The organism is Serratia plymuthica (assembly GCF_018336935.1).
In the GTDB taxonomy this organism is placed as follows: Bacteria; Pseudomonadota; Gammaproteobacteria; order Enterobacterales; family Enterobacteriaceae; genus Serratia; species Serratia plymuthica_B.
The window spans coordinates 4661623-4719293 of record NZ_CP068771.1 but is presented as its reverse complement, the minus strand read 5'-3'; the positions used below and the strand labels follow the sequence as shown (position 1 = coordinate 4719293).

52 protein-coding genes and 1 other RNA gene (2 of these 53 only partly in view) are annotated in these 57671 nt (G+C 57.7%); 15 read left to right on the top strand and 38 right to left on the bottom strand.

Annotated features, from left to right (window positions below; all coding sequences use genetic code 11):
- Positions 1 to 853: the 5' portion of a serine hydroxymethyltransferase gene (gene glyA / locus JK621_RS22005; RefSeq protein ID WP_212557643.1), read on the bottom strand. It extends 401 nt beyond the left edge of the window; only the first 853 of its 1254 coding nucleotides appear in the window; it begins with the start codon at positions 851 to 853; the stop codon falls past the left edge of the window.
- A gap of 376 nt (positions 854 to 1229) precedes the next feature.
- Here glyA and hmpA point away from each other — a divergent pair, with 376 nt between their 5' ends.
- Positions 1230 to 2420 (top strand): NO-inducible flavohemoprotein, encoded by a 1191-nt coding sequence (hmpA, locus tag JK621_RS22000; protein WP_212557642.1) that lies wholly within the window; start codon positions 1230 to 1232, stop codon positions 2418 to 2420.
- Positions 2421 to 2461: 41 nt separating this feature from the next.
- Here the strand turns inward: hmpA and JK621_RS21995 are convergent, their stop codons facing one another.
- The 15 genes from JK621_RS21995 to purL all read right to left on the bottom strand — a co-directional run bounded on the left by JK621_RS21995 (position 2462) and on the right by purL (position 24811).
- The gene (locus JK621_RS21995; protein ID WP_212557641.1) at positions 2462 to 3649 is read right to left on the bottom strand and encodes a c-type cytochrome; all 1188 of its coding nucleotides are present in this window, start codon (positions 3647 to 3649) and stop codon (positions 2462 to 2464) included.
- Positions 3646 to 5556 carry an NAD(P)-binding protein gene (locus JK621_RS21990; protein WP_212557640.1) on the bottom strand — a complete coding sequence of 637 codons (1911 nt, stop codon included), beginning with the start codon at positions 5554 to 5556 and terminating at the stop codon, positions 3646 to 3648. Before JK621_RS21990 ends, JK621_RS21995 begins: the two co-directional genes overlap by 4 nt.
- 86 nt (positions 5557 to 5642) lie before the next feature.
- On the bottom strand, positions 5643 to 7067 hold the full coding sequence (patD, locus tag JK621_RS21985; RefSeq protein ID WP_212557639.1) for an aminobutyraldehyde dehydrogenase: 1425 nt from the start codon (positions 7065 to 7067) through the stop codon (positions 5643 to 5645).
- Between the two features lie 181 nt (positions 7068 to 7248).
- Positions 7249 to 8055 (bottom strand): ABC transporter permease, encoded by an 807-nt coding sequence (locus tag JK621_RS21980; protein ID WP_212557638.1) that lies wholly within the window; start codon positions 8053 to 8055, stop codon positions 7249 to 7251.
- A complete protein-coding gene (locus JK621_RS21975) occupies positions 8045 to 8989 on the bottom strand; it encodes an ABC transporter permease (protein WP_212557637.1) in 945 nt (314 codons plus the stop codon). The genes JK621_RS21980 and JK621_RS21975 overlap by 11 nt, the downstream gene beginning before the upstream one ends.
- A 1-nt stretch (position 8990) precedes the next feature.
- Positions 8991 to 10019, bottom strand: coding sequence for an ABC transporter ATP-binding protein (locus tag JK621_RS21970; RefSeq protein ID WP_212557636.1), 1029 nt, complete (start codon positions 10017 to 10019; stop codon positions 8991 to 8993).
- 194 nt (positions 10020 to 10213) lie between these two features.
- Positions 10214 to 11368, bottom strand: coding sequence for a putative ABC transporter substrate-binding protein YdcS (gene ydcS, locus JK621_RS21965; protein ID WP_212557635.1), 1155 nt, complete (start codon positions 11366 to 11368; stop codon positions 10214 to 10216).
- A gap of 73 nt (positions 11369 to 11441) precedes the next feature.
- Positions 11442 to 12905, bottom strand: a complete 1464-nt coding sequence (locus tag JK621_RS21960) for a gamma-aminobutyraldehyde dehydrogenase (RefSeq protein ID WP_212557634.1) — start codon at positions 12903 to 12905, stop codon at positions 11442 to 11444.
- Positions 12906 to 13020: 115 nt separating this feature from the next.
- Positions 13021 to 13944 carry a LysR substrate-binding domain-containing protein gene (locus JK621_RS21955; protein ID WP_212557633.1) on the bottom strand — a complete coding sequence of 308 codons (924 nt, stop codon included), beginning with the start codon at positions 13942 to 13944 and terminating at the stop codon, positions 13021 to 13023.
- Positions 13945 to 14317: 373 nt separating this feature from the next.
- Positions 14318 to 14656, bottom strand: coding sequence for a nitrogen regulatory protein P-II (gene glnB, locus JK621_RS21950; protein WP_004847623.1), 339 nt, complete (start codon positions 14654 to 14656; stop codon positions 14318 to 14320).
- A gap of 10 nt (positions 14657 to 14666) precedes the next feature.
- Positions 14667 to 16289 (bottom strand): NAD+ synthase, encoded by a 1623-nt coding sequence (locus tag JK621_RS21945; protein WP_212557632.1) that lies wholly within the window; start codon positions 16287 to 16289, stop codon positions 14667 to 14669.
- 129 nt (positions 16290 to 16418) lie between these two features.
- On the bottom strand, positions 16419 to 17756 hold the full coding sequence (gene glrR, locus JK621_RS21940; protein WP_212557631.1) for a two-component system response regulator GlrR: 1338 nt from the start codon (positions 17754 to 17756) through the stop codon (positions 16419 to 16421).
- The gene (qseG, locus tag JK621_RS21935; protein ID WP_212557630.1) at positions 17753 to 18625 is read right to left on the bottom strand and encodes a two-component system QseEF-associated lipoprotein QseG; all 873 of its coding nucleotides are present in this window, start codon (positions 18623 to 18625) and stop codon (positions 17753 to 17755) included. Before qseG ends, glrR begins: the two co-directional genes overlap by 4 nt.
- 3 nt (positions 18626 to 18628) lie before the next feature.
- A complete protein-coding gene (locus tag JK621_RS21930) occupies positions 18629 to 20065 on the bottom strand; it encodes a sensor histidine kinase (protein WP_212560266.1) in 1437 nt (478 codons plus the stop codon).
- 855 nt (positions 20066 to 20920) lie between these two features.
- Entirely contained in the window at positions 20921 to 24811 is a 3891-nt protein-coding gene (purL, locus tag JK621_RS21925) for a phosphoribosylformylglycinamidine synthase (protein WP_212557629.1), read from the bottom strand.
- A gap of 278 nt (positions 24812 to 25089) precedes the next feature.
- Here purL and mltF point away from each other — a divergent pair, with 278 nt between their 5' ends.
- A complete protein-coding gene (gene mltF, locus JK621_RS21920; protein ID WP_013814169.1) occupies positions 25090 to 26550 on the top strand; it encodes a membrane-bound lytic murein transglycosylase MltF in 1461 nt (486 codons plus the stop codon).
- Here the strand turns inward: mltF and tadA are convergent, their stop codons facing one another.
- Positions 26551 to 27057: a tRNA adenosine(34) deaminase TadA gene (gene tadA / locus JK621_RS21915; RefSeq protein WP_004952136.1), complete on the bottom strand. Its 507-nt coding sequence runs from the start codon at positions 27055 to 27057 to the stop codon at positions 26551 to 26553. It abuts the gene before it with no gap.
- Positions 27058 to 27240: 183 nt separating this feature from the next.
- On the opposite strand from tadA, the gene JK621_RS21910 reads away from it, so the two are divergent.
- A complete protein-coding gene (locus JK621_RS21910; protein WP_212557628.1) occupies positions 27241 to 28293 on the top strand; it encodes a DUF2157 domain-containing protein in 1053 nt (350 codons plus the stop codon).
- Positions 28294 to 28376: 83 nt separating this feature from the next.
- Here JK621_RS21910 and yfhb read toward each other — a convergent pair whose 3' ends face one another.
- Genes yfhb through murQ form a run of 3 tightly spaced genes read right to left on the bottom strand, consistent with a single transcriptional unit; the run spans position 28377 to position 31311 of the window.
- The gene (gene yfhb, locus JK621_RS21905) at positions 28377 to 29033 is read right to left on the bottom strand and encodes a phosphatidylglycerophosphatase C (protein ID WP_212557627.1); all 657 of its coding nucleotides are present in this window, start codon (positions 29031 to 29033) and stop codon (positions 28377 to 28379) included.
- Between the two features lie 3 nt (positions 29034 to 29036).
- The gene (locus tag JK621_RS21900; protein ID WP_212557626.1) at positions 29037 to 30398 is read right to left on the bottom strand and encodes a PTS transporter subunit EIIC; all 1362 of its coding nucleotides are present in this window, start codon (positions 30396 to 30398) and stop codon (positions 29037 to 29039) included.
- A 19-nt stretch (positions 30399 to 30417) separates the two neighbouring features.
- The gene (gene murQ / locus JK621_RS21895) at positions 30418 to 31311 is read right to left on the bottom strand and encodes an N-acetylmuramic acid 6-phosphate etherase (RefSeq protein ID WP_212557625.1); all 894 of its coding nucleotides are present in this window, start codon (positions 31309 to 31311) and stop codon (positions 30418 to 30420) included.
- 168 nt (positions 31312 to 31479) lie between these two features.
- On the opposite strand from murQ, the gene JK621_RS21890 reads away from it, so the two are divergent.
- Both JK621_RS21890 and JK621_RS21885 read left to right on the top strand, forming a co-directional pair.
- Positions 31480 to 32328, top strand: coding sequence for a MurR/RpiR family transcriptional regulator (locus JK621_RS21890; RefSeq protein ID WP_212557624.1), 849 nt, complete (start codon positions 31480 to 31482; stop codon positions 32326 to 32328).
- 53 nt (positions 32329 to 32381) lie between these two features.
- Positions 32382 to 32642 (top strand): YfhL family 4Fe-4S dicluster ferredoxin, encoded by a 261-nt coding sequence (locus tag JK621_RS21885; RefSeq protein ID WP_212557623.1) that lies wholly within the window; start codon positions 32382 to 32384, stop codon positions 32640 to 32642.
- 64 nt (positions 32643 to 32706) lie between these two features.
- Here the strand turns inward: JK621_RS21885 and acpS are convergent, their stop codons facing one another.
- The 7 genes from acpS to lepA all read right to left on the bottom strand — a co-directional run bounded on the left by acpS (position 32707) and on the right by lepA (position 39333).
- The gene (gene acpS, locus JK621_RS21880; RefSeq protein WP_212557622.1) at positions 32707 to 33087 is read right to left on the bottom strand and encodes a holo-ACP synthase; all 381 of its coding nucleotides are present in this window, start codon (positions 33085 to 33087) and stop codon (positions 32707 to 32709) included.
- On the bottom strand, positions 33087 to 33818 hold the full coding sequence (gene pdxJ, locus JK621_RS21875; protein ID WP_212557621.1) for a pyridoxine 5'-phosphate synthase: 732 nt from the start codon (positions 33816 to 33818) through the stop codon (positions 33087 to 33089). Before pdxJ ends, acpS begins: the two co-directional genes overlap by 1 nt.
- A 72-nt stretch (positions 33819 to 33890) precedes the next feature.
- Positions 33891 to 34622 (bottom strand): DNA repair protein RecO, encoded by a 732-nt coding sequence (recO, locus tag JK621_RS21870; RefSeq protein WP_004953582.1) that lies wholly within the window; start codon positions 34620 to 34622, stop codon positions 33891 to 33893.
- Positions 34623 to 34630: 8 nt separating this feature from the next.
- On the bottom strand, positions 34631 to 35539 hold the full coding sequence (gene era, locus JK621_RS21865; RefSeq protein ID WP_119804913.1) for a GTPase Era: 909 nt from the start codon (positions 35537 to 35539) through the stop codon (positions 34631 to 34633).
- Positions 35536 to 36216, bottom strand: a complete 681-nt coding sequence (gene rnc, locus JK621_RS21860) for a ribonuclease III (protein ID WP_004953587.1) — start codon at positions 36214 to 36216, stop codon at positions 35536 to 35538. The genes era and rnc overlap by 4 nt, the downstream gene beginning before the upstream one ends.
- A 307-nt stretch (positions 36217 to 36523) precedes the next feature.
- Entirely contained in the window at positions 36524 to 37501 is a 978-nt protein-coding gene (lepB, locus tag JK621_RS21855; RefSeq protein ID WP_212557620.1) for a signal peptidase I, read from the bottom strand.
- Positions 37502 to 37533: 32 nt separating this feature from the next.
- Complete coding sequence (gene lepA, locus JK621_RS21850; RefSeq protein ID WP_212557619.1) at positions 37534 to 39333, bottom strand: translation elongation factor 4; 1800 nt, start codon at positions 39331 to 39333, stop codon at positions 37534 to 37536.
- 541 nt (positions 39334 to 39874) lie between these two features.
- On the opposite strand from lepA, the gene JK621_RS21845 reads away from it, so the two are divergent.
- Positions 39875 to 40714 carry a hypothetical protein gene (locus JK621_RS21845; RefSeq protein WP_212557618.1) on the top strand — a complete coding sequence of 280 codons (840 nt, stop codon included), beginning with the start codon at positions 39875 to 39877 and terminating at the stop codon, positions 40712 to 40714.
- On the opposite strand, the gene rseC is transcribed toward JK621_RS21845, so the two are convergent.
- The 4 genes from rseC to rpoE are packed head-to-tail and all read right to left on the bottom strand — an operon-like array spanning position 40711 to position 43402.
- Positions 40711 to 41187, bottom strand: a complete 477-nt coding sequence (gene rseC / locus JK621_RS21840) for a SoxR-reducing system protein RseC (RefSeq protein ID WP_212557617.1) — start codon at positions 41185 to 41187, stop codon at positions 40711 to 40713. The genes JK621_RS21845 and rseC overlap by 4 nt on opposite strands.
- Entirely contained in the window at positions 41184 to 42143 is a 960-nt protein-coding gene (gene rseB / locus JK621_RS21835; protein ID WP_212557616.1) for a sigma-E factor regulatory protein RseB, read from the bottom strand. The genes rseC and rseB overlap by 4 nt, the downstream gene beginning before the upstream one ends.
- On the bottom strand, positions 42143 to 42796 hold the full coding sequence (gene rseA / locus JK621_RS21830; protein ID WP_126484667.1) for an anti-sigma-E factor RseA: 654 nt from the start codon (positions 42794 to 42796) through the stop codon (positions 42143 to 42145). Before rseA ends, rseB begins: the two co-directional genes overlap by 1 nt.
- Positions 42797 to 42826: 30 nt before the next feature.
- On the bottom strand, positions 42827 to 43402 hold the full coding sequence (gene rpoE, locus JK621_RS21825; protein WP_004929136.1) for an RNA polymerase sigma factor RpoE: 576 nt from the start codon (positions 43400 to 43402) through the stop codon (positions 42827 to 42829).
- A 214-nt stretch (positions 43403 to 43616) separates the two neighbouring features.
- Between rpoE and nadB the strand changes: the two genes are divergently transcribed.
- Complete coding sequence (gene nadB / locus JK621_RS21820) at positions 43617 to 45218, top strand: L-aspartate oxidase (protein ID WP_212557615.1); 1602 nt, start codon at positions 43617 to 43619, stop codon at positions 45216 to 45218.
- Between the two features lie 28 nt (positions 45219 to 45246).
- Here nadB and trmN read toward each other — a convergent pair whose 3' ends face one another.
- Positions 45247 to 46029 (bottom strand): tRNA(1)(Val) (adenine(37)-N(6))-methyltransferase TrmN, encoded by a 783-nt coding sequence (gene trmN, locus JK621_RS21815; protein ID WP_249337107.1) that lies wholly within the window; start codon positions 46027 to 46029, stop codon positions 45247 to 45249.
- Between the two features lie 99 nt (positions 46030 to 46128).
- On the opposite strand from trmN, the gene srmB reads away from it, so the two are divergent.
- On the top strand, positions 46129 to 47454 hold the full coding sequence (srmB, locus tag JK621_RS21810) for an ATP-dependent RNA helicase SrmB (protein WP_126484674.1): 1326 nt from the start codon (positions 46129 to 46131) through the stop codon (positions 47452 to 47454).
- Between the two features lie 57 nt (positions 47455 to 47511).
- Here the strand turns inward: srmB and JK621_RS21805 are convergent, their stop codons facing one another.
- From JK621_RS21805 to grcA, 3 genes are all read right to left on the bottom strand, one after another.
- A complete protein-coding gene (locus tag JK621_RS21805; protein ID WP_212557613.1) occupies positions 47512 to 48267 on the bottom strand; it encodes an ankyrin repeat domain-containing protein in 756 nt (251 codons plus the stop codon).
- Positions 48260 to 49207, bottom strand: a complete 948-nt coding sequence (locus JK621_RS21800) for a phospholipase (RefSeq protein ID WP_212557612.1) — start codon at positions 49205 to 49207, stop codon at positions 48260 to 48262. The genes JK621_RS21805 and JK621_RS21800 overlap by 8 nt, the downstream gene beginning before the upstream one ends.
- Before the next feature lie 188 nt (positions 49208 to 49395).
- On the bottom strand, positions 49396 to 49779 hold the full coding sequence (gene grcA / locus JK621_RS21795; RefSeq protein ID WP_212557611.1) for an autonomous glycyl radical cofactor GrcA: 384 nt from the start codon (positions 49777 to 49779) through the stop codon (positions 49396 to 49398).
- 345 nt (positions 49780 to 50124) lie between these two features.
- Here grcA and ung point away from each other — a divergent pair, with 345 nt between their 5' ends.
- The gene (gene ung / locus JK621_RS21790) at positions 50125 to 50808 is read left to right on the top strand and encodes a uracil-DNA glycosylase (protein WP_212557610.1); all 684 of its coding nucleotides are present in this window, start codon (positions 50125 to 50127) and stop codon (positions 50806 to 50808) included.
- Between the two features lie 62 nt (positions 50809 to 50870).
- Here ung and grpE read toward each other — a convergent pair whose 3' ends face one another.
- Entirely contained in the window at positions 50871 to 51443 is a 573-nt protein-coding gene (grpE, locus tag JK621_RS21785; protein ID WP_212557609.1) for a nucleotide exchange factor GrpE, read from the bottom strand.
- A 124-nt stretch (positions 51444 to 51567) separates the two neighbouring features.
- Here grpE and nadK point away from each other — a divergent pair, with 124 nt between their 5' ends.
- From nadK to bamE, 3 genes are all read left to right on the top strand, one after another.
- Entirely contained in the window at positions 51568 to 52446 is an 879-nt protein-coding gene (gene nadK / locus JK621_RS21780; protein WP_004953629.1) for an NAD(+) kinase, read from the top strand.
- A gap of 86 nt (positions 52447 to 52532) precedes the next feature.
- The gene (gene recN / locus JK621_RS21775; protein WP_212557608.1) at positions 52533 to 54194 is read left to right on the top strand and encodes a DNA repair protein RecN; all 1662 of its coding nucleotides are present in this window, start codon (positions 52533 to 52535) and stop codon (positions 54192 to 54194) included.
- A 652-nt stretch (positions 54195 to 54846) separates the two neighbouring features.
- Complete coding sequence (bamE, locus tag JK621_RS21770) at positions 54847 to 55185, top strand: outer membrane protein assembly factor BamE (RefSeq protein WP_004953634.1); 339 nt, start codon at positions 54847 to 54849, stop codon at positions 55183 to 55185.
- A 114-nt stretch (positions 55186 to 55299) separates the two neighbouring features.
- Here bamE and JK621_RS21765 read toward each other — a convergent pair whose 3' ends face one another.
- Positions 55300 to 55584, bottom strand: a complete 285-nt coding sequence (locus JK621_RS21765; RefSeq protein ID WP_212557607.1) for an RnfH family protein — start codon at positions 55582 to 55584, stop codon at positions 55300 to 55302.
- The gene (locus JK621_RS21760) at positions 55577 to 56011 is read right to left on the bottom strand and encodes a type II toxin-antitoxin system RatA family toxin (protein ID WP_212557606.1); all 435 of its coding nucleotides are present in this window, start codon (positions 56009 to 56011) and stop codon (positions 55577 to 55579) included. The genes JK621_RS21765 and JK621_RS21760 overlap by 8 nt, the downstream gene beginning before the upstream one ends.
- A gap of 161 nt (positions 56012 to 56172) precedes the next feature.
- Between JK621_RS21760 and smpB the strand changes: the two genes are divergently transcribed.
- The 3 genes from smpB to JK621_RS21745 all read left to right on the top strand — a co-directional run.
- A complete protein-coding gene (gene smpB / locus JK621_RS21755) occupies positions 56173 to 56655 on the top strand; it encodes an SsrA-binding protein SmpB (protein ID WP_004953643.1) in 483 nt (160 codons plus the stop codon).
- Between the two features lie 49 nt (positions 56656 to 56704).
- Positions 56705 to 57085: a transfer-messenger RNA gene (gene ssrA, locus JK621_RS21750) on the top strand.
- A gap of 416 nt (positions 57086 to 57501) precedes the next feature.
- Positions 57502 to 57671 carry the 5' portion of a hypothetical protein gene (locus JK621_RS21745; RefSeq protein WP_212557605.1) on the top strand. 88 nt of this gene lie beyond the right edge of the window, so the window shows 170 of its 258 coding nt (coding positions 1–170); its start codon is at positions 57502 to 57504; the stop codon falls past the right edge of the window.

Sequence of the window (57671 nt, the reverse complement as noted above, 5' to 3'; positions counted from 1 at the left end):
TGAACTCAGGCTCCATCGCTTCTTTCAGCGCTACCGCTTTACCGGCAATCACATGCATCAGCGGGCCGCCCTGGCCGCCAGGGAATACGGCGGAGTTCAGCTTCTTGTACAGATCTTCATCACCGCCCTTCGCCAGGATCAGGCCGCCACGCGGGCCCGCCAGGGTTTTGTGGGTGGTGGTGGTCACGATGTGCGCGTGCGGAACCGGGTTCGGATAAACGCCGGCGGCAATCAGGCCCGCAACGTGCGCCATGTCGACGAACAGGTAAGCGCCGATGCTGTCGGCGATTTCACGCATTTTTGCCCAGTCAACCAGACCGGAGAAGGCCGAGAAGCCACCGATGATCATTTTTGGTTTGTGGGTCTGCGCTTGCTTGGCCAGATCGTCGTAATCGATTTCGCCTTTGTCGTTGATGCCGTAAGGCACCACGTTATACAGCTTGCCGGACAGGTTGACCGGTGAACCGTGGGTCAGGTGGCCGCCGTGCGCCAGGTTCATGCCCAGAATGGTGTCGCCCGGCTGCAGCAGCGCGGTGTAGACGGCGAAGTTAGCCTGGGAGCCGGAGTGCGGCTGCACGTTGGCGTAATCTGCGCCAAACAGCTCTTTAGCACGGTCGATGGCCAGTTGCTCAACGATATCCACGTATTCGCAGCCGCCGTAATAACGCTTGCCCGGATAGCCTTCAGCGTATTTGTTGGTCAACTGGGAACCCTGAGCCTGCATGACGCGCGGGCTGGTGTAGTTCTCAGACGCAATCAGTTCAATGTGCTCTTCCTGACGCACGACTTCTTGCTCCATTGCACGCCACAGTTCGGCATCATAATCGGCAATGTTCATTTCACGCTTTAACATCCGGCATCTCCTGACTTAAATCGGCTAACTAAAAAATCACCAAATAACTACCCGGTTGGGTTCTGGGCAACAGTGTAAACTGTTTTCCCCTACCGAGGATAGGTCTTGACAGAGGTTTTTACGCAAACGATTGGCATGACGTGCTGCAAGGCTTTGATCCGATAAATCACGCTATCCGGCAACGGACTTTTACTCATGCTGAGGATGCGGTTTTTTCATGTTCTGTGAGCGGGATCGACGCTTAACAACGCCGCAACAAAAATAAGGGTATTTACAGCCCCGGCGGAAATCGCTAGTATTTGCGCAATCTTAAAGATGCATTTAATATGCAACTTAATTTAAATACGCCAATATTGAAGTCAAAAGGAGCGCTACCATGCTGGATAGCCAGACCATCGCCACCGTAAAATCCACCATCCCTCTGCTGGCTGCGACCGGGCCTAAACTGACCGCTCATTTCTACGATCGCATGTTCGAACACAACCCTGAGTTGAAAGATGTTTTCAACATGAATAACCAGCGCAACGGCGATCAGCGCCAGGCGTTGTTCGATGCGATCTGCGCCTATGCCGCCAATATCGAAAATCTGGCGGCGCTGCTGCCGGCGGTAGAGCGTATTGCCCAGAAACACACCAGCCTGAATATCCAGCCGGAGCAGTATCAAATTGTCGGCGGCCACCTGCTGGCGACGCTGGACGAAATGTTCAGCCCAGGCCAGGAAGTGCTGGATGCCTGGGGCAAGGCCTACGGCGTATTGGCGAACGTGTTTATCCAGCGTGAAGGCCAGATTTATCAGGAAAGTGAAAACGCGAATGGCGGCTGGCGCGAACGGCGCGCTTTCCGCATTGTCAAAAAGCAGCCGCAAAGCGACGTGATTTGCAGCTTCGTGCTGGCGCCGGTGGACGGCAGCCGCGTGATTGACTTCAAGCCAGGGCAATATCTGGCGGTCTATATCAATCACGACAGCATGGAAAATCAGGAAATCCGCCAATACTCACTGACCGCCGCGCCTAACGGCGAGTACTACCGCATTGCGGTGAAGCGTGAAGATCAAGGTAAGGTCTCGAATTTCCTGCATCAGCAGGCCAAAGAGGGCGATGTGCTGTATCTGGCGCCGCCGCACGGGGATTTCTTCCTTGACGTGCAGCCAACCACCCCGGTAGCCCTGATCTCCGCCGGCGTGGGCCAAACGCCCATGCTCGGCATGCTCAATACCCTGCACGACACTCAACATCAGGCGAACGTGCACTGGTTGCACGCGGCGGAAAACGGCAGCGTTCACGCCTTTGCGGATGAAGTGGCGGATATCGCCGGCCGCATGCCAAACCTGAGCAGTCACGTCTGGTACCGCGAGCCGGGCGCCGACGACGTGGAAGGCCGCGATTATCAGAGCAGCGGGTTGATGAACCTCAACGCACTGCGCGACACGCTCGAGGATCCACAGATGCAATATTACTTCTGCGGCCCGGTGCCGTTTATGCAGCATGTCGGCAAACAGCTGCTGGAAATGGGCGTGAGCGCCGAGAACATCCATTACGAATGCTTCGGCCCGCATAAAGTACTGTAATCAAACGGGGCGCGGCCTGTGAACAGCGCCGCGCCCCGCCGTTATTTCTCCGCCAGCTTGCGCGCCTCCTGCACCTGCTGCGCCGTTACCGCCCCAGCCTGATTGCCCCAGCTTCCGCGCAAGTAGCTCATCAGATCGGCCGCCTGCCGGTCATTCAATGCCCAGCCGTAACCTGGCATGGCGATCGCGGTGCCCTGCTGAGTGATCGGCGTTTGCGCCCCTTCCAGCAAGACACGCAGCGCCGTCAGCGGATTGTCCGCCGTCACCGTCGCGTTGCCTGCCAATGCCGGGATGGTGTTGTCGCTGCCCTCGCCTTTATTGCCGTGGCAGGTTGAACAGTACATCGCATAGGTGCGCTGTCCGGCCTGTTGACTGCCGGCCACCGGGGCAACGGCTTTCTCTGCCGACGTTTTTTCCGCCGCCAGGCTGTGCAGATAAGCGGCAATGGCGTTCAGGTCGCCATCGGTAAGATACTGCGTACTGTGAGTGACCACCTCGCTCATCGGCCCGGCCACCGCAGCATGTCGGCTGCGGCCGGTTTTCAACAGTGCAGCCACCTCTTCCTGCGGCATACCGCGCAGGTTAGACGCGTACCAGCCGTCCAGCTCGGCCCCGCTAAGGAAGGCCGGCTCCTTGCTGTCCAGCCCCTTCTCCTGCATTGCCCAGCCGCGCGGCGTATGGCAACTGCCGCAGTGGCCCGCGCCCTGCACCAGATAAGCGCCGCGATTCCACTCGGCGCTCTGCCCGCTGTCCGGCCGATATTGCGCATCGTCATGGAACAGCTGATTCCAAACCGCCAGCGGCCAACGCATCGACAGCGGCCAACTGATATCGACGGCGCGGTTGGCGACGTTCTGCGCCGGCACTTCCTGCATCAGATACTCGTACAGCGCGCGCATTTCCGCCGCATTCATCTTGGCGTAAGAGGTATAGGGCATCGCCGGATACAGCCGATGGCCATCTTTGGCGATGCCCTGGCGCATGGCGCGGTCAAACTCGTCGAAAGAGTAGGCGCCGATGCCGTGCTGCTTATCCGGCGTGATGTTGGTGGCGTAAATAGCGCCCAGCGGCGTCGGGAACTTCATGCCTCCGGCCAGCAAAGCGCCGCCCGGCGCGGTATGGCAGGCGGTACAGTCACCGGCCTTGGCCACGTATTCCCCGGCCGACATCGCCTGAGCCGAACCGCCCGCCGCCAGTAGAGTCAGCAAATACAGTGAACGCATTCTCATGCTCCCTCCTTGGCGGCCGCCTGGCCGAAGGCCAGTTCGTTGACCGCGCGCCATGCCTGATCGATTGCCGAGTTGGCGTACGGGCTCCAGTCCGAATCCGAGTTGGCTATGACAATCTTGCCTATCGGCTTACGCGCCGTCTCAATGATTTTTTTCGCCTCCTCTTCATCATCAAACAGCCCATTGAGGAAGTAGGAATAGCCGTGCGACCAGCGGTTAACGGTGATCGCCTGAATATCGCGCTGATGGTCGAAACCGGCGGAACCCAGCATGCCCTGCAACTGCTCGCGGATCATCTGCTCATGCACCTCAAACGGCGTGCCCAGCAGCAAGGCGCGCCCTTTGCGCGACTGTTCGCGGGGGCTCAGCCCGCTGCCCGCCAGCGTCGGCACATACACCATATGCAGGCCAATCGGCTGATTCGGGTCGCGAGGATGTTCATAACCGCCCATGCTCACCGGATAATCCAGCTTCACGCGGCAATAAGGCGCGGTCGGAGAATACACCTCATGCACGCCCAGCTTGATAAACGGCTGCCAGTTGCGGATCACCACTTTGCTGTACACCAGCGGTGATTTCACGTTCTGCTTCAGCGCCTCTTGCTGCTCATGCGACATTTCCGGCACCAGATACGGGATCATCATGTTGTAACCGGCCATCACCACCTGCCCGGCGCGCACCTTGGTCATTTTCTCGCCGGTCATATAGGTCACTTCAACCTTGTCGCCGACGTTAGCCACGTGCAGGCCGGTGCTGTTCAGGCGCAGTTTTACCGGCGATTCCGGCCGATCGAGCCGGCTGTAGTCGAACTTCGCCAGCACGATGTCGTTCATATCCTTGCCGCCCGGCGCCACCGCCGGGATCAGATGACGCACCATCAGGCGCGCCAGCGTGGCGTTGCCATCCGGGAAGTGGAACACGTAAGGATCGTCGAGATCCGCCTGCGATTCCTCATCCAGCGGCGGCAGGTTCATGCCGTTCAGGCCGGGCAGATCGCAGATGCGCGCATCGCTGCACGAAGTGGCGTCAATGCCCACCGCCTGGAAATCGCTGGTGGTCTGCTGGAAATAACGGATAGCCATTTCGCTCAGACCGACTTTTTCACGCAGGAACTGGGTATAACTGTGCTTGTCGAGCCATTCGCTCTTTTGTTCCTGAGTCAGGTCCGGCAGATAATCTTTGTCCACCGTGTGCAGCGCGATCAGCGCCTGTCGGTCACTTTCCGGCAGCGGGAAATCGCCGATAAAGGCTTCGTAGGAGCGGCCATTCAGCCGATCACGCGGAATATCATCCGCCACCATACGCCCTGGATCGCCATTCACCACTTTGTCGACGCCGAAGTTTTTACGATCGAAATAGACGCCGCGGCTCAGATTCAGATCCGGGTAGAAGGTTTTATCGAACGCCTTTTCCAGGTTGTCGATGCTGACGCCGAGCTTTTGCAGCAGCCCCATCGCCACAGGGCTGAAGTTCGAGCGTGGCGACTGCAGCGATTCGCTGCCGCCATAGCCGAGAATAGTGCCGTTTTCGCTGCTGAACTCATTGCGCTTGGCGTGGCCGCCAAAGTCATCGTGGTTGTCGATCAGCAAAATACGCTGCTGCGCGCCCTTCATTTGCTGCCAGAAACAGGCGGCGGCCAGCCCGCTGATGCCCGCACCGACCACGATCAGGTCAAACTCTTCCGTGGCGGGTACGCTACCGAAATCGAATGCCTTGCCGTCGCGCCCCAACTGGTGCGCATGCTCGAAGGATCCCGGATGGTTACCGCGCAACCCGGTCAGCGCCGGCGGATAGTACAGGGTTTGATTGGCGGTTTGCGGTGACGCACGCAAGATTTGCAGCGGCGTCAGCCCGGCGGCGATGGTGATCGCCACCCCGTTGAGAAAATCGCGTCGGGTGATACCCATATTGGCTTCCTTTCAATTTTTATTATCAATCAGACCGGTCGAAACCGGTCTGAATGTGCGCTATTGTGCGGATAAATACATTAAAATCAATGTTTAAACATCACATGCCGGATCGCGGTGTAGTCCTCCAGCCCGTACATCGACATATCCTTGCCGTAGCCCGACAGCTTCTGGCCGCCGTGCGGCATTTCGCTCACCAGCATGAAATGGGTATTCACCCAAGTGCAACCGTATTGCAGGCGGGCGCTCAAGCGATGCGCACGGCCCACGTCACGGGTCCACAGCGACGACGCCAACCCGTAGTTGGACTCATTGGCCCAGGCCAGCACCTGCGCCTCATCGTCAAACTCGGTGACGGTGACTACCGGGCCGAACACCTCCCGCTGCACGATTTCATCTTCCTGCCGCGTACCGGCCAGCAGCGTCGGCTGGAAATAGTAGCCGGGGCCGTTGACCCGCTCGCCGCCGGTCACCACCTGCACATGCGGCAGCGCCTTCGCCCGCTCGACAAACCCCGCCACCCGCTCCAGATGCTGGGCGGTGATTAATGGGCCAAGCTCGCTGCTTTCGTCTTCCGGCGGCCCGATTTTCAGGCTGGCGACTGCCTCGCCCAGCCGCTTCACCAGCTCGGGGTAAATGCCTTTCTGGGCATAAATGCGGCAGGCGGCGGTGCAGTCCTGGCCGGCGTTGTAAAAACCGAAACTGCGGATGCCTTCAACCACCTGTTGCAGGTCGGCATCATCAAACACCAATACCGGCGCCTTGCCCCCCAGTTCCATATGGGTGCGCTTAATGCCCGGCGCGGTATGCGCGATGATGTGTTCCCCGGTAGCAATTGAACCGGTGAGCGACACCATTCGTACCTTGTCATGGCCGGTCAGCCGATCGCCGACACCGGCCCCCTGGCCGAACAGCACGTTGAGCACGCCCGGCGGGAACAGCCCGGCGGCCAGTTCGGCCAGCTTGAAGGTGGTCAGCGGGGTCTGTTCCGACGGTTTAATCACCACGCAATTGCCCGCCGCCAGCGCCGGGGCCAACTTCCACGCCGCCATCATCAGCGGGTAGTTCCAGGGAGCGATCGAGGCCACCACGCCCAGCGGATCGCGGCGGATCATCGAGGTGTGCCCGGCCAGGTACTCGCCGGCCGCCAGCCCGCTCAGGCAGCGGCTGGCACCGGCGAAGAAGCGGAATACGTCGGCCACTGCCGGCAGTTCGTCGTTCAGCACGCAGTGATAAGGTTTGCCGCAGTTGAGCGATTCCAGCCGGGCAAAGGTTTCCGCATGGCTATCGATCAGACTCGCCAGCTTCAGCAGGCAGTCGGCACGCTCTTTCGGCGTGGTCTGCCCCCATTCGGTAAACGCGGCATCGGCCGCCAGCACCGCCTGATCCACCTGCTCCAGGCTGGCTTGCGCTACCTGCAAGATCACCTCTCCGGTCGCCGGGTTATATACCGGCAGCGACGTCCCCTGGCCGGTCACCAGTTGGCCGTTAATCAACAATTGGCTTTGCATAGGGTTATCCTTTAAAATTTTACAATTCAAAATGTTAATTAAGGTTCACTGAGCGTAACGAGCGTAGGCAGGCTGAGTGCGGACAGCGCGCAGAGCCCCGGAGCGTACACGAAGTACGTGAGGAGGCCGAGCACTGCCCAATCTCAGGATGCCAAGCGCAGTAGCCCAGTGGGCCTGAATTCTATTTGCCGCTGCCGGCGACGCTTTCGCCACCCTTAGTCAGGTAATAGGCACCCAAAATCGGGATCATGGTCAGCAGCATCACCGATAACGCCACCACGTTGGTGATCGGCACATCGCGCGGGCGGCCGAGCTGGTTTAGCAACCACAGCGGCAACGTGCGCTCATGGCCGGCGGTGAAGGTGGTGACAATGATTTCGTCAAACGACAGCGCGAACGCCAGCATGCCGCCGGCCAGCAGCGCCGACCCCAGGTTGGGTAACATCACGTAGCGGAAGGTTTGCCAACCGTCGGCGCCCAGATCCATAGAGGCTTCGATCAGGCTGTAAGAGGTGCGGCGGAAACGGGCAATCACGTTATTGAACACAATCACCACGCAGAAGGTGGCATGACCGATGACGATGGTCAGCACCCCCGGCTCGATATTGAGCGCCTTGAACGCCGCCAGCAGCGCCAGACCTGTGACGATGCCCGGCAGCGCGATCGGCAACAGCAACAGCAGCGAAATGCTGTCCTTGCCGAAGAAATCACGCCGGTACAGCGCCGCTGCCGCCAGGGTGCCCAGCACCAGCGCCACGGCGGTCGCCAGCGCGGCTATTTGCGCCGAAAGCAGCATCGCATCGAGGATATCCTGCCTGCCGGCGGCCACGCTGAACCAATGCAGCGTAAACCCCTTGGGCGGGAAGCTGAACGCAGCATCCTCGGTATTGAAGGCATAGATGGCGATAATCGCCAGCGGGAAATGCAGGAAGATCAAACCGCCCCAGGCGGCCAGCTTCAGCCCTAACGGCGCGCGTTCAGAGTGCATCGAAGGCCCCCAGACGTTTCACAATGGAAAGATAAATCGCGATCAGTACGATCGGCACCAGGGTAAAGGCCGCCGCCATCGGCATATTCCCGATAGCCCCCTGTTGGGCGTACACCATGCTGCCGATAAAGTAACCCGGCGGCCCCACCAGCTGCGGCACGATGAAGTCCCCCAGCGTCAGCGAGAAAGTGAAGATCGACCCGGCAGCAATGCCCGGCACCGCCAGCGGCAGGATCACGTAACGGAAAGTCTGCGCCGGGCGTGCGCCCAGATCCGCCGAGGCATGCAACAGCGAAGGCGGCAAGCGCTCCAGCGCGGCCTGGATCGGCAAAATCATGAACGGCAGCCAGATATACACGAACACCAGAAAACGCCCCAGCCCGGAGGTCGACAGGGTGTTGCCCCCCACGCCCGGCACGGTCAAGATTGCCGCCAGCACCGGTTCCAACCCGAGGTGTTGCAGGAACCACTGGGCTACGCCGTCTTTAGCCAACAGCAGCGTCCAGGCATAGGCCTTGACGATATAACTGGCCCACATCGGCATCATCACCGCTATGTAGAAGAACGCTTTGACGCGGCCGCTGGTGTAGCGCGCCATATAATAGGCAATCGGGAACGCCAGCACCGCGCTGGCCAGCGACACCAGCACCGCCATCGTCAGGGTGCGCAGGATGATGTCGTAGTTGGCCGGGTTGAACAGCGCCCGCAGGTTATCGAAGGTCAGGTCCGGCGTCACCGTCATGGTGAAGTCGTCGAAGGTGTAGAACCCCTGCCACAGCAGCGTCAACAGCGAACCGAGATACACCGCGCCGAACCACAGCAACGGCGGCACCAACAGCAGCAACAGATACAGCGTCGGGCGGCGATATAACCAGGTCGACAACGCGCGCAGAGTGCCGCGGCGCGGCGCGGGAAAGTCGATGCTCATATCCATCTCACCTCTCCTCCAGCAGCGGCACCATCGCCTCACGCGACCAGCAGGCGGTGACCGGCTGCCCGATCAAACGCTGCTGCCCGCCGGCATGCCACTGAGGATTTGCCTGGCTGACCAGCAGTTTTTCGCCGCTGCTCAGCGTGATTTCATAACGCGTTGCCGCGCCCTGATAGTGGATCTCCTGCAACATGCCCTGCACCTGGATTTCATCCGGTGCCGCACCGGCCTGATCCGCCAGGCGGATATGCTCCGGGCGAATCGAGAAGGTGGCGGCCTGGCCGAGCAACCGCTGCGCCAGTTCGCTGCGCACCACGTTGGAGGTGCCGACAAACTCGGCGACGAACGGCGTCTTCGGCCGCATATACAGCTCGCGCGGCGCATCGACCTGCTCGATGCGGCCATTGTTGAACACCGCCACGCGATCGGACATCGACAGCGCTTCGCTCTGATCGTGGGTGACGAAAATAAAGGTGATGCCCAGTTGGCGCTGCAGTTTTTTCAGTTCGCCCTGCATCTGCTCACGCAGTTTGAGATCCAGCGCGCCGAGCGGTTCGTCCAGCAACAGCACCCGTGGCCGGTTGACCAAGGCTCGGGCCAGCGCAACGCGCTGCCTCTGGCCCCCCGAAAGATGCGCCGGTTTGCGTTCGGCCACAAACCCCAACGCCACGCTGTCCAGCGCCTCCTGCGCACGCGCCAGCCGTTCGCGTTTGGCGACGCCTTTGACCATCAACCCGTAAGCGACGTTTTCCAGCACCGACATGTGCGGGAACAGCGCGTAATCCTGGAACACGGTATTCACGTCACGCTGGTACGGCGGCAGGTTGGCGGCTTCTTGCCCGTGTATGCGGATCGAGCCGGCGCTCAGTTGCTCAAAACCGGCGATCAGCCGCAGGCAGGTGGTTTTCCCCGAGCCGGAAGGCCCGAGCATGGAGAAAAACTCTCCGTCCTGGATCTCGATAGACACCCGGTCTACGGCGCGAACATCGCCGAAGGTCCGCGAAACATCGATAAATTGCACGGCAATGGTCATGATCTGCACTCCAAAAAATCAAATGACTTCGGCGGCTTAGACGGCAACCCGTAACCTGGCCAGACCTATCCGCAAAATAATTCGAGCTGCATCGAGGCGGCAACCAAGCGCATCCCCGGGAGCGTACAAATCGTACGTGACCGGGGTGAGTGCGGGCAGCCAACAAAGAGGCGGCTTGAAGTATGAAGGGGATATTAGCGGCCGCCCATGATGGCGATATAGTCCTGCGTCCAGCGGCTGTACGGCACGAACTTGCCGCCCTGCGCCTGCGGCGTTTTCCAGAAGGCGATCTTGTCGAACTGATTAAAACCGTTGGTTTCGCAGCCCTTCTCGCCCAGCAGCGCGCTGGCCTTGCAGCCCGCTGGGGAGGCCGGCACTGAACCGAACCAGGCGGCCACGTCGCCCTGCACCTTCGGCTCCAGCGACCAGTTCATCCACTGATAGGCGCAGTTCGGGTGTTTGGCGTCGGCATGCAGCATGGTGGTATCCGCCCAGCCGGTAACCCCCTCTTTCGGGAATACGGTAGCGATTGGCTGGCCCTCGCCTTTCAGGGCGTTGGCCTGATACGGCCAGGCGCTGGAAGCGACCACGCCTTCGTTTTTGAAATCGCTCATCTGTACCGAAGTATCGTGCCAGTAGCGGTGGATCAACGCGTGTTGAGTGCGCAACAGCTTCAACGCCGCCTGATACTGCTCTTCGTTAAGCTGATACGGATCGCTGATGCCGAGTTGCGGCTGGGTGGCCTTCAGGAACAGCGCCGCATCGGCGATATAAATCGGCCCGTCGTAAGCCTGCACCCGGCCCTGATTGGTTTTGCCGTCCGGCAGGTTCTGCTGCTGGAACACCACGCCCCAACTGTCCGGCGGGGTCGGGAAGGTTTTGGTGTTGTACATCAACAGGTTCGGGCCCCACTGATAGGGCGTGCCGTAAGTTTTGCCGTCGACGGTGTACCAGGCGCCGTTCAGCAGGCGCGGGTCGATATTTTTCCAGTTGGGGATCAGCGCGGTATTGATCGGTTGTACCCGCTTGCCGAGGATCAATCGCAGCGAGGCGTCGCCGGACGCGGTGACCAGATCGTAACCGCCCTTGGCCATCAGGCTGACCATTTCATCGGAGGTCGCGGCGGTTTTCACATTCACCGCGCAGCTGGTTTGTTTCTCAAACTGGGTGACCCAGTCATAGTTTTTGTCGGACTGGCCGCGCTCGATGTAACCGGGCCAGGCGATGATATCCAGCCGCCCTTCGCCTTTACCGAGCGCCTGCGGCAACTCGGCCGCCTGAGCCAGGCCGCAAAGCACGGTGATACAGAGCGCGGAGAGCGTGGTGGTGACTGCGGTAGTTTTTCCCATCGTAATTACCCCTGTGTTGCGTATCTGTGTGCGGCAGGGAACGGCTGCCGCCGTTTTTTGCTTTATGAAACCGCTAGAAGCTGGCTTTGAATTTCGCCATTACGTGTCTTACAACGCTGTAATCCTGCAGCGAATCGCTGGAAAGATCCTTACCGTAGCCGGAGCGCTTCAGGCCGCCGTGCGGCATCTCGCTCGCCAGGGTGAAATGGGTGTTGATCCAGGTGCTGCCGTATTGCAGATGGGCTGCGATATGCAGCGCTCTGTCGATATTCTGCGTCCATACCGATGAGGCCAGCCCGTATTCGGAATCGTTGGCCCAGTTGACCGCCTGTTCCAGATGGTCGAAGCGGGTGACGCTCACGACCGGGCCAAACACTTCGCGCTGAACGATCTCATCGCTTTGCAGGCAGCCGGCCAGCAGCGTTGGCTGGTAGTAAAACCCCGGGCCGGAGTGCGCGGCGGCACCGGTGATCAATTCGATATGCGGCTGGCTAAGCGCCCGTTCGACAAAACTGGCGACGCGATCGCGCTGACGGCTGCTGATCAGCGGGCCGATTTCGTTATCTTCATCGCGCTTGCGGGCAAAGCGCAGGCTGGCGACGGCTTCACCCAAGGCGTCCACCAGCTTCGGGTAAATCCCCGCCTGCGCGTAGATACGACAGGCGGCGGTGCAATCCTGGCCGGCGTTGTAATAACCGTAGGTGCGGATGCTGCTGACCACCTCGTCGAGATCGGCATCGTCACAAACGATCACCGGCGCTTTACCGCCCAGCTCCAGATGCGTGCGCTTGACGCTTTTCGCCGCCGCCTGCAGAATTTTTTGCCCGGTAACGATGTCGCCGGTCACCGATACCAGCCGAACCTGCGGATGGCCGACCAAATGGCTGCCGACGCCCTCCCCGCCGCCGTACAGAATGTTCAGCACCCCCGGCGGCAGGATCTCCTGCAACGCAGGCACCAGCGCCAAAATGCTCAACGGGGTATGTTCGGAAGGTTTGAATACCACGGTGTTGCCCGCGGCCAACGCCGGGGCGATTTTCCATGCCGCCATCATCAGCGGATAATTCCACGGCGCAATAGAGGCCACCACGCCGATCGGATCCCGGCGGATCATTGAGGTATGCCCTTCAATATATTCACCGGCCAGCTGTCCTTGCTGAGTGCGTACCGCACCGGCAAAAAAGCGGAAAACGTCGATGGCAGCCGGGAGATCGTCACTGCGCGCCTGATGCAGCGGCTTGCCGCAGTTAAGCGCCTCCAACCCGGCCAAATACTCGGCCTGCCGCTCGATAGCGTCGGCGATGCGTAACAAAATAGAAGCTCGGTAAGCCGGGGTAGTACGCGACCACTGGCCAAAAGCCTGTTGCGCAGCCTTGACCGCGCCGCCGACCTGCGCCGATGAAGCCTCGGTAATCGAAACCAGCGTTTCGCCATTGGCGGGATTGACGATGCACTCTTGCTGGCCTTCGCCTTCGACCGATTCACCGTTAATGAATTGCTGACAGGTCAAGCCTGTAAGGAAGTGCACATCTGCCATCGCCTGGTGCCCCTGAGTGACTAAAACGTTAACTAAATGTGAATAAGTTAGTTTTAATCAGACTATGCGAGCATCGAGCAGCCAACAAATTCTAAATACTGAAGGCCGCGTTCGATTAAATCGAATGCTTCAGGCCGGCAGCATGCATATTGCCATTCTCGCGCGCGATGGTGAGAAACGGCGTGACCAGTTCCGGCCGCGCACTGCCCCGGCGCCACGCCAGGCCGATATCCAGCGGCTCCAGCAGATCCGCCAGCTTGCGCGCCTCGATCATATTGCCTTCCAGCGACCAGGCGCGGTACGCCATGTCCGGCTGGATAGAGACCCCCATCCCCGCCGCCACCAGGCTACGCACCGCTTCGGTTGAAGCGGTCTTCATGGCGATCTCCGGTTTCAGCCCGGCGCGCGCCCAGATGCGGCGCGCATGCACGTCCATTTCGTCGGCGTTAAGCTGGATCAGCGGTTGCTTTGCCACGTCTGCCAGGCTGATGCTTTCGTGCTCCAGCAACGGGTGCAACGGCGGCAACCACAGGCGATACGGCGAATGCATCAGCACTTCGGTTTGCAGCGCATCGCGGTCTTCGATATTCGACAAGATCAGCACACCGATGTCGATCTCCCCGCTCACCAGCAGGTGCTCAATATAGGGGCGTTCATCCTCTACCACCTGAATGGTGACGTTGGGATAAGCCGATTTAAACCGCTTCAGCAGTTCCACCAAAAAGTAGCCTGCCACCAGACTGGTGACGCCAATGGTCAGTTTGCCGGTCAGGCTTTCGGTGCCGAGTTGCAGGCTGCGCTTGGCGTTATCCACCGTGGCGAGGATCAGGTAAGACTGACGCAGGAACTGATGGCCCTGATGGGTCAGGTTCATGCCTTTGGCGTGGCGATCGAACAGCCGCACGCCGATTTCGGTTTCCAGCTGCTGGATAGCCAGCGTCAGCGAAGACTGGGATACGAACACCGCCTGGGCGCCGGCGGAAATCGATCCGGTTTCCGCCACGGCGATAAAGTGGCGGATCTGGCGCAACGTCATCATCCCCATCGCCTTTCAAGCCGCTGCGTTGTTGTCTGCGTGCGGTTATTCAGCCCATCCATGGCCTTCCCCCCCTTCGGGGCCGCTGAAGCCGCGTTCAAGTCTGCTCCTGGCAGCAACGTGAAATTCATTGGGGATCGCCTTAATCAAGATGGTTGAGTTGAGTGTAGATCCCGTGAGAAAAGCGATCGAAAAAACTATCAAAAACGCGATAACCTTCGCTTTTTTAGAATGCTGATGGCGAAAATGACTGAGCGATAAAGCGTTGGGACGTTTTTAGCGAGGAGGGTATGGGCGTCGTGAGCACGACCGGGACAGGATGTAGGAAATCGAGCACTGCCCAGCTCAAGCCGGCAGTGCTCGGTAGACGATCGGATTAAATCGCTTCTTCGTCCTGTTCGCCGGTACGAATCCGCACCACCCGCGCCACGTCGAAGACAAAGATCTTACCATCGCCGATTTTACCGGTTTGTGCGGTCTGCATGATGGTTTCTACGCAGGTATCGACGATATCGTCGGCCACTACGATCTCGATTTTCACCTTAGGCAGAAAATCGACCATGTACTCTGCGCCGCGGTACAGTTCGGTGTGACCCTTTTGGCGGCCGAAGCCTTTCACTTCGGTGACGGTCATCCCGGTAATGCCCACTTCGGCCAGCGCTTCACGGACATCATCCAGTTTGAACGGCTTGATAATAGCGTCGATCTTTTTCATCTTTTTTCCTTTACCAATTTTTGCGGCCAAAGCCGGATGTGATTGGGTAGCGGCGGTCTTTGCCGAAATTGCGGGCGGTGATGCGCGGCCCGACGGCGGCCTGACGCCGCTTGTATTCGTTGATATCCACCAGGCGGATAACCTTGCGCACGATCGCCTCGTCAAAACCTTCGGCCACCAGATCGGCAACCGATTTATCGCGTTCGACGTAACCTTCCAGAATCGCATCCAGAATGTCGTACGGCGGCAGGCTGTCCTGATCGACCTGATCCGGCGCCAACTCGGCGGAAGGCGGACGATCGATAACGCGCTGCGGGATCACGTAGGAGACGGTATTGCGGTATTCGGACAGTTTGAACACCAGCGTTTTCGGCACGTCTTTCAGTACGTCAAAGCCACCGGCCATATCACCATACAGCGTGGCATAGCCTACGGCCATCTCGCTTTTGTTACCGGTGGTCAACACGATGCTGCGACGCTTGTTGGACAACGCCATCAACACCACGCCGCGGCAGCGCGCCTGCAGGTTTTCTTCGGTGGTGTCGCGTTCGGTGCCGGCGAACATCGGCGTCAGCTGGCCCATAAAGGCGTCGAACATCGGTTCGATGGAGACGATATCGAACTCGACGCCGAGGATTTCAGCTTCTTCCTTGGCGTCGGCGATGCTGATATCCGCGGTATAGCGGAACGGCATCATCAGCGCCTGCACCTTGTCTTTGCCCAGAGCATCGACGGCAATCGCCAGCGTCAGCGCCGAGTCGATACCGCCGGACAGCCCCAACACCGCGCCCTTGAAGCCGTTTTTGGTCACGTAATCGCGCACCGCCAACACCAGCGCTTCATAAACCTGCGCCAGCTGCGGCAACTCGGCGGCCGGTGCGAGCATCGGCACCACGTCCAGTTCGTTGAACTTCAGCAGCGTCACCTGCTCGGCGAACGCCGCCAGGCGGTGGGTCATGTTGCCGGCCGCGTCGAACACCTTCGAGCAACCGTCAAAAATCAATTCATCCTGCCCGCCGATCTGGTTCAGATACACCAGCGGCAGGTGGGTGCGCTGGCAATGGCCGGCCATCAGCGTCTTGCGGATATACGGCTTCTCGCGATTGTACGGCGAGGCGTTGATCGACAAAATCATTTCGGCGCCGGCGGCTTTGGCAGCATCGACCGGCTCCGGGAACCACAGGTCTTCGCAAATCAGCAAGCCCAGACGATAGCCTTTCAGGTTCACCACGCAGGTTTCGTTGCCGGCGTGGAAGTAGCGTTTCTCATCGAAGACGCCGTAGTTCGGCAGCTGTTGCTTGAAATAGCGCGTCAACAATTGCCCTTCAGAGAACAGCGACAGCGCGTTATACAGCTTGTCGCCTTCGCGCCACGGGTGGCCGACCAGGATCGCCACATCGGTGGATGCCTGTTGCAGGCGATGAAGCTGCGCGTCGCAGCGCTGGTAGAAATCGTCGCGATACAGCAGGTCTTCCGGCGGATAACCGGACAGCGCCAGCTCGGTGAACATGACCAGATCGGCTCCCGCCTTCTGCTGCTCTTGCACGGTTTGCAACATGCGTTCGGTGTTGCCTTCAATGTCACCGACCAGCAAATTCAGCTGGGCCAATGCGATGGAAAGTGATCTGCTCATTGTTTAGGATCCTGCTCAATACGTTCCATGGTTCTCTACGCCCGGTCATGCCACGACAAAGAGAACGGAGTGTAAATCATTCCGCCGCGTTTGTTGAGAACCTGCATTCGCAGGCCCTGACGGAAAACATCATTCTTTAAAATCGCCGGCGTCCAATTCATGACGCGACAGCAATTTATAAAACTCGGTACGGTTGCGCCCCGCCATACGCGCGGCCTGGGTTACGTTACCCTTGGTGATCTGCAGCAGCTTGCGCAGATAGTGCAATTCAAACTGATTACGCGCCTCGACGAAGGTCGGCAACGCGGTATTTTCCCCTTCAAGTGCCTGCTCCACCAGCGCTTCGCTGATCACCGGCGCGGACGTCAGCGCCACGCACTGTTCGATCACGTTCACCAGTTGGCGCACGTTGCCCGGCCAGGTGGCGGTCATCAGGCGCTTCATGGCGTCGGAAGAAAAGCTGCGGACAAACGGCTTGTGACGCTTGGCGGATTCACGCAGCAGATGGTTGGCCAGCAGCGGGATATCTTCGGCCCGTTCATTCAGCGCAGGGATCTTCAGGTTCACCACGTTCAGGCGGTAGTAGAGATCTTCGCGGAACTCGTTTTTCGCCATCGCCTTTTGCAGGTCACGGTGGGTGGCGGAAATAATCCGCACGTCGATGTCCAGATCGCGGTTGCTGCCCAGCGGGCGCACCTTACGCTCCTGCAGCACGCGCAGCAGCTTGACCTGTAACGACAGCGGCATATCGCCGATCTCATCGAGGAACAGCGTGCCGCCTGCCGCCGCCTGGAACAACCCTTCACGGTTGCTGACCGCGCCGGTAAACGCCCCTTTGGCGTGACCGAACAGCTCAGACTCCAGCAGTTGTTCCGGCAAGGCGCCGCAGTTAATGGCGATAAAGGCTTTCTTGCCGCGCGGGCTGGCGCCGTGGATCGCCTGAGCCAACACTTCTTTACCGGTGCCGCTGTGGCCGTTGATCAGCACGCTGACGTCGGATTGCGCCACCATTTTCGCCTGCTCCAGCAGGCGCAGCATAATCGGGCTGCGGGTGACGATATCTTCGCGCCAGCTGTCGTCACCGGCCGGCAGCGAGAGCGACAGCGCTTCGTCAATGGCCTTGTACAGCGCATCGCGATCCACCGGTTTGGTGAGGAAGCTGAACACCCCCTGCTGGGTGGCGGCAACCGCATCCGGGATCGAACCATGGGCGGTAAGAATGATCACCGGCATGCCAGGCTGGTGTTTTTGGATTTCGGCAAACAGCGCCATGCCGTCCATTTCGTCCATCCGCAGATCGCTTATCACCAGATCAATCTGTTCACGCCCCAACAGGCGCAGCGCTTCCTGGCCGCTTTCGGCGGTGGTGACATGAAAACCTTCGCTGGTCAGGCGCATACCCAACAGTTTGAGCAGGCTGGGATCGTCGTCAACCAATAACAAATTGGCCGGTTTGCGGGCTGTCATCGCGCGTGAGACTCCTTGTTAGCGGGGGGCGGCACGTAGGTATCTTCCGGATCCACCGGCAGGGCGGTGCCCTTTTCCGGTTCGGCCTCCGGTTCTGCGGCCTTGCCCGGCGCGGCATTTTTATCTGCGGCGTCGGTTTTTTGCTGTGTCGCGCCGTTATCCGGGATTTCGCCCTGTAGCTGCTTGCGCGAGGAGAGCTGACGTTCGATATCGGTCAGATTCTCCAGCTTGCGCGACGTATCCTGCAGCTGGGCCTGCAAACGGATCTGGCTCTGGCGCAGCGCATCTATCTGGCCGTCCGAGCTTTCCTGCAGGTGCTGATAGCGCGCCTTTTCATCGAACAAGGTGATCTGCAGAACCTGCTGCTGGCGCCACAGTTGCAGCAACGGGCGCAAGGAGCTAGGGAACTCCAGGCGGTAACTGTTCAGACGATCGATCATCTGGCGACGTTCGCCCGACGTCGGCTCGGCGCTGCCCAGCAGAATACTTTGCTTGAAAATGCCGTCCCAGCTGTCGCCAGGCAGGGTTTTCGCCAGAGCGCGCGCCTGGGTCGATCCAACGCGATCGGCGCAATCCATCGCACGCAACCAGTAAAGTGAATTATTCAACGCGTCTTTGTCGTCGAGCTGCCACAGGGTATCGCAGGCCGCGATGCGGTAATCCACCACTTTGGTGTCCGGGATCGCTTCTTGCTGCTGCTGGCTGAGGCCGCTGCTGACCGCACGATCGACGCAGCCTGCCAGCAAAAACGGCACGCAAAGAACACTGCCTAAAAAGGAAAGACGACGCTTGCCGAGTGGCGCGCTCTGCGTGGCACGCGGTGAACGTTCGGTCTGCGATAGACGAAGGCGTTTAGACCATGTGTACATTATTTATTCATTCTCGGCGGTTAATGGCAATTCAATGCGGAAGCAGACGTCTGCGCCGGCAACTTCGACCAGCTGCAATTCACCGCGCATCCGGCGGATACAATCCTGAGCGATGCTCAACCCCAGACCGCTTCCTTTTACCGCCCCTTTTCGCTGGTGGCTACCCTGGAAAAAAGGCTCAAAAATCATGGTTTGCTCGGCCTCAGGGATTGGCGTGCCGCTGTTGGCGACATCAATTTGCACCCGTTGCCCAACCTGACGGCTGCGAATCCAAATGTTACCGGATTCCTTGCCGTAGTGCACCGCATTGGAGTAGAGATTATCCAGCACGCGCATTAAAAGCGTAGGCTCTGCCCAACAGATTTCCGCATCCAATGTGATCTCGGTCCGGATCATTTTGGCCCTGGCCGGCAAACTGTGCGCGGCGACCACCAACTCGACCATATCGCGCAGCTCAACATTCTCATGCTCCGCCGGGCCATCGGCCAGTTTACGGTTGTAATCCAGCAGTTGCTCGATCAGTTGCTGCAGGTGGCGGCTGCTGTTATCGAGAATGGTCACGACCTCTTTCTGATCGGAAGTCAGCGGGCCGGCCACTTCGTCGGCCAACAGTTCTGTGCCCTCGCGCATGCTGGCCAGCGGCGTCTTCAATTCATGCGAGATATGGCGCAGGAACTCATGCCGTTGCGACTCCAGCCACGCCAGGCGCTCGCTCAGCCAGATAATGCGTTGCGCCAACGAACGCAGCTCACGCGGGCCTTTAAACGACTCGGCGCTGCCCAGCGCCCGCCCTTCCCCCAAACGGTTGATCATGCGCTCCACCGCTTTCACCGGGCCGATGATCATGCGGGTGAAAAGCACCACCAGCAGCACGCTGACCAGAAACAGCATCAGCGCCTGCCAGCCGAAGAACTGGCCACGTTCGGCAATCGCCTGCTGCAACTGCTGGCCGCGCGAGAACACCACGGCGCGGGTGGCCTGCACCATCTCGGCGTTGGAGCGCGAGAAAGACTCCAGCAGAGTCGATGCCTGTTTATCCGGCCCGCTGCTCTGACATTTAATCGCGGCCAGTTGGGTCAGCAGACTGCGCAACGTTTGATAATAGCGTTCATCCGGCAGGATCGGCGCATGGGCGTCCAACATCTGCGAATACTGTTTACGTTGATTTTGGTACAGCCGCTCCAGGGTGGGATCCACCAGCACGCAATACTGACGATAGCTGCGCTCCATCTCCAGCGCCACGCTGGTCATCGCCTCGCTGCGCCGTGCATCCACCAGCGTGGTACGGTTGATGTCTGCGGCCTGCGCGCTGAGATGATCCAGACTTTGATAAGCCTGATAAGCCAGCACCAACAGCGGCAGCAGCACCAGCAGAAACGCCATCAGGACCAACTGACGCAGCGAGCGGGGGAATAAACGCCATCTTTTCAACGAAATCATCTCATTGTCTCTCATCTGCTCCGATGCTAACCGAGTCACCGGTGAGAGGAAAGCCCGGCGTTCAGCGGAGCGTCAGGAAAATAGGGGAAGCCGAGCGGTGAGGATGGGGGGTTTGTGTTCGGACCTATCGTAATACCCAAAATAATTGGCGTTGCGTCAAGGCGCACAAGCGCAGGCAACACAGATGCAACGTCGAGTATGAAAGGTATTTGACGCTGGGGCAGGACTGCCCCATCGCAAGAAAGTGTGGATGCCCTTGAATCTCGTCCCCAGGGTGATGTAGCACAAGGCTGGCATCGAACAGGACGAATAGCATCCATAAGTATCCGGGATTGATGAACACTCATCACAGTTGGATACAGGCGGTGCCTCACTCCACGTGTCGTCCGATGCTTGATAAAGCCGCTTACGCGTCTGTTATCGGTTTGGTTGGACGATAGGCACCATTTCTTTGGCATCATTCGGAGGCTTATGAGGCAAATTTCCCGTCTAAATACGGGGCCATCATAAAAAGTTGAATGAGCAACTGGGGAGAATAATGCACTTAGCATGCCAACTTTTCAACATATTTATTAACGCATTGAATAAACTAGAAAATAAATAAAAACATGGCCAATGGACTCAAATTGCCTCGCCGGCAGGCGTTTAAAAAACAACCACCCTGTCGTCAAAAACCGACAACTTAAGCCAATTAATTTTTCACTATTAAAAATCAATGAGTTAAGTGTCTCTTTTTAGAGACATGAAAAAGGTGCGCTGTCGCAAAATGCCGACAGCGGCAAACCGGTACCGGCGCAATAAGTAAAAAGGGGGCGCAATCTCTTGCGCCCCCTTTCGTTACCGCGCGGTAACCGCTTAGCCCAGTTGCTTGCGGGCGTTGCGGAACATGCGCATCCACGGGCTGTCTTCGCCCCACTCTTCCGGGTGCCATGAGTTGCTCACGGTACGGAATACGCGTTCCGGATGCGGCATCATCACCGTCGCGCGGCCGTTGCTGCTGGTCACTGCGGTGATGCCGTTCGGCGAACCGTTAGGGTTGGCTGGATAGGTTTCCGTTACCTGGCCGGCATTGTCCACAAAGCGCAATGCCACCAGACCACTGCTTTCCAGCGCCGCCAGGTGCACGGCATCGCGCACTTCAACGTGCCCTTCACCGTGGGATACGGCAATCGGCATTCGTGAACCTGTCATGCCCTGCATGAACAACGACGGGCTGGCCGCCACTTCCACCAGGCTGAAACGCGCTTCAAAACGATCCGACAGGTTGCGTACGAAACGCGGCCAGTGTTCGGCGCCGGGGATAAGATCGCGCAGGTTCGACATCATCTGGCAACCGTTGCACACGCCCAATGCCAGGGTCTGCGGACGGTGGAAGAAGGATTCGAATTCGTCGCGAACGCGGTCGTTGAACAGAATCGACTTCGCCCAGCCTTCGCCGGCGCCCAGTACGTCGCCGTAAGAGAAACCGCCGCAGGCAACCAGCGTATGGAAATCTTGCAGATCGCGACGCCCTTCCAGCAGATCGCTCATGTGAACGTCTACCGCATCGAAGCCGGCGCGGTGGAAGGCTGCCGCCATCTCAACGTGGGAGTTGACGCCCTGCTCGCGCAGCACCGCCACTTTAGGGCGTGCGCCCTTGGCGATGTAAGGCGCGGCAATGTCTTCTTCCGGCGCAAAGGTCAGCTTGACGTTCAGACCCGGGTCGCGCTCGTCCTGCTTGGCCTGGTGCTCCTGATCGGCGCATTCCGGGTTATCGCGCAGGCGTTGCATCTGCCAGGTGGTTTCCGCCCACCAGGTGCGCAGGGTGGCGCGGCTTTGGCTGTACAGCGCTTTGTCGCCCTGAGTAATGACAAAGCGATCGCCGGCCTGCACGCTGCCGATGTGGTGCACATTGTCCGTCAGGCCGTGTTGAGCAAACACCTGCCGTACCGCTTCAAGCCGGTCGGCTGTGACCTGAATCACCGCGCCCAGCTCTTCGTTGAACAGCGCTGCCAGCGCATCGTCGCCCAGCCCTTTGATATCCACGTTCACGCCGCAGTGGCCGGCAAACGCCATTTCCGCCAGCGTAACCAGCAGGCCGCCGTCGGAACGGTCGTGGTAAGCCAGCAGCGCGCGATCGGCCACCAGTTGCTGCATGGCGTTGAAGAAGCCTGCCAGCTGTTCTACATTGCGCACGTCGGCCGGCTTGTCGCCCAGTTGGCGGTAAACCTGCGCCAGTGCGGTAGCGCCCAGTGCGTTATGGCCGTTGCCCAGGTCGATCAACAACAGCGCACTGTCGCCCTTATCGGTGCGCAGTTGCGGCGTCACGGTATGACGAACGTCTTCCACGCGGGCAAAACCGGTGATCACCAGCGACAGCGGCGAGGTCATTTCGCGCTGCTCTGCGCCTTCCTGCCAGCGGGTTTTCATCGACATCGAGTCTTTGCCCACCGGAATGGTGATGCCCAGCGCCGGGCAAAGCTCTTCGCCCACCGCTTTCACCGCGGCATACAGGCCGGCGTCTTCACCCGGGTGACCGGCTGCCGCCATCCAGTTAGCGGAAAGCTTCACGCGCTTGAGCGAACCGATTTCGGTCGCTGCCAGGTTGGTCAACGCTTCCCCTACCGCCAGGCGGCCGGAGGCGGCGAAGTCCAGCAAGGCAACCGGCGCACGTTCGCCGATCGACATCGCTTCACCATAGTAGCTGTCCAGGCTGGCGGTGGTCACCGCGCAGTCGGCTACCGGGATCTGCCACGGGCCAACCATCTGGTCGCGTGCCACCATGCCGGTTACGGTGCGGTCGCCGATGGTGATCAGGAAGGTTTTCTCTGCCACCGCCGGCAAATGCAGAACGCGTTTTACCGCATCCTCCAGGGTGATATTCGCGCGTTGGATCGGTTCGCCCTTGACCTGCAGGCTGGTCACGTCACGCGTCATTTTCGGCGTTTTGCCCAGCAGCACGTCCAGCGGCATGTCGATCGGTTGATTGTCGAAATGGCTGTCGTTCAGCGTCAAATGCAGCTCTTCGGTGGCTTCGCCGATCACCGCATAAGGTGCGCGCTCACGGCGGCAAATTTCGTCAAACTGCGCCATCTGCGCCGGCGCAATCGCCATCACATAGCGCTCCTGCGATTCGTTGCACCACACTTCCAGCGGGCTCATGCCCGGCTCGTCGTTAAGGATATCGCGCAGTTCGAAACGGCCGCCGCGGCCACCGTCGCTGACCAGTTCCGGCATGGCGTTAGACAGACCGCCGGCACCCACGTCGTGGATAAACAGAATCGGGTTTTGTTCGCCCAACTGCCAGCAGCGGTCGATCACTTCCTGACAGCGGCGTTCCATTTCCGGGTTGTCGCGCTGCACCGAGGCGAAGTCCAGATCGGCATCGGACTGGCCGGACGCCATGGAAGAAGCCGCGCCGCCGCCCAGGCCGATATTCATCGCCGGGCCGCCGAGCACCACCAGCTTGGCGCCCACGGTGATTTCACCCTTCTGCACGTGATCGGCGCGGATGTTGCCGATACCGCCCGCCAACATGATGGGCTTGTGGTAGCCGCGCAGCTCGACGCCGTTGTGGCTGTTGACCTGCTCTTCATAAGTACGGAAGTAGCCTACCAGCGCAGGACGCCCGAATTCGTTGTTGAACGCCGCACCGCCCAATGGGCCGTCGGTCATGATATCCAGTGCGGTAACGATGCGCTCCGGTTTGCCGAAGTCCTGCTCCCACGGCTGTTCGAAACCGGGAATACGCAGATTGGAAACCGAGAAGCCCACTAGGCCCGCCTTGGGCTTGGCGCCGCGGCCGGTGGCGCCTTCGTCACGGATCTCGCCGCCGGAACCGGTAGCGGCGCCCGGCCATGGGGAGATCGCCGTCGGGTGGTTATGGGTTTCCACCTTCATCAGGATATGCGCGTCTTCCTGATGGTAGTCATACTGGCCGTTTTCCGGCGCGGCGAAGAAACGGCCGACCTGAGAACCTTCCATGACCGCCGCGTTGTCTTTATAAGCAGAGAGTACGTAATCCGGCGTCTGCTCGAAGGTGTTTTTGATCATTTTGAACAGCGATTTGGGTTGCTGTTCGCCGTCGATGATCCAGTCGGCGTTGAAAATCTTGTGGCGGCAGTGCTCGGAGTTGGCCTGCGCGAACATATAGAGTTCGATATCCGTCGGGTTGCGCCCCAGACCGGTAAAGGCATTCAGCAGATAGTCGATTTCATCCTGCGCCAGTGCCAGCCCCAGCTTGAGGTTGGCCTGTTCCAGCGCGCTGCGCCCTTCTCCCAGCACGTCCACCGCCTGGTACGGCGCCGGTTGATGCTGAGCAAAAAGCTGTTCTGCCTGCTGCAGTTCGCTGAATACCGTTTCCATCATGCGATCGTGCAGCAACGCGGCAAGCTGTTGCCACTGCGCTTCGGTCAGCGTCGGCGCCTTGACGTAAAACGCCAGGCCGCGCTCCAGCCGCACCACTTGCTTCAAACCGCAGTTGTGGGCGATATCGCTGGCTTTGGAAGACCAGGGTGAAATGGTACCCGGACGCGGCGTCACCAACAGCAGGCGGCCTTCAGGGGCATGTTCGGCGAGAGAGGGGCCATACTTGAGCAGGCGCGTGAGCTTGCCATGCTCTTCGGCACTTAGCGGTGCATTAACATCGGCAAAGTGGACGTACTCGGCGTAGATATCACTGACCGGAAGTTGAGCGTCCTGACAGCGGGACAGCAGTTTGGTAATACGAAAAGCCGACAAAGCGGGCGAACCACGCAGTATTTCCATAATCAAAGTTCTCTCGTCTTCGAAGCAACTGACTTCAGCACTTCTTTGGGCGCAACAGGGGAAAACGCGCGTCATTATAGAGAATCTGCGCCGCCGACGAAACCGTTTGCGCAGCTATTATTGATAAAAGCTGTTCGCCCCCTCGAATTGTCATAACGTGTCAATAAAGTTGCACGCTGGCGTTTTGTTGCGCAAAATGCTCCCGCACTGGTGATTTAACCATAAGAAAAGACTGACCCCCGGTCACCGGAGCACCCGTACCACCACTGGATAACTATTTGAAACGCCTAAAAATAAACTACATTCTCATCGGTGTTGTTACCTTGCTTCTGGCGCTCGCCCTGTGGCCCAACATTGCCTGGCGCGGTGGCCAGGGAGGGCAGCTCGAAGAGATCAAATCCCGTGGCGAGCTGCGTATCAGTACGCTGAACACGCCGCTAACCTATTTCACCACCAAACAGGGGCCGGGTGGGCTCGATTACGAACTGGCGAAGCGCTTCGCCAACTACCTGGGCGTGAAGCTGGTGGTGATCCCGCACAACAATATCAATGACCTGTTTGACGATCTGGACGATGACGACACCGATCTGCTGGCCGCCGGCCTGATCTACAACCAGGATCGCCTCAGCCGCGCACGCACCGGTCCGGCCTATTATTCCGTATCCCAGCAGTTGGTCTATCGCCTGGGCACCCCACGGCCAAAAACCTTTGCCGATATTAAAGGCAAGCTGGCGGTCGCCTCCGGTTCCGCGCACGTCAGCACGCTGAAGCAGCTTAAGCAAAGTAAATTCCCGGACCTCAGTTGGGAAGCCTCCAGCGACCTGACCTCCAAAGAGCTGCTGGAACAGGTGGCCGACGGCAAGCTCGACTATACCCTCGGCGACTCCGTGACTATCGCCCTGCTGCAGCGCATCCATCCGCAACTGGCGGTCGCGTTCGACGTCACCGATGAAGAGCCGGTCACCTGGTATCTGAAGCGCGGCAACGACGACAGCCTGTATGCGGCGATGCTGGATTTCTATAGCCAGATGGTAGACGACGGCACGCTGGCGCGGCTGGAAGAGAAGTATCTCGGCCACGTCGGCAGCTTCGATTACGTCGATACCAGAACCTTCCTGTCGGCCATCGACTCGGTGCTGCCGACCTTCCGCTCGCTGTTTGAAAAATACGCCAATGAGATCGACTGGAAATTGCTGGCGGCCATCGCCTATCAGGAGTCGCACTGGAACCCGCAGGCCACCTCCCCTACCGGCGTACGCGGCCTGATGATGCTGACGCGGGCCACCGCCGACGGCCTGGGGGTCAACGATCGTCTGGATCCCGAGGAAAGCATTCAGGGCGGCGCACTTTACCTGCAAAGGCTGATGGCCAAGGTGCCCGACAGCGTGCCGGAAGACGAACGCATCTGGTTCTCGCTGGCGGCGTACAACATGGGCTGGGGCCATATGCTCGACGCCCGCAAGCTGACCAAAATGCAAAAAGGCAACCCGGACAGCTGGGTGGACGTCAAACAGCGCCTGCCGATGCTCAGCCAAAAACGTTATTACCCGCAGTTGACCTACGGCTATGCGCGCGGACGCGAAGCTTATAACTACGTGGAAAACATTCGCCGCTATCAGGTCAGCCTGGTCGGCTATCTGCAAGAAAAAGAGAGGAAGGCGGCGCAGGAAGCGGCCGAACAGGAGGCGTTAGGGAAAGGCTATCCGGTCGTTATACCGGAACTGGCGCTTAACCACTGATTACTCCGGCTTATCCGCCGCGCGCTGCGCCAGCTTAAGCGCTTTTTTCTGCTCGCGGCGCAGGCGGAAAAAGTTGCTCAGCGTCGCGGCGCATTCGTCCGCCAGCACGCCTGAAGCGATCTCCACCTGATGGTTCATGCCGGGATGGCGCAAAATATCCACCAGCGACCCTGCCGCACCGGTTTTCACATCGGCCGCGCCATACACCAGCCGACGAATGCGGCTGTGAACCATTGCGCCGGCGCACATCACGCACGGCTCCAGGGTGACATACAACGTGGCATTCAACAGGCGATAGTTCTGTAACACCGCTCCGCCCTGCCGCAGCGCCATGATCTCCGCATGCGCGGTAGGATCGTGGCGGCCAATCGGCCGGTTCCAGCCTTCGCCAATCACCTGATTGTCCAGCACCAGCAGCGCACCCACCGGCACCTCGCCTTCTTCCTGAGCACGCTGGGCAAGCAGCAACGCCTGACGCATCCAGTATTCATCGTTATATTCAGTCATCGCATAATTCCTCGTGCGCTTTTGCGGCGGGCATTATACACAGTAGGTGCGCCGCATGCTGCGCCCGCGTTAACCGGAGTGAATATATTCGCCCCTGCCGACCGGGAACGGCGTCGAGCGCTGCGGCTTGAAATGCGACGGGTATATACTGAACGAATAGCGATGTTATCAGGGATAAGAAACATGAAATTCAGCAAGAAGAACGCCGCCGTGGTACGCAAAGCCCTGAACGGCTGGGTCGGCGAAGGCGCGCTGACGGCGCAACAGCAAGAACAGTTGTTGCAGCATGTGGAAGTGCAGCCTTTCGACTGGCGGCGGCTGGCGCGTTATACCTTTCTCGCCGCACTGGCCTCGCTGGTCATTGCCATCACCAGCCTGTTCGCCGACAGCGCTCTGTTGGACTGGCTGAGCGGCTTGTTCCGCTTCGATGCGCCGGTTCGCATGGCGATGGCCGGCATACTGGCCGCGCTGGCCTATATCTGGGCCTTGCGCCGTCGTCGCCGTCATCCGGAAAAACGCTACGGTAATGAGGCCGCGCTGTTCATCGCCGTGCTCTTCACCGCCTGCGCTCTGTGGCAAATGGGCGTCTGGCTGGACAACGGCAGTGGCCGGGTTTCATTGCTGCTGATGTTCGCCGCTCTGCTTTACGGCGTGATTGGCTGGTTCAGCCGCTCCGGGCTGGTGTGGTGGTTTGCCCTGCTGTCGCTCGGCAACGCCTTCGGCGTCGAAACCGGCTACCTTTCCGGCTGGGGCGCTTACTGGCTGGGCATGAGCTTCCCGATTCGCTTTATCGCCTTCGGCGCTGTCCTGATCGCCGCAGCATTGCTGCTGCAACCGCTGCTTGCACGGCGTGGGCTGGAGCGGGTTTCGCTGGCGATGGGGCTGCTGTATTTGTTTATCGCCCTGTGGCTGCTGTCGATCTTCGGCAATTACGGCGATCTTGACAGCTGGTATAGCGTGCGCCAGATCGAACTGTTCCACTGGAGCCTGCTGTTCGGCATCGCCGCCGCAGTGGTCATCTGGTTGGGGCTGAAACGTGACGACGCCATGCTGCGCGGATTCGGTCTGACCTTCCTGTGCATCAACCTTTATACCCGCTTCTTCGAGTTTTTCTGGGACAGCATGCCCAAGGCGATCTTCTTTGTGGTGCTCGGTCTGAGCCTGTGGGCGTTGGGGCACTATGCAGAGAAGATATGGCAACTGGGACGCAAGTCGCACGATCTGACCGATGATTAAGGCGTTATGAGTGCGGTCTGTCACGCTGCAATTCGAAAACCAGAGGAATATAAACGGCAAAGGGCGGAAATCCGCCCCTTTGCTTACTCCAACTGCTGCAACTCCCCCAGCTTGCTGACCCGCCAGCGGTGCTCGCAAAAGTACAGCAGCGGATTGTCCTGCTTGCTGTCACTGTAACCGCTGTACAGCCTGAGCGGCGCGCCGAGACGCTGTTCCAGTTGCGTCACTTTCTGGACGCCGAGACAGCGCATGGCCAACACCCAGCCGCCGTGACGGCGCACAATGCGGCTGCCGACCAGGCGCACCCGCGACAGGAAAGCGGAGTCCCGATAAACCTGTTCCACCAGCCGCTCCGGTGAGCCGGTGATCAGCCACACCTGCGCATCGTGCACATCGAGGTACTGGCGCAGGCGCATTTGCACCACCGGAAACGCGGTCACCTTGTCGCGGAAATAGCCGACGAACTGCAGTTCCAGCGCCTTTAACCTGGCCTCCGACCGGCCAAAGGTGATCGACCACAGCAGGACGCTCATCGGCCAGCGCGCAGCGCGCCCCATCACCAGCATCGCCAGCCCGACCACCGGCAGCAGCGGCACCACCAACAACAGGTTCAGCGGCAGATGGCGCAGCAAGAAACGCAAGAAACTGCCAAACATGTCTTCCTGATGCAGCGTACCGTCCAGATCAAAGAACACCACGCGGCGGCCCCCCACGGCCTCCTGGCTCTGTTTCTCGCTCAAACGTCACTCCTCAGGATCGTTGAATCCCATTATCCAGGTGAATATAAACCCAGCCGCAATCGTAATCACCATACCGGCCAGATACAACATCACCTTACCCGAGACAATGGTCAGCGCCAAAGGCAAACCCGAGATACCGAAGGTAATCACCGTCGCCACCTTCCAGTAACTGATCAGCGCGCCCCCCACCGCGCCGCCGAGGCAGGCGGCAATAAAGGGCTTGCCCAGCGGCAGGGTCACGCCGAAAATCAGCGGCTCGCCAATGCCGAGAATACCGACCGGCAACGCCCCTTTGATCACCTTTTTCAGGCGCGCATTGCGCGTTTTCATTAACACCGCCAATGCCGCCCCCACTTGCCCCACACCGGCCATCGCCAGGATCGGCAACAGCGGGTTGGAGCCGTGCGCCTGCACCAGCTCGACATGTATCGGCACCAATCCCTGATGCAGACCGGACAGCACCAGCGGCAGAAACAGCCCGGACAGCACCGCGCCCACCAGCAACCCGCCCTTGTCGATAGCCAGATTGGCGCCATGGGCGATGGCGTCCGAGATGTAGCCGCCGAGCGGTTGCAAAATCATAATCGCCAGCGAGGCAGTCACCAAGGTGGTCAACAGCGGATTGAGGATAAGCTCGATCGACTCCGGCAGCAGGTTGCGCAGGCGTTTTTCCACCCAACACATCAGCGCCACTACCAGCAGCACGGCAATCACCCCACCGCGCCCCGGCTGCAACGCTTCGCCGAACAGCGTAATCTGCGCCAGCGCCGGGCTGGAGAGAATTCCGGCCATCACGCCGCCCATCGCCTGCGAACCGCCAAACACCCGGGCGGCGTTGACCCCTACCAGAATATTCATGATGGCGAACACCGCGCTGCCGAAAATCGCCAGCAGCCCCAGCACGTTGGGGTAATTCACCGCCAGCTCGCCGGCGATATCCGGCCGCTTCAACAGGTTGATAATGCCGGTAATCAGACCTGAGGCGATAAACGCCGGTATCAACGGGATAAAGACATCGGCCAGTTTTTTCAGCGCACCGCTCATTGGTGCCGAATACTTTTGCTTAGCCTGTGCCTTGTTGCGAGCAATATTATCTTCAACGGCCGCCGGGGCGTCACTGAACAGTGTACGCATGGCATCTACCACTTTGGCGGCGGCGCCAGGGCCGACAATAAACTGATGCTGATCGCCCTGCTTGATATAGCCCTTAATGCCCGGTAACTGCCTGAGCGCCGCTAAATCAAGGCGCTGTTCGTCACGGACCTCGACGCGAACCCGCGTCATGCAGTTCTCCAGCCTGAGGATATTCCCCTCGCCGCCAATCCCCGTCAGAATCTGTGTTGCCAGTGCCGTTGTCTTGTCCATCGCCCGCCCCAAGTGTGGTTTAACGCGTCAATGCCGCGCGCAAATAGCCGTCGTGCTGCTGCAAGCGACGCTGCGCTTCTTCGGCGCCAATACCGGCCAAAATCATCAGAATCGCCGGTTTGACTTCAAAACCGGTCTGCGTCAACGCCGCCTCAACCTGGCTGCGTTCGGCGCCGGTGGCTTCCACGACGATGCGGCAGGCGCGATCCACCAGTTTGACGTTGGTAGCCTTCACGTCCACCATCAGGTTTTGATAAACCTTGCCCAGTTTGACCATCGCGCCGGTCGACAGCATGTTCAGCACCAGTTTTTGCGCAGTGCCGGATTTCATGCGCGTCGAACCGGTCAGCGCCTCCGGCCCCACCACCGGCGAGATCGCCACCTGCGCTTCGTGGGCGATGGGTGAATCCGGATTACAGGAAATCGCCGCCGTCGGGCAACCCAACTGACGCGCGTAGCGCAAGGCGCCAATCACATAAGGCGTACGCCCGGACGCCGCCAGCCCCACCACCATGTCGGTGGCCGTCAGCGTCAGCGCTTTCAAATCGGCCTCTCCCAGGGCTGCGTCGTCTTCTGCGCCTTCTACCGCCTTCAGCAGCGCGCCAGGGCCGCCGGCAATCAGCCCAACAACCCTGCCGTGCGGCACGCCGAAAGTGGGTGGGCATTCGGAGGCGTCAAGCACGCCAAGACGGCCGCTGGTACCCGCCCCCAGATAAATCAACCGGCCGCCGGCCTTCAACGCCGCCGCCGCCAGATCTACCGCCTGCGCGATCGCCGGCAGCACTTTTTCAATCGCTTCCGGCACCTTGCGGTCTTCCCGGTTAAAGCAGCTCACCATCTCCAATGTCGACATTTCATCCAGCCCCATGGTGGCTGGGTTACGGGTTTCAGATACCAATGCGCCTAGGTTCATTTGCTTACCTTTGAATTTTTAATTCCAAACATAAAAACATTATTTGAATATTTTATTCAGCAAAGCGAGCACTATTTGCTATTTTAAAGACGAGTTCACAAAAAATTTTCACTGCGCGTTTTCGCCGCCGGCGTGGCAGAATACCCGTTGGTTTCCAGGGAAAGAGCAATGAGCACCCTTCTTCGCATTCGTCAGATGTATCCGACACTGGCTCAAAACGACCGCAAACTGGCGGATTTTCTGCTGCATAACGCCGAGCAGGCGCGCCATCTCAGCTCGCAAAAGCTGGCCCAGTTGGCCGGGATCAGTCAGTCAAGCGTGGTGAAGTTTGCTCAGAAGATGGGCTACAAAGGCTTCCCGGCGTTGAAGCTGGCGCTGAGCGAAACCCTGGCCCAGCCACAGGCTGAGCAGGTGGTCACCGTACATAACCGGATCCTCAGCAGCGATGCGCTGAAAACGGTCGGCGAAAAGCTGTTGGTGGAAAAGCAGTCCGCGTTGCGCGCCACGCTGGATATCAATAGCGAAGAGCGTCTGCATCAGGCGCTGGATATGCTGCGCCAGGCGCGAAGGGTCATTTTGGTGGGGATCGGCGCTTCCGGGTTGGTCGCCAAGGATTTCTCCTACAAGCTGCTGAAAATTGGCGTGATGGCGATAGCGGAGCCGGATATGCATGTCCAGTTGGCGGCGGTACAGGCGCTGGATAAGCGGGATTTGCTGCTGGCGATCTCATTCAGCGGAGAACGGCGGGAAATCAACCTGGCGGCGGAAGAAGCCCGCCTGGCCGGCGCCAAGGTGCTGGCACTGACCAGTTTCTCGCCGAACGGGCTGCAGCAACGCGCCGATCACTGCCTGTATACCATCGCTGAGGAACCCGATACCCGCAGCGCCGCCATTTCCTCCAGCACCGCTCAGTTCGCCCTCACCGACCTGCTGTTTATGGCCTTGATTCAGCACGATCTCGATCATGCCCGCGACCGCATCAAACACAGCGAACAGTTAGTGAAAAAACTGGTTTAGACGTTATAATCCGCGCTGCGCAAAATACCCCTATTAACGATGAGAGATAAACCATGGCCCTGCTAATCACACGCAAATGCATCAACTGTGATATGTGCGAGCCGGAATGCCCGAATCAGGCCATTTCGATGGGGGAGGATATCTACCGGATCGATAGCGATCGCTGCACCGAGTGCGTTGGCCATTACGATATTCCAACCTGTCAGCAGGTATGCCCGATCGATAACACCATTGTCGTTAACCCGCAGCACCGCGAAAGCAACGAACAGCTGTGGGACAAGTTTGTGGTGCTGCATCACGCCGATCGGCTGTAATCGTCACCTTCCGATCGACAAGGGCGCCAACAGGCGCCCTTTTGTTTTTACGGCTGATACCGCGTTACCCTTCGATAATGACCGTTGCACAGGCGTAACGGCGTTCATCCGCCAGCGAGACGTGGATGGCGGTAACGCCCATCTCCTGCGCCAACTCGGCGGCGCGATCGTGCAGACGAATGTTCGGCTTGCCGAGACCGTCGTTGAAGACCTCGAACTGATTAAATGCCAGCCCGTTGCGAATGCCGGTACCGAAAGCCTTGGCGGCCGCTTCTTTCACCGCGAAGCGCTTGGCGAGAAAGCGTACCGGCTGCTGATGCTGCTGATACACCTCCCACTCGGCCGCGCTCAGCACGCGACGTGCCAGGCGATCGCCGCTGCGTTCCACCACGGCTTCGATACGCGCCATTTCAACGATGTCGGTACCCAGCCCCAGTACCGCCATTAGCGACGCGCTTCCCGCATCAGCAATTTCATGTCGGCAACCGCTGCCGGCAACCCACTCATTACTGCCTGGCCGATAATGGCATGGCCGATATTCAGCTCATACATCTCCGGCAGCGCAGCTATCGGCTGAACGTTATGGTAAGTCAGGCCATGACCGGCGTTGACCTTCAGCCCCTTGCCGGCGGCATAGGTAGCCGCGACCGCTATACGGTGCAGCTCGGCCTTCACCGCCAGTTCGCCTTCGGCTTCGGCATAGGCACCGGTATGGATTTCAATATAGGGAGCGCCAACCGCCACCGCCGCATCAATCTGGCGATGATCCGGGTCGATAAACAGCGAAACCAAAATGCCGGCCTGTGTCAAACGCTCCACCGCCACGGCCATTTTGTCCTGTTGCCCGGCAACGTCCAACCCACCCTCGGTAGTGACTTCTTCGCGTTTTTCCGGCACCAGGCAGCAAAATTGCGGCTTCACTTCAATGGCGATATCCAGCATTTCGTCGGTCACGGCCATTTCAAGATTCATGCGCGTCTGGATGGTTTGACGCAGAATACGCACGTCGCGATCGGTGATGTGGCGACGGTCTTCGCGCAGGTGCACGGTAATCCCGTCAGCCCCCGCCTGTTCGGCGATAAATGCCGCCTGAACCGGATCCGGATATTGGGTTCCGCGCGCGTTACGTAACGTGGCGATGTGATCGATATTAACGCCCAGCAGCAAATCAGCCATGACAACCCTCTAAAAACGATTTTCAGTGCCAGCAGTTTACACGCGGGCGCAGGGCCGCAAAAGGGGAAAAGGTCAGGCGTCGTCGACCGGCGTATCCGGCTGCTTGCGGACGAACTGACGAAACAGTTCGCGGCTCTTCAGCGGTTTGCCGCCCAGATAGGGTTTTAGCGCCATGCGGGTGAAGCGTTTGGCGGCGCGCAAGGTTTGCGCATCGGGGAACTGACGCTCCGCCAGCGCGCGCAGTTCGCGGCCGGTAAAGCTGTAATGGTCCACCACCAGACTGGCGATAAAGCCCTTTTCCTCGCGGTAACGGTAGGTCATGCCATCGTCCACCGGCTGGCCGCTGCCGGCGCAGTGCAGAAAATCGAGGCCATAGCCCAGGTGATTCAGCAATGCGAGTTCAAACTGACGAAGCGCCTGCTCCGGGGAAATGTCTTCCGCCGCCAGCGCCTGCAAACATTGCAGATAATCGAAGAATAAGACCGAGTAGTTGGCTTCCTGCTCCAGCACCCGCGACAGCAGTTCGTTCACGTACAGGCCGCTGTACAGCATCATGCCGCTGAGGGGTAAACCAAGGGAGACCGCTTCGGCGTTACGCAGCGTTTTCACTTCGCCACGGCCGCCCCAGCGCACCAGCAGGGGAGTAAAGGGTTGCAGGCAACCCTTCAGATTGGAGCGGCGGCTGCGCGCGCCTTTTGCCAGCAAGCGCACCCGCCCATGACCTTCCGTGAACATGTCCAGCATCAGGCTGGTTTCACTGTACGGTCGCCCATGCAGGACGAAAGCGCGCTCCCAGCCGTCCATTGGAGAGGTTATTTCAGGTCGTCGGTATAGCCCAGACTGCGCAGCGCACGTTCGTCGTCCGCCCAGCCGGATTTCACTTTCACCCACAGTTCCAGATGCACTTTGGTTTCAAACATCTGTTCCATGTCGTGGCGAGCTTCGATACCGATAGTTTTGATCTTCGCGCCCTTGTTGCCGATGACCATTTTCTTCTGGCCTTCGCGCTCAACCAGGATCAGCCCGTGCACGTTGTAACCGCCGCGTTCGTTCGGCACAAACTGTTCGATCTCAACCGTGACCGAGTAAGGCAGCTCTTCGCCCAGGAAACGCATCAGCTTTTCGCGAATGATTTCCGACGCCATAAAGCGCTGCGAACGGTCGGTGATGTAATCGTCCGGGAAGTGGTGTTCCGCTTCCGGCAGCAGCTTGCGCGCGATAGCGGCGATAGTGTCCACATTCATGCCTTTTTCGGCAGAAATCGGCACTACGTCGAGGAAATTCATCTGCTGGCTCAAGAACGCAATGTGCGGCAACAGCTTGGATTTGTCGGTAACGTTGTCGACCTTGTTGATCGCCAGCAGGACCGGGCATTTCAGGCTGCGCAGCTTGTTGACCACCATTTCATCGTCGGCAGTCCAGTTGGTGCCTTCCACTACGAAGATCACCAGTTCGACGTCGCCGATTGAGCTGCTGGCCGCGCGGTTCATCAAACGGTTGATGGCGCGTTTTTCTTCGATATGCAGACCCGGGGTGTCGACGTAGATAGCCTGATAGGCGCCATCGGTGTCGATACCCATAATGCGGTGACGGGTCGTCTGCGGTTTACGCGAAGTGATGGAGACTTTTTGCCCCAGCAGTTGGTTGAGCAACGTGGATTTGCCCACGTTGGGACGACCGACTATCGCAATAAAACCACAGTATTGTTTTTCTTCGCTCATTCAAGCTCCAGCTTTTTCAACGCTTGTTCCGCTGCTGCCTGTTCGGCTTTACGGCGGCTTGAGCCGGTACCTACGACAGGTTCGCTCAAACCACTCACCTGGCAGTGGATAGTAAACTCCTGATCGTGCGCCTCACCGCGAACCTGCACCACCAGATAAGAAGGCAACGGCAGATGACGACCTTGTAAAAACTCCTGCAAGCGGGTTTTCGGGTCTTTCTGCTTATCACCGGGGCTGATTTCGTCCAACCGGCTGCGATACCAGTCCAAAATCAGTCGTTCGACGTTTTGGATATCGCTATCCAGGAAAACGCCGCCAATTAATGCCTCCACCGTATCCGCCAGGATTGATTCGCGGCGGAATCCACCACTTTTCAACTCACCCGGTCCGAGACGCAGACATTCGCCCAGGTCGAACTCGCGCGCCATCTCCGCCAGCGTATTACCGCGCACCAACGTGGCACGCATGCGGCTCATATCGCCCTCGTCTACGCGAGGAAAACGATGGTAGAGCGCATTGGCGATGACAAAACTAAGAATAGAGTCACCCAGAAACTCAAGACGTTCATTGTGTTTACTGCTGGCGCTACGGTGAGTCAACGCTTGCAGTAAGAGCTCCTGCTGTTGAAAAGTGTAGCCCAGCTTCCGCTGCAGCCTGTTTATTACGATGGGGTTCATGAGTTACCAATAGATCAAGAATGCGTCAAAAACTTGCAGCATACGGAACAGGCCTGCTTCGCCGAAAGCCAATCCAAAGCTGTTTCGTTTGCAGTGGCTCCCAACAGGGAGCCAACTTTTTATCGCTCGAGGAGGTATTCTACAACGAGTGGAAATATAATGCTGCGTTTATATACCCTTCATCTTTCACGTTGCGGCGGTGTTGGCTTCCCTTTTTCACCCCGGTCACTTGGTTATCCAAGCTCCCGGAGATTCACTCGGTTACCGCCTTGCCGCAGCGCGAAATCTATTGGGTATAACGGAGCTATTAATGAATTCCACCGATACGGCTAAACCTTACGCCGGTTGGCCATTCACCTTCCTGCTTTTCAAAACTCATCCAGATAGCCGTGGCTTTACCCACCAGATTTTTCTCCGGTACGAAGCCCCAATAACGGCTGTCGGCACTGTTGTCGCGGTTATCACCCATCATGAAGTAATGCCCCGCCGGTACAATCCATTCCGCCAGTGGATTACCCGGCTGCTGGTTGTAAGCGCCCACCTGATCCTGCGTGCCCGGCACGGTCAGAATATGGTGAGAGACAGTGCCCAGCGTTTCCTGGCGCTCACGCAGGCGGATCCCGCCTTGTGGCACGTTATCGCTCTGCGGGATCTGGTAGAAACCGTTGCTGGCTTCGCCCATGCCGCTGCGGCTGAACATCTGCACAAAATCGCTTGGTTGCGCATCGGTGTATGTCAGCGCCAGTGCGGTATCGCAAGGCTGGCCGTTATTACAGGATGGCTGAACGGTCACGCGTTTATTAACCGGATCGTAAGACACCCGGTCACCCGGTAGCCCCACGACACGTTTGATATAATCCAGCTTCGGATCCAGCGGATATTTAAATACCGCAATATCGCCGCGTTTCGGATGGCCGGTTTCAATTAGCGTGGTCTGGGTAATCGGATCTTTAATGCCGTAAGCATATTTCTCCACCAGAATAAAATCGCCAATCAACAGCGTCGGCATCATTGAACCTGATGGGATCTGGAAAGGTTCGTAAATAAACGAACGCACCACAAACACCAGCAGCAATACCGGGAAAACCGACGCGCCGGTTTCGACCCAACCTGGCTGCTTCGCCACTTTCGCCAGCGTTTTATCGTCTACGGCGCCCGCAGTCTGTGCATTCACCGCCGCAATCTTCTCCCGGCGGGCCGGCGCCCATTTGAAGCGCTCAAAAGCCCATATGATCCCGGTAACCAGTGTAGCTATAGCCAGGATCAGGGCAAACATATTCGCCATGCAAACTCCCTAATTACGCGACCTTATCGCGGTTACTTGCTGTCTTTGCCAACGTGCAGAATGGCCAGGAACGCTTCTTGCGGCAACTCAACGTTACCGACCTGCTTCATGCGTTTCTTGCCGTCTTTCTGTTTCTGCAACAGCTTCTTCTTACGGCTGACGTCGCCGCCATAGCATTTTGCCAGAACGTTCTTACGCAGCTGTTTCACCGTGGAACGCGCGATGATATGGGTGCCGATCGCAGCCTGAATGGCGATATCGAATTGCTGACGCGGAATAAGCTCTTTCATCTTCTCCACCAGCTCACGGCCACGGTACTGCGCGTTGTCGCGGTGGGTGATCAAAGCCAGTGCATCCACGCGCTCGTTGTTGATCAACACATCGACGCGCACCATGTCAGACGTCTGGAAGCGTTTGAAGTTGTAATCCAGCGACGCATAACCGCGGGAGGTGGATTTCAGACGGTCGAAGAAGTCGAGCACCACTTCCGCCATCGGGATTTCGTAAGTCAGCGCGACCTGGTTGCCGTGATAGACCATGTTGGTCTGTACACCGCGTTTTTCGATACACAGCGTGATGACGTTGCCCAGGAACTCCTGCGGCATCAGCATGTGACACTCGGCGATCGGCTCGCGCAGCTCCATGATATTGTTCAGCGGCGGCAGTTTGGACGGGCTGTCGACGTAAATGGTCTCTTTGCCGGTGGTTTCAACTTCATAAACTACCGTTGGCGCCGTGGTAATCAGCTCCAGATCGTATTCACGCTCCAGACGCTCCTGAATGATCTCCATATGCAGCAGACCGAGGAAGCCACAGCGGAAACCAAAGCCCAACGCGGTGGAGCTCTCTGGCTCATAGAACAGGGAGGCGTCGTTCAGGCTCAGTTTGCCCAGCGCGTCGCGGAAGGCTTCATAATCGTCCGAGCTGATCGGGAACAGGCCAGCGTAAACCTGCGGCTTCACTTTTTTGAAACCTGGCAGCGCCTTGTCTGCCGGTTGACGTGCCAGCGTCAGGGTATCGCCCACCGGCGCGCCCAGGATGTCTTTAATGGCGCAAACCAGCCAGCCTACTTCGCCGCAGTTCAGCACGTCGCGATCGACGCGTTTCGGGGTAAAGATCCCGAGGCGATCGGCGTTATAAGTTTGGCCGGTGCTCATCACCTTGATCTTGTCGCCCTTGCGCATCGTGCCGTTCTTGACGCGCACCAGGGAAACAACGCCCAGATAGTTGTCGAACCAGGAGTCGATGATCAGTGCCTGCAGCGGCGCCTCAGGATCGCCTTCCGGCGGTGGGATGTCGCGCACCAGACGTTCGAGAACCTCCGGCACGCCGACGCCGGTTTTGGCCGAGCAGCGCACCGCATCGGTGGCGTCGATGCCAACGATGTCTTCAATCTCCTGCGCGGCGCGATCGGGATCGGCGGCCGGCAAGTCAATTTTGTTCAGTACCGGCACCACTTCCAGATCCATATCCAGCGCGGTGTAACAGTTGGCCAACGTCTGAGCTTCTACGCCCTGCCCGGCATCCACCACCAGCAACGCGCCTTCGCAAGCGGCCAGCGAACGAGAAACCTCGTAGGAGAAGTCAACGTGCCCTGGGGTGTCGATAAAGTTGAGCTGATAGGTTTGACCGTCTGTCGCCTTGTAGTCCAGCGTGACGCTCTGCGCTTTGATGGTAATGCCACGCTCGCGCTCAAGATCCATAGAATCAAGCACCTGCGCAGCCATTTCACGCTCGCTCAGGCCACCGCAAATTTGGATAATACGGTCGGACAGCGTCGACTTACCGTGGTCAATATGGGCAATAATGGAGAAATTTCGTATATGCTTCATTATAAAAGTTTTTCTGCCTTGGTATTTCTGAATTACTCGCCTATAGAAACCCGTATGGACCTAAAGCGACAGTGAATGGGTTCGGCCGTCTTCCGCCTGAATCGCTGCATTCTACATGCCACAACACTGAAAACCTAGCGATCGGTGCAGTGAAGGCATTCTATTATGCGCACTTTAGTGTTACACGGCGCTCCAGGTTGTGAAAGAAGATGTTAACAAAAGCCGATGAATGAAAAACCACTGCTTGCACCACCGAATCAACGGAAATCATGTGCTGCGCATGCCTTCATCTTCGGCGCTAATACATAACCGCCGATAACGCAATAAACTCCTTCCTAAATCAGGAATAAATAATATTGGGATCAACATCTTAGAATTGCCTTTCCCCTCTCCGGCTTTCGGAAAATCCCCATATACGCTCTCCGGTGCCTCCTATAGAAAGGGTGAAGAACTCCGCGACAAAATATTATTCAGGGCACTACATCGGCATGCCCACCGGAGTTCACCGGCATATCTCTGTACGTTGATTGGAAGGTGCGTAATGATCGATAAAGGGCAAATGCTGAGCCGGCACGATTTTTCTAAGGTCAATTGGGGCATTCTGGCAGCGGCATCGCTGCTGTTATCTGTAGGTGCGGCGCTGCTGTTGCTGCCGCTGCTGAGCAACATGGATGAAAATGCGGTACTGATCTTGCTGCAAACCGGCGCAGCCACTATTTTACTCGGCGGTAGTCTGCTGGCGCTGCGCCACTACCTGCGGCCAACGCTGACTTATCGCCTGTACGAGCATGGCGTTCGGGTGATTAACGACCATAGCCGCAAAGAGCGGTTTATCCCCTTTGAAAAAATTGGCGATATTTATCGTTTTCGCGGTGGGCGCTTGTTTGGCGGGCTATGCAACGTGATGGCATTTCGTACTACTGCCGAACAACCCTGGTGCACGGTGTTCAGCAATCTGTCCCATTCCTGGCGGTTGGTCGATGTCATTATCAACCAGCAGATCCAGCAGCGCGGTCCACTGGCGCTGAATGCGCTTTATCAGGGTGAGGTGTTGTCATTTAGCTATCTGAGCTGCAGTGCCCTCTGGCTGAACCATTTGCTGCCGGGCAATCGCAAGAAGCAAACGCCCCAAACGCTGCAGTTGAGCGCGACGGCGCTGATCACGCCGCAGGAGAGTATCCCGATTGAGCAGATCCGCACGCTGGAGAATAACACGCAGCGCGGCATTATCCGGCTGCTGGATAACCAGGGTAATGCGCTGTTTACGATAGGCTATTTTTCGCTGCTCAGCGCCGATCTGTTTATAGCGCTGTTGGAGCATATGATCTACAACCGCATCCCCGCCTATCATAATCCGGCGATGACGCGGCAGCAGTTTTAACGCAGGGGTTCAGTGTCCGTCTGCAGGCGCATAGCCCCAGGCGGCAAACCGATTTGCAGAACTATGGGTTGGTAATTCGCCTGCTCGCCGAGGCGGTGCGCCAGGCTACGCGCCAGCATAAAGGCCGCGCCGCCGCCAAGCAGTGCGCCGAGCGCCGCAGAAGCGTCGGTGCCCAGCCAGTATTGCAGCAGGCTCCCCCCTAACATCATGCCCAGCAAAGGCGTCAAATAAACCAGCATCGCCGAACGCAGCAAGCTGCCCTCGGCGATACCCACCTCGACCCGCTGGCCCGGCTCAAGCGGCTGCTCGATACGTACCTGCAGCTGATGTTCCGTTTCCGGTACCAGTTCGTTCAATGCGCGCGCGCCACAGCCCGAGCGGGCAGTGCAACTACCGCAGCCGGCTTTGGGTTCGCAGCGCAGCAACGCTACGCCTTGTTGCCACGAAACCACCGTGGCCCACTCTTTCATCATTGCGGTGACACCTTGAAGGTAATACTGTCAGCGATACGTTTGGCCGTCGCCGGCGGCAGTTCGCCAACGATGGTGATCTCGTTGCCGTTGCGCACTTCAGTCTGAATAGTACGCCGCCCCTGGCGATAATACTGCTGGCCGGCGCCGCTTCCCGCCGGGCTGACGTTGACCGAGAAACTGAACAGGCCATCGCTGTATAACCGCGTCTCGACAGGTTCGGTCACATTCGGCAGTTTGCGGCGGTTACGCGCCACCTCATCCACGCCGGCCGGCAACCAGCCGGTGCTCCAGCCCAGTTTGACGTTTTCGACCGCAGGAAGCGACAGCAACGGCGGCAGATTGGCCTTGATCAGCCCCTGCATCACGCCCTGCACTTCCGTGCCCACCACGAACGAAATAACCCGATATTGTTCCAGCGTTTCGCCATCACGATCGAGTAAGTCCACACGCAGCGGCAGCTTGGTATCCACATCCATCCAGACAATATAGCTGTAGCGCGAACCATCACGCGCAACCACGCGAATCACCTCGCAGGGGCGATCGGAGATTCGCGTGCTGCCAACAGAGATGAAATCGTAATATTTCGCCAGGCGGTCAAAATCGGCGTAGACGATAGCCGGCAGCGCATCGACGATATGATCGCCGGACAACGTAAAGGGCTCCAGGCCAGGTTCAAAATAGCTGATGCCTTCACCACGCTGCAATACTTCACGGCGCGGGCCGTCCATATGCAGAAGTTGACCCAGCGGCTGCTTGTCGATGACCGCATGGCGATAACGCAGCGACTCAATCCCCTGCTTGCTGATGCTGATATAGGCGAGTTCGTAATTGAGTGAACGGCTGGCACTGCTCATCTGTTGTAACAACGCCCCGGACGCAGTGGGCTGCGCCGGGGCGATGTTTGAGTAGAGCAGGCTGCCCGTCAATAGACAGACGGAGAACCAAAGTTGCTTCATTACTGCTGTTGCATTCCTAAAGACTGGGTTCCGGGAACCTGAACGGCAGCCTGTTGTGGGTTGCTTTGCTCAAGCTGCAGCTGATCGGAATGCAAACGGCGTTGCAATTCATAATCCTGCAGCATAGCGTTAATACGTTTGCGCTGTTCCTGCACCTGCTGCTGTTGCCCGCTGCCGGTTGAGAAACTGTCTGCCGGCACGCCGAGGCTGACCGGGGACGCCTGCCCCATGATCGGCAGGGTGTTAAACGCCGGTGACTCAGCTGCGCCAGACTGCGCGGCCGGTTGATTATAGTGTTGTACGCCTACAATCACCGCCAGCGAAACGCAGGCGGCCATGCCAATCTGAGTGATCTGGCTGGCCCAGGGACGCACTTTGTCCCAGAACGGCATTTTCTGCCAGGTGTGCGGTTGCGGCTGAGATTCCGGTACTGCAGAAGGAACCAGACGTGCAGGTTCTTTCTCAAGTGCAGCAGCAACACGATCTGCGATATCGAGATGCATTACTTGTCCGATATCACCCCGTAGTGTGTCACGTATCAGGTGATAGCTCTGCCAGGTTTGTTGAAGCGCCCTGTCATTAGACAATGAACTCAGCAGCTCAGTGTCGAGCGATTCTCCATCCATCAGAGCGGAAAGCTTTTCTTTCTGCATGCCTAAGTACCCTTCCTGTGTCCGCCATTGCTAACGTTGAATCAGCGGTTGAACTTTATTATCGATAGCCTCCCTGGCGCGGAAAATACGCGAACGTACGGTTCCTACCGGGCAATCCATGATGGCAGCTATCTCTTCGTAGCTTAGACCATCCAACTCCCGCAGGGTAATCGCCATGCGAAGATCCTCGGGGAGAGACTCAATGGTACGGAAAACTATCTGTCTCAGCTCTTCTGACAACATTAAGTTCTCAGGGTTCGAAATTTCTTTCAGTGCGCCCGCACTTTCGTAATTTTCAGCATCGTTGGCATCCACATCGCTGGATGGCGGACGACGCCCCTGAGCAACCAGATAATTCTTTGCCGTGTTCACGGCAATTCGATACAACCAGGTATAGAAAGCGCTATCCCCACGGAATGATTCCAGTGCGCGATAGGCTTTAATGAACGACTCCTGCACCACATCGGGCACATCGCCCTGCGGCACATATCGGGAAACCAGGCTCGCAACCTTATGCTGGTAACGCACTACCAGTAAGTTAAACGATTTCTGATCGCCTTTTTGGACCCGCTCAACCAGAACTTGATCCGTTAACTGCTCGCTCATCCGAGGTAAATTCTCCCCAAATCCGTCTCCACGCGTAAAATTGTACTGCCAGCCATACATTATTTTCCTGAGCAAGCACTCGCTTGGAGTTCATACAGAACACGAAGTTCCGTATCGCCATTGTTTTTTCTGTTGATGTCATCCAATCCGTGGCTTTTGCCCGGACAATTAGGCTAACATGAATTTCACTCTTCTTCTGCACACATCATACGTTATGCAACCATCATCTGAACATGTTAGCGATGTCTTGATCGTCGGCAGCGGTGCTGCGGGCTTGTCACTGGCGCTGCGCCTGGCACAGCATTGCAAGGTTACTGTACTCAGCAAGGGGCCTCTCAACGAAGGCGCCACATTTTATGCCCAAGGCGGGATCGCCGCGGTTTTCGATGAGACGGACAGCATTGCCTCACACGTTGATGACACTTTGATTGCCGGAGCCGGCCTGTGTGACAAAGACGCCGTTGAGTTTATCGCCGGCAATGCGCGCCACTGCGTGCAATGGCTTATCGAGCAGGGCGTACTGTTCGACACCGAAGTCAATGCTCAGGGCGAGGAACACTACCACCTGACGCGTGAGGGGGGGCACAGCCACCGCCGTATTCTGCATGCCGCCGATGCTACAGGTAAAGAAGTAGAGACCACCCTGGTAGGGAAAGCAAGCAGCCACCCCAATATTTGCGTGATGGAGCGCCGTAACGCGGTCGATCTGATCACCTCGAACAAAATCGGCCTGCCGGGCACCCGGCGCGTGGTAGGCGCCTATGTCTGGAACCGCGAGCTGGAGCAGGTGGAAACCTACCGCGCCAAAACAGTGGTGCTGGCCACCGGCGGGGCAGCCAAGGTGTATCAGTACACCACCAATCCGGACATCTCGTCCGGGGATGGCATCGCCATGGCCTGGCGCGCGGGCTGCCGGGTCGCCAACCTTGAATTTAACCAGTTCCACCCCACCTGCCTGTTCCACCCGCAGGCGCGCAATTTCCTGCTGACCGAAGCGTTGCGCGGTGAAGGCGCCTATCTGAAACGGCCGGACGGCAGCCGCTTTATGCCCGATTTTGACCCGCGGGGCGAACTGGCGCCGCGCGATATTGTAGCGCGCGCCATCGACCACGAAATGAAACGCCTGGGTGCGGACTGCATGTATCTGGATATCAGCCATAAACCGGCTGAATTCATTACCCAGCACTTCCCGATGATCCATGAGAAATTGCTGACGCTGGGCTTCGATCTGACCAAACAACCGATCCCTATCGTGCCCGCCGCGCATTATACCTGCGGCGGCGTCATGGTCGATCAGCACGGCCGTACCGATCTGGACGGGCTTTACGCCATTGGCGAAGTCAGTTACACCGGCCTGCACGGCGCCAATCGCATGGCGTCCAACTCGCTGCTGGAATGCCTGGTTTACGGTTGGTCGGCGGCGGAGGACATCAAACTGCGCCTGCCGTTTATCAAGCTGGCGAAACAGTTGCCGCAGTGGGATGAAAGCCGTGTAGACGATGCGGATGAGCGGGTGGTGATTCAGCACAACTGGCATGAGCTGCGGCTATTTATGTGGGACTATGTCGGGATAGTGCGCACCACCAAACGGCTGGAGCGCGCGCTGCGCCGCATCAATACGCTACAGGCCGAAATCGATGAGTACTACGCCAACTTCCGTATTTCCAACAATCTGCTGGAGCTGCGTAACCTGGTGCAGGTGGCGGAACTGATCGTCCGCAGCGCCATGGAGCGCAAAGAGAGCCGTGGGCTGCACTACACGCTGGACTATCCGGATATGTTGCCGGAAGCGCTGCCGACCATACTGCAGCCATGATTGACGCCGCCGGGGCGCCCTGGCGGTTTCAGTAAAAAAGATAAAAATCGGTAATCAGGCGACGGAAATCATCGGTGTAACTGCCGTCGGCCTGTTTAATCGCCAGGCTTTGTTCTGCCCTTTCTTCGACCGGCTGACGCATCAGCACCAACAATACCCGGTGCAGCGGCGTATCGGCACGGTCGCTGACATTCAATCGCTGTGCAGTATGCCAGCCACGCCGTTGCGCATTGTTTTCAAATGCCTCGCCAATATCATGCGGCAATACCACGCAAAAAGCGCCCCGCTCGGCGAGCAGCCGCTCAGCGCTGACCAGCAAGGCATCGTGAGTCAGGGTTTCGGTATAGCGTGCATTGTGGCGCGCCCGATCGCGGCAGGCGACCGCCGGCTCGAAATACGGCGGGTTGCTGACGATCAGATCGTACTCACCCGCATGATGCCGGGCAAAATGGTGAATATCCTGCGCATGTACCCGAATGCGCTGCGGCCAGGGGGATTCCAGCACGTTGTCACGCGCTTGCCCGGCGGCGGCTTCGTCCAACTCAACCGCATCGATCAACACATCATCGGCCGATCTTTGCGCCAGCATCAGCGCAATCAGCCCGCTGCCGCTGCCGATATCCAGCACCCGCCGCGCTTGCGCCAGCGGTGCCCAGGCGCCAAGCAGTACGCCGTCGGTGCCCACTTTCATTGCGCAACGATCGTGAGCAACAAAAAATTGTTTAAAGGTAAAACCGCCGCGACGCGGGGTAAAATTTGCTTTCGATTGATTGCTCACAATAACCACCTGGATACAAAACTGGCGTAGCATAAGGCAATCTGATTTGTGGGAAAAGAGATGCTTTCCGCTTAAATAGGTGAAGAACGCGGCCAACCCGTCTATAATCGGCGCCCCAAGTAGAGGTAGACCATGACAGCAACCAATTTTTCCGAACTCGATCTCGATGAACGCCTGATAAAAGCCCTGCGCGATAAAGGCTACGAACGCCCGACCGCCATTCAAGCCGAGGCTATCCCACCTGCGATGGATGGGCGCGACGTATTGGGTTCGGCGCCAACCGGCACCGGCAAGACCGCCGCATTTTTGCTGCCGGTATTGCAGCATCTGCTGGACTTTCCACGCAAGAAGTCCGGCCCGCCGCGCGTATTGATCCTCACCCCGACGCGCGAACTGGCGATGCAGGTAGCCGACCAGGCACGTGAACTGGCTGCCCATACTTCGTTGGATATCGCCACCATTACCGGCGGCGTCGCCTATATGAACCACGCGGAAGTCTTCAGCGAAAACCAGGACGTGGTGGTCGCCACTACCGGCCGTCTGCTGCAGTACATCAAAGAAGAAAACTTCGACTGCCGCGCGGTAGAAACGCTGATCCTCGATGAAGCCGACCGCATGCTGGACATGGGCTTCGCGCAGGATATCGAAACCATCTCCGCAGAAACCCGCTGGCGCAACCAGACTTTGCTGTTCTCCGCGACGCTGGAAGGCGATGCCATCCGCGAATTCGCCGAACGCATTCTGAAAGAGCCGGTGGAAGTTGAAGCCGACCCTTCACGCCGCGAGCGCAAAAAGATCCTGCAGTGGTACTACCGTGCCGACGACGTGCAGCATAAAACCGCCTTGCTGGTGCATTTGCTGCAACAGCCGGACGTGCTGAAATCCGTGATCTTCGTGCGTAAACGCGAGCGCGTGCACGAGTTGGCGGCCTGGCTGCGCGAGGCGGGCATCAACACCTGCTACCTCGAAGGCGAAATGGTGCAGGCCAAGCGCAACGAGGCGGTAAAACGCATGATGGACGGCCGCGTTAACGTGCTGGTCGCCACCGACGTCGCGGCTCGTGGTTTGGATATCCTGGATATCACCCACGTGTTCAACTTCGACATGCCGCGTACTGCGGACACCTATCTGCACCGCATCGGCCGCACCGGCCGCGCTGGGCGCAAAGGTACCGCGATTTCGCTGGTCGAGGCGCACGATCACCTGCTGTTGGGCAAAGTGGGCCGTTACCTGAACGAACCGCTGAAAGCGCGTGTGATCGATGAACTGCGTCCGTCAACCAAGGTGCCAAGCGAAAAGAGCAACGGCAAACCTTCGAAGAAGGTGCTGGCCAAGCGTGCGGAAGACAAAGAAAAGAACAAAGAAAAAGCCAAGGTGAAAGTACGTCATCGCGATGCGAAAAACGTGGGCAAACGCCGCCAGCCAAAGGCCAAGCCTGAGAGCAACGGCGCGAAGTAATGCTGCCGCTGTGAATAAAAACGCCTTCACTCATCTGAAGGCGTTTTTTTATGCCCATTACGGCTGCGCGTAATGCGTCGCCTGGTGATGGGTTTTCAGCCAGGCATCCAGTTGCCGATAACGATCGCGCATCTCTTCACTCTGCAGGTGGGCAGGCGTCATTGAGAAATAGAACTGGAAGGTCGCGCCTTGCCGATTACGGGCTTTGCCGTCCGCGCCCGCCTGCAGCAACATCAACGCCAACTGCGGCGCATTGATTTTCGCCGCCAGATGCAAAGGCGAGTCCCCCAACCTGTCGCTCACCGCGGTATCCGCACCGGCAGCCAGCAGCAGCCGCAATTGCTCCTCGCGCCCCGCCAGCACCGCAGCGGACAGCGGCGTCGCGCCGGTCACCGCATTGCGCAGGTTAACCGGCACACCCTGCGCCAGCAACAGCCGCAAATACTGCGGATCCTGCACCGTTGCGGCGGTATGCAGCACGCTGTTGCCCTCCAGCCCCGGCACGCGGGCATCAGCCCCCAACTCCAGCAGCGAGCTTAGGCTTTGCGGTTGCTGCGACAGAATCGCCCATTGAAGCAGCGTGACCTGACTATCGCCCTGCTCGTTCAAGCGCTGCTCTGTTGCCTGTTCGACAATGCCCTGCGTATCGCCGCGCATCACCGCCTGCGCCAACGCCTGATTGCCGCGCCCGTTGAACGGGGAGATAAACTGATTCATCTGTTGCTCCTCAGCCATAATCAGCAAACCGGCGACCGTTATCAGCGCCAGCACGGCGATAATCAACGTCTGCCGAACCCGACGCCTTTCAGGCATTGGCCTTCATCTCCCACGGCTTTTGCTCTGCCATTGAACTGATCACCTTATCGATACCGTGCGCGGTCAAGCTGCGATCCACATGTTTGCTCGGCCGCCAGTCGTCAATGCCGCTCAGGGTATCGTTATTGGCCAGGGTAATTTTATGCCCGATGGCATCCGGGATCAGCGAAGTGGATTCCTGCGTTCCGGTCAGCATATCGTACTGTTCGCTGTAGCGGCGAATACCGCCGGCTTGCGCATCCTGCCTGGCCGCCGCCGGATCAATGCCCATACGGTTCAACGTATAGTCGGAAACGCCCGCCGCGTTGAACGTAACCGCCACCGTACCTGTCGCCAGCGCCGCCGTTGCCGCCAGCCCACCGCCGAGCGAATGGCCGGCAATCACCAACGCAGCGCCAAACGCCGCCCTGGCGCCTTTAGCTACCGCGACAGCCTGATTGTACTGCACATCATCATAACCGGTCGCCTGCCGCACATTGCTCAGCCAATCGCGCATATCGTTGGTGCCGGCAAAGGCCAGAACATACTGTTGGTTGTCGCTATAAATACCGGCCTGAAAACCCGATGTCGCGTCATGCAGGCTGGCAGGGTCAATACCCGCGCCGAGCAAAGCGCTGTCGCTCAGGCGGCTGAACCCTTCCGCACCTTGGCCGTTCAGGCTATAAACGTCTTTCGCCAGCAACGCGAGCGTATAATCGCCCTGTTGAGGCTGCTGACCGCGGGTTATCCCCTGCGGCGTGGCGGCCTGCGCGGCAGCCGACATATCGCTCACCAACGCATTCAGCAGGTTCCGGGCATTCAGGCTGTTCGATGATAGCGTTGCCGCAGGTGATTGCGCGGGTTGCGGTGTACTCACCGGTTGCAGTGCCGCTCGCACTACAGGGGGTTGAACGGCCGCAGGGTTAACCGCAGAGGTAAAACTCAAAGACATACTCATGCCGACTCCTTGTCGATAGGCTTATCAATGCCGCACCCAATGCAGGTGCCAGAGTAGCTATCGGCAGGTCGGAGCAGTTCTGTAATGCAGGCGATTATCTTTGCGGAGGAATGTGATCCGGATTCACTTTGCCGGCCGGCGAGCAATAAAAAAGGGAGCCTAAGCTCCCTCGGTGACTGCGCAGGTCATTACAGGCTGGCAGTAAAGGTACGTGCGATCACGTCACGTTGCTGTTCTGGCGTCAGCGAGTTGAAGCGCACGGCATAACCGGACACGCGAATGGTCAGCTGCGGGTATTTTTCCGGGTGCTTGACCGCATCTTCCAGCGTCTCGCGGCGCAGTACGTTCACGTTCAGGTGTTGGCCACCCTCTACACGCACGGTTGGCTGCATTTCCAGCGGCACTTCACGGTACTCGATCTGGCCCAGATCGCTGACCGGCACAACCTGATCTTCGGCATAGTTGGCTTTAGCGCAAACGCAGCGGGCTTCTGATGTTTCATCGTTCAGCAGCCAGAAAGAGTTCACCAGCGCCTGGTCGTTCGCTTTAGTGATTTGAATACCAGTAATCATTTTGTTGCCTCCGTACAAGAACGAAAAATTCTCTTTCGTGAGAAAATTCAAAGTTGGTTTCGGCCATTTGGTAAAACCATTGTTGTCTTATTGTTCTGTATACCAGTCCGCCAAAGTCAATTCTTTGATTAAAATCAATCCCTATCGATAATCCATACATAACGAAGGGACAAGTTTATGTTTTATGTCAATTTTCTCTTTGCCGCCGTGAATAATTATTTGTATGCATTTTGAAAAAACTTGCACCAGGACAGGTGGCTCAATGACAAAAGCGGGTTTCGCTGGATGACGCTAAACGGTAAGCTATGACCCATTAATTGTTAACGAAAACAAAGGAGAGCGTTTATGTCCACCTCCCTCACCTGGCATGACGTCATCGGCAAGGAAAAAGAGCAGCCCTATTTCCATGAAACGCTTGCCTTTGTTGCCGCTGAACGCCAGGCCGGTAAGACCATTTATCCACCGCAAAAAGACGTGTTCAACGCCTTCCGCTATACCGAACTGGCGGACGTAAAAGTGGTGATACTTGGCCAGGATCCCTATCACGGCCCGAACCAGGCCCACGGCCTGTCTTTCTCGGTGCTTCCCGGCGTGCCGGCTCCTCCTTCGCTGGTGAACATGTATAAAGAATTGGCGACGGATATTCCGGGGTTTGAGCGGCCAAGCCACGGCTGCCTGCAAAGCTGGGCAGAACAGGGCGTGCTGCTGCTGAACACGGTATTGACCGTTGAACGCGGCCAGGCACATTCCCACGCCAAACTGGGTTGGGAAACCTTTACGGATAGAGTGATCGCCGCACTGAATGACAATCGCGAAGGCGTGGTATTTTTGCTGTGGGGCTCGCATGCCCAAAAGAAAGGCAACATTATCGACCGCAAACGCCACCACGTGCTGAAAGCGCCGCATCCTTCGCCGCTCTCGGCCCACCGCGGCTTCCTCGGCTGTCGCCATTTCTCGCAGGCCAATCAACTGCTGGAACAACAGGGCCTGAAACCTATCGACTGGCTGCCGCAACTGCCGCAGGCATAACTCAGACCGGGCCCAGACGCAAAAAAGGCACCCGCAGGTGCCTTTTCTTTACTTAATTCCGCTTAAGCCTTGGCTTTGGAAACTGCAACCATCGCCGGGCGCAGCAGGCGGCCATTCAGCGTATAGCCTTTTTGCATCACCATCATTACGTGGTTCGGCTGGTGATCGTCAGACTCCATCAGGCTCATCGCCTGGTGCACGTCCGGGTTGAACGGCACGTTGATGTCGCCAACGATTTCGATACCGTACTTGCTTACTGCGTCTTGCAAGGATTTCAGCGTCAGTTCGATGCCTTCGATCATTGCCGTCAGTTCCGGATTGTTTTTATCCGCCAGATCCAGCGCGCGCTCCAGGTTATCAATCACCGGCAGCAAGTCGCCCGCGAATTTCTCCAGCGCGAATTTGTGCGCTTTCTCGATATCCAACTCAGTACGGCGGCGAACGTTTTCCATTTCCGCTTTGGCGCGTAGCAGGCTGTCGCGTTCATGCTGCTGGGATTCAGCCAGCTGAGTTTCCAGCTCGGCAATGCGCGCATCCCGCAGATCGACGCCCTCAGCCACTTCCGGCAAGACTTCCTGCTGGTCCATTTCTTCCGAGACTTGCTCGTTTGGCGTCTTCTGTTCTTTACTACTCATGAATATCTCCGCGTTTTAGCATTAATCTCGCAACTTGGCTTATTATGGGGATCAAAACCGGGGTTTCAAGTCAACCGGTCACAATGTGGGGCATAAACTCGTCCCGGTGAGGAAAATCACAACAATGAATAAGAAATTCGCCTGTATTGGCATTGTGGGTCACCCGCGCCACCCTTCAGCGCTGGCAACGCATGAGATGTTGTTTCACTGGTTGGTCGCCCGAGGCTACTCGGTGATGCTCGAACGGCAGATAGCCCAGGATTTGGGCCTGAAAGACGTCGTGACCGGCAGCCTGGCAGACATAGGCCAGAAAGCCGACCTGGCCGTGGTGGTCGGTGGCGACGGCAATATGCTCGGCGCGGCGCGCGTGTTGGCGCGTTACGATATTAAAGTGATCGGCGTAAACCGCGGCAATCTCGGCTTCTTGACCGATCTCGACCCCGACAACGCGCTGCAGCAATTGGCCGACGTGCTGGAAGGCGAATACATCGATGAACAGCGCTTCCTGCTGGAAACCATCGTACACAAAGAGAACCAGCAGTGCCGCATCAGCACCGCCATCAACGAAGTGGTGCTACACCCCGGCAAAGTGGCGCACATGATCGAATTCGAAGTGTATATCGACGATCGTTTCGCCTTCTCGCAGCGTTCCGACGGGTTGATTATCGCCACGCCGACCGGCTCGACCGCCTACTCGCTCTCCGCCGGCGGGCCGATCCTGACACCTTCGCTGGAGGCCATCGCGCTGGTGCCGATGTTTCCGCACACCCTCTCCGCCCGCCCGCTGGTGATCAACGGCAACAGCACCATTCGGCTGAAGTTTTCGCAGATCGGCAGCGATCTGGAAATCAGCTGCGACAGCCAGATCGCGCTGCCTATCCAGGAAGGCGAAGAGGTATTGATACGCCGTAGTGATTTCCATTTGAATCTTATTCATCCAAAGGACTACAGCTATTTCAATACCTTAAGCACAAAACTCGGCTGGTCAAAAAAATTGTTCTAAAAACGTCGCCAGCTACTTTACTGTATATAAAACCAGTTTATACTGTATGAAACTACAGTTATGTGTTTATACACAGGAAGGTTCCCATGCTGGCGCAATTGACCATCAGCAATTTTGCTATCGTTCGTGAGTTGGAGATTGATTTTCAACCGGGTATGACGGCGATTACCGGTGAAACCGGCGCCGGTAAATCCATCGCCATCGACGCGCTGGGCCTGTGCCTCGGCAACCGCGCCGACGGCAATGTGGTGCGCCTGGGGGCCGCCCGTGCCGATATCTGCGCGCGCTTCTCGCTGGCGGATACCCCCTCAGCCCGCCAATGGCTTGAGCAGAACCAACTGGACGACAGCAATGAGTGCCTGCTGCGCCGGGTGATCAACGCAGACGGCCGCTCGCGCGGCTTTATCAATGGCACCGCCGTGCCGCTTTCGCAACTGCGCGAACTTGGCCAACGCCTGATTCAAATCCACGGCCAGCATGCTCATCAGCTGTTGCTCAAACCCGAGCATCAAAAACAGCTGCTGGACGCCTATGCCGATGAACCCGCCCTGCTGGCGCAAATGCAACAGGCTTACCAACGCTGGCACCAAAGCTGCCGCGAACTGGCGCACCACCAACAACAGTCCCTCGAGCGTGACGCACGCAAACAGCTGCTGCAATATCAGTTGAAAGAGCTGAATGAGTTCGCCCCGCAGGCCGGCGAATTTGAACAAACGGATGCGGAATACAAGCGCCTGGCCAACAGCGGCCAGTTGCTGACCATTAGCCAGCAAACGCTGCAATTGCTGGCCGATGATGAAGAACACAACATGCTCAGCCAGCTTTACACCGCCAAACACCTGCTGGTCGAACTGGTCGGCATGGATGAAAAACTGGGCGAACTGCTGAACATGCTGGAAGAGGCCTCAATCCAAATCAGCGAGGCCAGCGATGAACTGCGCCACTATGCCGCTCGCATGGATCTCGATCCCAACCGCCTGCATGAACTGGAACAGCGCCTGTCGCGGCAAATCAACCTGGCGCGTAAACATCACGTGGCGCCGGAAGAACTGCCGCAGCTACACCAGCAATTGCTGGATGAACAACAGCTGCTGTCGCAACAGGAAAGCGACCACGAGCACCTTAACGAAGCGGTCACCCTGCACCATCAGCAAGCGCTGGTTCTGGCGGAACAATTGCACCAGAAACGCCAGCATTACGCCGCCGAACTGACCACGCTGATTACCGACAGCATGCAGGCGCTCTCTATGCCACACGGCAAATTCAACATCGATGTGCGCTTCGAGCCCCAATATTTGAGCGCCGAAGGGGCAAGCCGCACCGAGTTCTGCGTATCCACCAACCCGGGTCAACCATTGCAAGCGCTGGCTAAAGTGGCGTCCGGCGGCGAATTGTCACGCATCGCGCTGGCGATTCAGGTCATCACTGCCCGCAAGATGGAAACCCCGGCGCTGATTTTCGACGAAGTGGACGTGGGTATCAGCGGCCCGACCGCCGCCATCGTGGGTCGCCTGCTTCGCCAGCTAGGGGAATCAACGCAAGTGATGTGCGTTACCCACCTGCCGCAGGTCGCGGGGTGCGGGCATCAACATCTGTTTGTCAGCAAGCAGACCGACGGCACGGAAACCGAAACGCAGATGTCGCCGCTGGATAAACGTGCCCGCTTGCAGGAGTTGGCGCGCCTTCTCGGAGGCAGTGAAGTCACCCGCAACACGCTGGCAAACGCAAAAGAACTGCTGGCTGCATAAAAAAGCTCAACTTTTTCACTTTTCCGAGGTCTGACTTTGGCGCTGTTTACCTGGCAGATTTCAAGGTGCAGCAAGGCGATAACCGCCCCATCCCCCAGCCGCTTAGTCAGTTAAGCGCCTGGGGTGCGAGAAGGAATCCCCAGGAGCTTAGTCAACTAAGTGACTGGGGCGAACGAGGGAAGGCAACGCCGCTACAACTTGAGAGATGAAGGGTTCACCCAATAGATTTCAAGCTGTGGCAAGGCGACAACCGAGAGAATCTCCAGGAGCTTAGTCAACTAAGTGACTGGGGTGAACGAGGGAACGCAACGCCGCTACGACTCGAGGGATGAAGGGTACACCCAATAGATTTCAAGCTGTGGCAAGGCGACAACCGAGAGAATCTCCAGGAGCTTAGTCAACTAAGTGACTGGGGTGAACGAGGGAACGCAACGCCGCTACGACTCGAGGGATGAAGGGTACACCCAATAGATTTCAAGCTGTGGCAAGGCGACAACCGAGAGAATCTCCAGGAGCTTAGTCAACTAAGTGACTGGGGTGAACGAGGGAAGGCAACGCCGCTACAACTTGAAAGATGAAGGGTATAAAGGTTTCCAACTGCTGCAAGGTCTATTATCATCGGCATCCTATGCCCTAAAGGAATGTGATTACTATGCGCTGTAAAACGCTGGCTGCTGCCGCTGTGGTTCTTGTGATGCTGACTGCAGGCTGTTCTACTTTTGAGAAGGTGGTTTATCGGCCTGACATCAACCAAGGGAACTACCTGACGTCGACCGACGTGGCTAAAATCCAAAAAGGTATGACCCAGCAACAGGTCGCTTATACATTGGGTACACCAATGTTACAGGATCCGTTCGGTACTCAGACGTGGTTCTATGTATTCCGCCAGCAACCTGGCCATGAAGATATCACCCAGCAAACCCTGACGCTGACCTTTGATAGCGCAGGCGTGTTGACCGATATTCAGAACAAACCGGCGCTGACCAAGTAATAGGCGCAGGAGCTATCGTCCGGCCCGTGAGGGGCGATTCAGGTTCTTCATGACAGTAACAGGCTGCAACTCGGAAGATAAAATTCTGATAAAAAATAAGGCGCATTCAGCGCCTTATTTTTTTGCTTTCTCTGCCCGTTGCCGACGCAGTTCTTTCGGGTCGGCAATCAGGGGGCGATAAATCTCTACCCGGTCGCCATCGTTTAGCACATCACCCAGCTTGGCCGGGCGGCTGTAGATGCCCAGCTTATTGCTTTGCAAGTCAATGTCACCACGCAGTTCCAGCAGCCCGGAGGCCGTGATGGCCTGCTCAACGCTGCTGCCTTCCGCCAGCGTAACCTTGCGCAGATACTGACGCTCCGGCAAGGCGTAAACCACCTCAACCCGAATATCAGACACTGTAAACCTCTTTCGCCCGCTGGGTGAAGGCCTGCACCATATTACCGGCCAGCTCTTTGAACACCTTGCCGAACGCCAGCTCGATCAGTTTGTTGGTAAATTCAAAATCCAGGTGCAGCTCAACCTTACAGGCTTCCGGGCTCAGCGGCGTAAACTGCCAGCCCCCCATCAGCTTGCGGAACGGGCCATCAACCAGTTGCATATTGATGCTCTGGTTATCCAGCAACGTGTTGCGCGTAGTGAAGGTTTTGCTGATACCGGCTTTGGCAACGTCAACCGCGGCGGTCATCTGATTGTTGGACGCGTCAATCACCCGGCTGCCGGTGCAACCTGGCAGAAAATCGGGATAAGAGTGAACATCGTTAACCAACTGATACATCTGCTCGGCGCTGAACGGCACTAACGCAGACCGACTGATCTGGGGCATATCATTTCCTGTGAGACACAAAACATACAGATAATACCATTTATCTATCGCCAAACAAAAAATCTGCTATGCAACGCGGGGGCCAAAAATGCGAAAAATTGCGCAGGTGCTGAGCGGTAAAGGATTTCTTTCGTCGAATCATCCAGTATAATGAACAAACTATGACAAAGAAAAAAGCACACAAACCCGGTTCAGCCACCATTGCGCAGAACAAGCGAGCGCGTTTCGAATACTTCATTGAAGAAGAGTTCGAGGCAGGCCTGTCGCTGCAAGGGTGGGAAGTAAAATCGCTGCGTGCCGGCAAAGCCAACATTAGCGACAGCTACGTGACCTTCCGCGATGGTGAAGCCTACCTGTTTGGGGCCACCGTCTCACCGCTCAACGTAGCCTCGTCGCATGTGGTATGCGATCCGACACGTACCCGTAAATTGCTGCTGAAAAAACGTGAGCTGGACTCACTGCTCGGCCGCGTAAACCGCGACGGCTATACCGTGGTTGCCTTGTCCATGTATTGGAAAAATGCCTGGGCCAAGATCAAAATCGGCGTAGCCAAAGGTAAGAAAGAACACGATAAACGCGATGACATCAAAGATCGTGAATGGCAGACGGCGAAATCCCGTATCATGAAGCATGCCAACCGATAAGCCTCTGGCTTAACGGGTTAAACTTCTGGTATACTGAACAAAGTTACTTGGGGCTGATTCTGGATTCGACGGGATTGTGAGGCCTTAGGAGCATGCCGAGGGGCGGTTGGCCTCGTAAAAAGCCGCAAAAAAAATAATTGCAAACGACTCGCAATTCGAATCTGCTGCTTTAGCAGCTTAATCAGCCTAAGAAACTGAAGATTCCCTCTCTCCCTAGCCTCCGCTCTTAGGACGGGGATCAAGAGAGGTCAAACCCAAAAGAGATCGCGTGGATGTCCTGCCTGGGGCTGAAGCGTTAAACCCAATCAGGCTAGTTTGTTAGTGGCGTGTCCATCCGCAGCTGACCGGCGAATGTAATGATTGGACTAAGCATGTAGTGCCGACGGTGTAGTAATTCCGGACGGGGGTTCAAATCCCCCCAGCTCCACCAAATAGGTCACCGGTGATACCAGATAGATCCGGCGATAATAGCGAAAAAGCCCGCGACTCAGTTGCGGGCTTTTTTGTGTCTGTCGTACACCGAGGCCCCCAGGATATCCACTTAACCTGGGATTTATTGGTCTACGTTTAGGTAAATATGTGCCATAAATGTCGATCAATCACCGATGCAGACACTTCGTCTCCGCATCTGCATCGCTCACAATCACGTTTAATCATCTATTTTAAAAATAAAATAGAAATAACTGCCGTTATATCTTTAGCCATCTCACACAACAACCCCACATTACCCTTGCAAAGCATAAGGTTGCCCGCTAGTTTATTGGTTACAGTGAAACGCTGATTTATAAGCATCAGAGACGCCCGCTGCGTGTCGTCATAGCCCCACACCGAAGTAAGGACATTACCATGGTGGTTTACAACTTTTTCGTGAAAGGGGATCAAATTTTTGCTCTCAATATCTCATCACCTGATTTCGAAGCCAGGCAGAAACATTTTTTGAGCAAAGGATACGCAAAACAATTTGAAGAACTGGAAGCCCTGTCCCCGGAGGCCGCCGTTATCAGATTTAAAGACAT

Coding starts and splice junctions, on each gene's coding strand:
- JK621_RS21890 (WP_212557624.1), top strand. CDS start 31,480: ATGAGCACCCTTCTTCGCATTCGTCAGATGTATCCGACACTGGCTCAA.
- lepB (WP_212557620.1), bottom strand. CDS start 37,501: ATGGCGAATATGTTTGCCCTGATCCTGGCTATAGCTACACTGGTTACC.
- JK621_RS21970 (WP_212557636.1), bottom strand. CDS start 10,019: ATGACCATTGCCGTGCAATTTATCGATGTTTCGCGGACCTTCGGCGAT.
- recN (WP_212557608.1), top strand. CDS start 52,533: ATGCTGGCGCAATTGACCATCAGCAATTTTGCTATCGTTCGTGAGTTG.
- patD (WP_212557639.1), bottom strand. CDS start 7,067: ATGCAAAGCCAATTGTTGATTAACGGCCAACTGGTGACCGGCCAGGGG.
- JK621_RS21990 (WP_212557640.1), bottom strand. CDS start 5,556: ATGGGTATCACCCGACGCGATTTTCTCAACGGGGTGGCGATCACCATC.
- JK621_RS21945 (WP_212557632.1), bottom strand. CDS start 16,289: ATGAGCAGATCACTTTCCATCGCATTGGCCCAGCTGAATTTGCTGGTC.
- JK621_RS21930 (WP_212560266.1), bottom strand. CDS start 20,065: ATGATTTCGTTGAAAAGATGGCGTTTATTCCCCCGCTCGCTGCGTCAG.
- qseG (WP_212557630.1), bottom strand. CDS start 18,625: ATGTACACATGGTCTAAACGCCTTCGTCTATCGCAGACCGAACGTTCA.
- JK621_RS21900 (WP_212557626.1), bottom strand. CDS start 30,398: ATGGACAAGACAACGGCACTGGCAACACAGATTCTGACGGGGATTGGC.
- era (WP_119804913.1), bottom strand. CDS start 35,539: ATGAGCGAAGAAAAACAATACTGTGGTTTTATTGCGATAGTCGGTCGT.
- recO (WP_004953582.1), bottom strand. CDS start 34,622: ATGGACGGCTGGGAGCGCGCTTTCGTCCTGCATGGGCGACCGTACAGT.
- JK621_RS21885 (WP_212557623.1), top strand. CDS start 32,382: ATGGCCCTGCTAATCACACGCAAATGCATCAACTGTGATATGTGCGAG.
- purL (WP_212557629.1), bottom strand. CDS start 24,811: ATGGAAATACTGCGTGGTTCGCCCGCTTTGTCGGCTTTTCGTATTACC.
- acpS (WP_212557622.1), bottom strand. CDS start 33,087: ATGGCGGTACTGGGGCTGGGTACCGACATCGTTGAAATGGCGCGTATC.
- ung (WP_212557610.1), top strand. CDS start 50,125: ATGTCCACCTCCCTCACCTGGCATGACGTCATCGGCAAGGAAAAAGAG.
- JK621_RS21845 (WP_212557618.1), top strand. CDS start 39,875: ATGATCGATAAAGGGCAAATGCTGAGCCGGCACGATTTTTCTAAGGTC.
- JK621_RS21955 (WP_212557633.1), bottom strand. CDS start 13,944: ATGATGACGTTGCGCCAGATCCGCCACTTTATCGCCGTGGCGGAAACC.
- nadB (WP_212557615.1), top strand. CDS start 43,617: ATGCAACCATCATCTGAACATGTTAGCGATGTCTTGATCGTCGGCAGC.
- rnc (WP_004953587.1), bottom strand. CDS start 36,216: ATGAACCCCATCGTAATAAACAGGCTGCAGCGGAAGCTGGGCTACACT.
- JK621_RS21800 (WP_212557612.1), bottom strand. CDS start 49,207: ATGAGTATGTCTTTGAGTTTTACCTCTGCGGTTAACCCTGCGGCCGTT.
- glnB (WP_004847623.1), bottom strand. CDS start 14,656: ATGAAAAAGATCGACGCTATTATCAAGCCGTTCAAACTGGATGATGTC.
- grpE (WP_212557609.1), bottom strand. CDS start 51,443: ATGAGTAGTAAAGAACAGAAGACGCCAAACGAGCAAGTCTCGGAAGAA.
- hmpA (WP_212557642.1), top strand. CDS start 1,230: ATGCTGGATAGCCAGACCATCGCCACCGTAAAATCCACCATCCCTCTG.
- JK621_RS21760 (WP_212557606.1), bottom strand. CDS start 56,011: ATGCCCCAGATCAGTCGGTCTGCGTTAGTGCCGTTCAGCGCCGAGCAG.
- ydcS (WP_212557635.1), bottom strand. CDS start 11,368: ATGGGAAAAACTACCGCAGTCACCACCACGCTCTCCGCGCTCTGTATC.
- JK621_RS21975 (WP_212557637.1), bottom strand. CDS start 8,989: ATGGATATGAGCATCGACTTTCCCGCGCCGCGCCGCGGCACTCTGCGC.
- nadK (WP_004953629.1), top strand. CDS start 51,568: ATGAATAAGAAATTCGCCTGTATTGGCATTGTGGGTCACCCGCGCCAC.
- JK621_RS21995 (WP_212557641.1), bottom strand. CDS start 3,649: ATGAGAATGCGTTCACTGTATTTGCTGACTCTACTGGCGGCGGGCGGT.
- pdxJ (WP_212557621.1), bottom strand. CDS start 33,818: ATGGCTGATTTGCTGCTGGGCGTTAATATCGATCACATCGCCACGTTA.
- bamE (WP_004953634.1), top strand. CDS start 54,847: ATGCGCTGTAAAACGCTGGCTGCTGCCGCTGTGGTTCTTGTGATGCTG.
- smpB (WP_004953643.1), top strand. CDS start 56,173: ATGACAAAGAAAAAAGCACACAAACCCGGTTCAGCCACCATTGCGCAG.
- murQ (WP_212557625.1), bottom strand. CDS start 31,311: ATGAACCTAGGCGCATTGGTATCTGAAACCCGTAACCCAGCCACCATG.
- glrR (WP_212557631.1), bottom strand. CDS start 17,756: ATGACAGCCCGCAAACCGGCCAATTTGTTATTGGTTGACGACGATCCC.
- rpoE (WP_004929136.1), bottom strand. CDS start 43,402: ATGAGCGAGCAGTTAACGGATCAAGTTCTGGTTGAGCGGGTCCAAAAA.
- grcA (WP_212557611.1), bottom strand. CDS start 49,779: ATGATTACTGGTATTCAAATCACTAAAGCGAACGACCAGGCGCTGGTG.
- JK621_RS21805 (WP_212557613.1), bottom strand. CDS start 48,267: ATGCCTGAAAGGCGTCGGGTTCGGCAGACGTTGATTATCGCCGTGCTG.
- JK621_RS21910 (WP_212557628.1), top strand. CDS start 27,241: ATGAAATTCAGCAAGAAGAACGCCGCCGTGGTACGCAAAGCCCTGAAC.
- JK621_RS21980 (WP_212557638.1), bottom strand. CDS start 8,055: ATGCACTCTGAACGCGCGCCGTTAGGGCTGAAGCTGGCCGCCTGGGGC.
- rseA (WP_126484667.1), bottom strand. CDS start 42,796: ATGCAGAAAGAAAAGCTTTCCGCTCTGATGGATGGAGAATCGCTCGAC.
- tadA (WP_004952136.1), bottom strand. CDS start 27,057: ATGACTGAATATAACGATGAATACTGGATGCGTCAGGCGTTGCTGCTT.
- rseC (WP_212557617.1), bottom strand. CDS start 41,187: ATGATGAAAGAGTGGGCCACGGTGGTTTCGTGGCAACAAGGCGTAGCG.
- lepA (WP_212557619.1), bottom strand. CDS start 39,333: ATGAAGCATATACGAAATTTCTCCATTATTGCCCATATTGACCACGGT.
- rseB (WP_212557616.1), bottom strand. CDS start 42,143: ATGAAGCAACTTTGGTTCTCCGTCTGTCTATTGACGGGCAGCCTGCTC.
- JK621_RS21960 (WP_212557634.1), bottom strand. CDS start 12,905: ATGGCAGATGTGCACTTCCTTACAGGCTTGACCTGTCAGCAATTCATT.
- trmN (WP_249337107.1), bottom strand. CDS start 46,029: ATGCTACGCCAGTTTTGTATCCAGGTGGTTATTGTGAGCAATCAATCG.
- srmB (WP_126484674.1), top strand. CDS start 46,129: ATGACAGCAACCAATTTTTCCGAACTCGATCTCGATGAACGCCTGATA.